We start from the raw sequence: 56,841 nt of genomic DNA, 5'->3' as shown, positions 1-56,841 counted from the left end.
CCGCAATGCTTGCCGAGAAGTAGGTGCAGGCATGCCTGTGTCCACGGTGCGCGTTTGCGCGAACCGCGGCGCTGGAGCATGCGGGGTTGGGCGTGGCATCGGGAGAAGCGCTTCTCTATTCACGGGCATGGGTATGTGCTCGCGGTCTGGGCTGTTTTCGGGTGCGGGGTGGTGTGTTGTTTGGTGGGAATAGGGGTGGGTCGGGTCTGGTTTTGGGTGTGGGTGTTGTGGGCCCACTGGTGCCACTGCCGGTGTTGGTGGTGTTGGTGGTTCTGCGGCGGATGCGGTTGGCTGCGCAGTGGTGGGCGGGGTCTGTGGTGTTGAACTGCATGTGTGTAGCCCCGGGTGTGACAAGTCCTGCTTGTCCGGTGTCGGGGTCGTAGTCCATATGGCCTTTGCCCCAGGTGCCGTCACGGTTGTCGTTGTTGCATCTGTGGTGCTCGCGGCATAATCCGGTGAGGTTATCCATCGTGGTTAGACCACCGAGGATCCAGGCGAAGATGTGGTGGGCTTCGCATTCGGTCAGTGGTTTGCTGCATCCGGTCCAGGAGCAGACCCCTTGGACGGCGAGCATCGCGATGCGCTGCCCGATCGAAGCAGTGCGGGTTTTACCCATCGACAGCGGGACCGCGGTGACGGAGTCGAGCTGGAGGATGAAGTTCGCCTGGTCTGAATCAGCGGTGTCCAGGGTGCCCAGGCCGAGGCGGGCCATGTCGACGACATCAATGTCGATACCGGTGTTGGTGGCGAACAGGCCACCGCCGGCAGCGTAGCCGTCAGTATCGGCAAGGTCGTCCATTGTCATGGCGATGACGACAGATGCCGCACCACCGCTGAGCTTTTGCTGGCCTGATTCGAAAGCTTTGAGGATGGTGGTGAATTGGTCGTAGTGGCGTTGGGGTGGCGTGCGGTAATCCGTCACACCACCGGTTTCGCCGGTGCCATCATTACCGCGCTGAGCATCACCGGTGTTGGTGTGCGGGGCGAGTCCTTTATCCAGGTGCGCTTTGAATAGTGCGGTATCACCGGCGGTGGCGGTGATGGTGATCTCGTGGGTGCCGTCCGCTTTGCGGTGCCCGATGTGGACCGCGCGGTTGGCAAAGCCTGCGTTCGGGTTGTTTCGTGGGGCGTGCTTACGGTTGGCGGCGTCGACGTTGCGGCGCACGAACATCCGGAGGTCTTTTACGTCCCGGGTGGCGGCTTCATCCATGGCTTGGGCGTGGAGGCGGGTGCGTTCCCCGCGGGCGGGGGCAAGCAGCTTGTCGAGTTCGCGGCGGATGATGTTCTGCTTCTCCGCGGACACGCCAGCTGCTTTGGTGCGTGCTTCTTCTTGGCTGCGGCGGGCTTGCTCTTCAGCCTCACGGCGAGCGTGTTCGGTTTCCTGATTATCCGTGCCGAACTCGAGCTCAAACCCTGAACCACCGGAACCATCGTCGTCACCACCGGTGGCAGCCGGTTCAGGTGTCACTGGTGGGGCGAAGAGGTCGCGTCCGCGGGCGAGCCGGTCGTAGGCTTCCCCGGCCGAGAGGCCTAGTCGGGTGGTCAGGTAGGCGTTGGGGTGGACTGCCCCGACGAGTCGTCCGGCGTTGTCGCGGTCGCACAGGTAGGCGAATGAAGCGTCGATAAGCGCTTTGGCGTTAAGGTGCTCCTCGAGCTTTTCCATCTCGGCGGCCACATCATGCAGCGATAGTAGAGACGGGTCGGCGAACTCGTCGCGAAGCTGCGCTAAAGCATCGCCGATAGTGTTCACAAGCTGTGTGATGTGCCCCGTCATGGTCCCCTCCCCTCGATACTGTGTGCAGCGTATCAACCGTTGCCACCATTGTACCCACCCCTAAACCATGAACGCAAGACTGTTCGAAAATATTCATACGCATTCTTTCTGGGCCGGCCAGAGCTCAGGCGCAACCCAAGCACCACCCAAGCGGAGCTCGGCAGCAGACGCGAAAAAGCCAGACACCCATGTTCGCTCAAAGCGCACTCCACGCGCGGGCCCCGACGTTGCACTCCCTACCCCTGACTGCTAAAAATGGCTTTAGCACTCCCGCCAAGTGAGTGCTAAGAACGTCAATCCCGACCGGGATGAGGCTGGTCTGCGAAGGCAACAACGGAAGCGCCCGAGCAGCACTCGCCAGCCGTGCCGTCGCGGGCGCCGGGTTGGGACTTTGAGGCGTGAGAGTGGCGTCGTAAAGCAAAAAACAGCCACCTTAAAAAGAGGAGCAACAAACTCACATGGCAAAGATGATCGCATTCGATGAGGAAGCACGTCGCAGCCTCGAGCAGGGCCTGAACACCCTGGCTGACGCTGTGAAGGTGACGCTGGGCCCAAAGGGCCGCAACGTTGTCCTGGAGAAGTCCTGGGGCGCGCCGGCGATTACGAATGACGGCGTGACCATCGCGAAGGACATCGAGCTCGAGGATCCGTACGAGAAGATCGGTGCTGAGCTGGTCAAGGAAGTCGCCAAGAAGACTGATGACGTCGCTGGCGACGGCACCACCACCGCAACCGTGCTGGCTCAGGCGCTGGTCCGCGAGGGCCTGCGCAACGTCGCTGCCGGCTCCAACCCGATGGGCATCAAGCGCGGCATCCAGGCTGCGACCGAGAAGGTCTCCACCGTCCTGCTCGACTCCGCCAAGGAAGTCGAGACCGAGGAGGAGATCGCTAACACCGCCGGCATTTCCGCGTCTGACCCGGAGATCGGCAAGAAGATCGCCCAGGCGATGTACGCCGTCGGCAACGGCTCCGTGAACAAGGAGTCCGTGATCACCGTCGAGGAGTCCAACACGTTCGGCGTGGACCTCGAGGTCACCGAAGGTATGCGCTTCGACAAGGGCTACATCTCCGCCTACTTCGCCACCGACATGGAGCGCGGCGAAGCTGTCTTGGAGGATCCGTACATCCTTCTGGTGTCCGGCAAGATCTCCAACGTCAAGGAGCTGCTGCAGGTTCTGGAGCAGGTCATGCAGTCCGGCAAGCCGCTGCTGATCATCGCTGAGGATGTAGAGGGCGAGGCTCTGTCCACCCTCGTGGTCAACAAGATCCGCGGCACGTTCAAGTCGGTGGCTGTGAAGGCGCCGGGCTTCGGCGACCGTCGTAAAGCAATGCTGCAGGACATCGCGATCCTCACCGGCGGCCAGGTCATCTCGGAGGAGGTCGGCCTGTCGCTCGACACCGCTGATCTCTCCCTGCTCGGCCAGGCACGCAAGGTCGTTGTGACCAAGGACGACACCACCATCGTGCAGGGCGCTGGCGACCAGGCTCAGATTGAGGGCCGGGTGAAGCAGATCCGCGCTGAGATCGACAACTCTGACTCCGACTACGACCGCGAGAAGCTCCAGGAGCGCCTGGCTAAGCTCGCTGGCGGTGTCGCTGTGATCAAGGTTGGTGCCGCCACCGAGGTCGAGCTCAAGGAGCGCAAGCTGCGCATTGAGGACGCTGTCCGCAACGCCAAGGCTGCTGTCGAGGAGGGCATCGTCGCTGGCGGTGGCGTGGCCCTGCTGCAGGCATCCAAGGAGCTCGAGGGTGACCTTGGCCTCGAGGGTGACGAGGCTACCGGCGTGAAGATCGTCCGCGAAGCCCTCTCCGCTCCGTTGAAGCAGATCGCGCTCAACGCTGGCCTCGAGCCGGGTGTTGTCGCCGACAAGGTTGCTAACCTCCCCGCTGGCGAGGGCCTGAACGCCGCCACCGTTGAGTACGTCAACATGCTGGCCAACGGTATCGCCGACCCTGCGAAGGTCACCCGTTCCGCGCTGCAGAACGCCGCGTCCATCGCTGGCCTTTTCCTCACCACCGAGGCTGTCGTCGCGCAGAAGCCGGAGCCCGCAGCTCCCGCAATGGACCCAGAGGCCATGGGCGGCATGATGTAAGCGAGCTTGCTCGCTTATCGACGCCCCATCCCGCGTCCCTTTGAATCCCCACCCCTAGGCGCAAGCCTGGACGGTGGGGATTCTGCGTGCAACCAGCAGGTTTCCTAGGTCTCGTTTCGGCAACGCTGCGCTGTGAGCTCCCGTTGGGCCCAGGGCCTGTGTGGCTGGAGTAAAGCTGTGAGGCACCCCCGGAATAGGGGTGCCCAAACTTTTAGGAAAAGAATTTTCCTGCTGAATTCGGCATATCGAACGTCTTGTAAAACACGTTACAGACTGAGGGGTTGTTCGCCTAAAAGTAAATTTTTGACCGTCAAAATATGCAGGTAGTTTGACATAACCGCCATCACTTAACCAACTGTTAATGTTTTAAGGCGAGCTTAAGGAATAATGTGCTGGTCATGGCAATGAATTGCATGTGTTGACGGCTGTGAGATCTATGGCAATATTGCTCTTGTGACGCCCGACCGGGGTGTCTGAACACCAGAAACCTCATCCGGCGTCAGCCGGTGAACTCAAGGAGATTTTCACATGGACGTGAAGGAAATCATCACCCACCTGTCCAACTTCCAGGACACCTGGAAGGGCTGGGACAAGGTCATCAGCGGCCTGACCGACTTCTTCGGCGGCAACCCGATTCAGGACATCGCTGACCTCTTCGCTAACGACGCTGAGAAGCTGAAGGGCGCTTTCGAGCCGCTGTCTTCCCTGTCTTCTAACAACTAATTTCACCCACCAGCCCTAACACATCACAGGAGAAAAACAATGGAATTCTTCGCAGGTTCTTCCCAGTTCGCAGAGGGTCTCGGCAAGATCTGGGAGCCGATCTTCAAGTTCATCAAGCCGCTCGTCGACGCTGCTGAGGGTGCTGAGAAGCTCCTCAAGCTGCTCCCGTAGTAGCTTCCTTCCCGCCTGAGCGGGATTCACTAACCCTGTCGCTTCGGCGACAGGGTTTTTGCATTTTGACACCCAGCTCCTCAGGCTATTCATGCATGGCGGCTAATAGATGTGTCAGCAAACTCAAATTCATGCGACCGAATTTATAGATATGTCAATATCACCCAAACCAGGCAGCAGAACTGATAGAGGTATCAACTAACGTGCTGTAATAAATCCGCGCCTCGGTTCCACAGCTCCGCACGGTTCGCTGGGAATGAGATGGGGGCGTCGATAAGCGAAATGCATGCCGAGCGCTCCTGCCCGTGCGCGACTACACTCGACCGCATGGCAAACGATGATGACATGCCCATGATCGACCTGACGGAGACCGAGGGTTACTACGTCGACGATTCTGACGAAGATGACCCGGTGCTCCTCAAGGCGGACGGTACCCCGATTGAGACCTGGCGTGAGAACTACCCGTACGACGAGCGCATGAGCCGCGACGAGTACGAGAAGGTCAAGCGCGCTCTGCAGATTGAGTTGCTGAAGTGGCAGAACTGGACGAAGGATACCGGCCAGCGTCACATCATCATCTTCGAGGGCCGCGACGCAGCCGGTAAGGGCGGCACCATCAAGCGCTTCAATGAGCACCTCAACCCGCGTGGTGCGCGAACCGTGGCTCTGGAGAAGCCGAGCCCGCGCGAGTCCACCTCCTGGTACTTCCAGCGCTACATCCAGCACTTCCCGGCTGGCGGCGAGATCGTCTTCTTCGACCGCTCCTGGTACAACCGCTCCGGCGTTGAGCGCGTCATGGGCTTCTGCACCGAGTCGCAGCACGCCGAGTTCCTGCGCGAGGTGCCGATGCTGGAGAACATGATCCTCGGCTCCGGCATCTCCCTGACCAAGTTCTGGTTCTCGGTGACGAAGAAGGAGCAGCGCACCCGCTTCGCCATCCGCCAGGTCGACCCGGTGCGCCAGTGGAAGCTGTCGCCGATGGACCTCGCGTCCCTGGACAAGTGGGACGATTACACCCGCGCCAAGGAAGAGCAGTTCCGCTACACGGACACTGACGAGTCCCCCTGGATCACCATCAAGTCCAACGACAAGAAGCGCGCCCGCATCAACGCGATGCGCTACATCCTGTCCAAGTTTGAGTACACGAACAAGGATCACGATGTTGTGGGCGAACCGGACCCGTTGATCGTCAAGCGCGGCCGCGACCAGATCGGGGACTAATTTCCCATTGTGCGGACGGGCCGGGGGCTTTAGTCTCAAGGTGTGACTATTAGCGTCTCCCGCCCGGCACCGCGCGTCGCGCAACTCACCATTGACCGCGACGAAAAACGCAACGCGCTCAATACGGAAGTCTGCACCTTACTCGAGCGCGCGCTGAACGATTCGCTTATCGACGCCCGCGCCATCCTCATCACCGGCGCCGGCTCCGCCTTCTGCTCCGGCGCGGATCTGAGCGGCGGGGATGTTGGCGAGTTCTACCCCCCGATGGAGTCGCTCTTCATGTCGATCCGCCGCGCACCCGTTCCCGTCATCGCCTACGTGAATGGCCCCGCGATCGGGGCGGGGGCGATGCTCGCCGCCGTGTGTGACCTGCGGGTCGTGTCTCCGACCGCGCGGTTCATGGTCCCGGTGGCCGACATGGCGATCGGCGTCAACGACGTCCTGGTGAAGTCCTTTGAACTTCAGATGGGCGGATCATGGGCGCGGGCGATGCTGCTCGCCGGCGCGAGTATGTCCGCCGCCGACGCGGAGGCCACAGGTTTCGCTGTGCGGCCGTCGATGTTCCCGCGGCTTGAGCTCCCGGGCGTGGGGAGCGAGGCCCATGATTCCGCCGAGTTCGCCGTCGCTCTTGCAGAGCTATGCGCGGGCAAGGCGCCGCTGACGTTGCGGAACGTGAAGATGGAGTTCGCGCACGCGTCAGGCGAGCCGTTCAGTGAGGACGAGTTGGAGTCCGCCCGCCAAGCCCCCTGGGATTCGGCAGATATCCGCGAAGCCGCTCAGGCTGTGGCCGAGAAGCGCACCCCTGAGTTCCGAGGCGAGTAGCGGCTTCCTGAGTAGCGGCCTATTCAGTCGTGGCACCTGCTCCAGCGGGCACAGGAGCATCGTGCCCATTGAGAATGGCTTTGGTGAGTTTGCGGAGGTGTTTGAGCTGCTTGTTGGAAGCGTCGTCAAGCGCGCGCTCTTCCGCGGAAGCCACTAGTGATGCGAGATCGGTCTGGATCTTGCGCCCCTTCTTCGTGGGGATGATGATCTGACGGCGACGATCCTTGGCGTCGCGCTCGCGGGCGACCCAACCGTGCGTTTCCAGCGAATCGATCAGGCGGACCATGTCGGAAGCGTCGATCGCGAGAAGTTCCGACAGCTGCGTCTGGCTGGCAGCGTGCGTCATCGTGCAGGTGAGAACCCAAAACTCGCGCATGGTCGTGCCGCGCTTGGTCAGCTCGGTCTCCACCGTGTCTTTAGTCGCGCGGCGGATGCGTTCGATTTGGAAAGACGGCGACTGCAGCAAAGCGTCAGGAAGGTCGAGCGATTCGGGCATGTACCCAATCTAGCATCCGTGGGGTACGCCCATCGTTGAAGTGGGGGACTAACGGGGAGCTGCACGCCGGGGCGGCGCTTAGCTAGATGCAAGTGACTAGATTGTTCGTTTTTCGGCACAGAAACCGACGTTCTAGTCGTCTGGAACTAGCTAACCGAAGATGGGAGGGGCTACTCGGTGGGCAGGCCAGCGTTGACCCATGCCTGTGTGCCGCCGAGGACGTTGTAGACATCCGCGCCGAAGATCTCCTCGAGGTACTGGGACGCCTCAACGGAACGGCCGCCGGACCGGCAGATTACGTAGACGGGCTCGGTCGTGTCGATCTGCTGCGCCAGCACGGCGAAGTTGGACAGGGGCAGGTTGACGGCGCCGGCGGCGTGGGTGTCGGCGAATTCGTCGGGCTCGCGGACGTCGATAAGCTGTGCGTCGTTGGGGACATCGGTGACCTGAACTGACTGCATGCGCCCAGTGTAGATGTAAAGTTCCCTGTATGACTGGGCAGCGTAACGACGACCGCCGGCGCAAGCCGGTGCAGCCGCGGCCCGCTCCACCCCCGCGCAAGTACCCGCCGAAGCCGATGTGGGTGTACAAAATGCGGCGCTGGGGGGCCGTGCTCATCCTCCTCTTCCTTGTCGTTGCGTTCATCCGCGCTTGCGTGCCGAGTGAGCACGACCGCGAGATGAAAGCGTGGCAAGAGCAGTCGCAAATACCGTCCGTGGTTCAGGAAAACCAGGTGACGGATGAGGATATCCCGGTGTCGCGACCTGTTGAGATGACCATTCCCTCCATCGGTTTGAACGCCAATTTTGAGGAAGCCGATTGTCGATTCATGGATGGGGCCATCGATCCTGCATCCCTCACCGAAGCCTGTGCGTTCACTGCGGAGGACAAACCCTACTCGCTGCCGGGCACGAACGCCGATGACATTGTGGTCATCGCCGGACACGCGGCGGCCGGCGTGCCCGCGGTCTTCGACGCACTCTATGACGTGCGAGCCGACCGTCACACCGTCGCTCCCGGCGACGCGCTATATCTGCGTACCGAGGAATCGGGTGACAAATGGTTGAAATACCAGGCGACCGACCTCCACAGCCCGGAGAAAGAAGGGCTGTCTCAAGCTGCGGAGATCTGGGGCGACGCGCCAATGCCAGGACGGCTGTTGACTATCTCCTGTGTGCAACCAAACAATCCGTTCCAGCAATCAACGCGTAATGCGGTGGTGGGGTGGCAACTTCAAGAGGTTGTGACCGGAGAAAATGTGCGCGCATAGTGCGCACGGGGGCATTAGGGGTTAATGTGGTAGCTGAGAAATTGATTAGAAGCTGGAGGAACTATGCGTCGCACCACCATCCGCTCCGCTATCGCTCCCTTTCTAGTGGCAGGCGCACTGGCACTCGCCGTCGGCCAGGGTGCCGTGGCCGAAGAGTCCCGTTCAGTCACCGATACTCTTGGCCTTCTGCCCCTGACACTCGAGCTCGACGGTGAAGAGTGGCACTTGAACAAGGACGGGTCCACTTACCTTCTCGATGCCAAGCGCGTGAATGAAGAGCCGACATCAGCGGAGCGTAAAGCTTCTGAGCGAGTGCTCAACGCTAATGCCGACGAGGTTCTTGAGCAGGCAAAGCGAGCCCAGGAACACTTCGAAAAAATGGAAGATCCCAATTACCCGGGCGAGGCCACTGACCCGCTGGCTGCGGAAACAGCGGGCGTTCGCGTTGTGGGCGAAGATGACAAGCCCACCACCGACCGCGGTGTCAACGCGCAGACCGGTTCCAATGACGCTGCTCAAGCGATGGTCGCTGTGCTAGTCGCGGTGATGATGGGATCTGCCGGGTACTACTCCGGGCGTAGAGCTCGCGCCTAGCGCTTGATGAGAAGAGGGGCTCAGCCACTGCGGCTGAGCCCCTTCTCGGCTTTAGGCCCTTAGGTTTAACCCTTGTAGTTGGCGATGGCTGCCTCGAGGATCTTCTCCGCCTCAGCCTTGTCGCCCCAGCCGGAACCGGTGACGTCCTTGTTGGGCTCCAAGTCCTTGTAGTGGACGAAGAAGTGCTCGATCTCGTCCTTCAGGAAGTCGGAAACGTCGTTGATGTCCTGGTAGTTGTCGTAGCGGACGTCGTCAAGCACGCAGAGCAACTTGTCGTCGCCGCCAGCCTCATCGGTCATCTTGAACACGCCGAGCGGGCGAGCCTTGACAATGACACCCGGGAAAACCGGCTCCGGAGTGATTACGAGGGCATCCAACGGGTCACCGTCATCACCCAGGGTGTGGTCGATGTAGCCGTAGTCGAGCGGGTAGGCCATGGACGTGAACAGGTATCGGTCAAGGAAGACCTTGCCAGTCTCGTGGTCGACCTCGTACTTATTGCGGGAACCCTTCGGGATCTCGATGGTCACTTCAGCCATGGTTGCTCCTTGGTGGTGCTTGATCGGTTTTACGTCCACCATCGTAGCGCGCCCCATTCGTGTGGCTGTTAAGTGCAGTCGCTGATAGCCACTCTCACCGGCTAACCCCAAAAGAGGGACCCGACTACGTCCAAACGGGTTAGTTGATCCTTCAAAGTTGACGCGTTAAGTAATGGGTTTAATATGTGTGTTTGCTCGGAGAGTCCGGGGAGATAGCTGTCAACTGCATTGTCTCTCAAAAGTATTCTTCACAGGAGCACATGCCCGCAAGGGCGCTAGGAACCATCCCACATTTGGGTATAAGCGGGAGCATTCTTTGTTCAAGCTCGTTGAACTTCCTGGCACCGCCTGCCGCCGGCAAGCCTGCTGGGCGGCACACAACTAACGTCTCTGAAAGGCAGACACACATGGCAAACACCTTCACCAAGAAGACCGCCGCGATCGCCCTTGCGGCAGGCTTGGCATTCTCCGGCTCCGCCGGGGCAGTTTTTGCGCCGGTAGCGCAGGCGCAGCAGCTGTCCGATCTTAAGGATGAGAACGGTCAGCCGAAGACAGACAATACGATCATCGTCCACAAGCGTGCCGGTACCGAAACCGGTACCCCGAATGCAGACGGTTCTGCTTCCAATGCCCCGGGCGATCCGCTTGATGGTGCTGAATTCAAGATCGAGCGTGTCAAGATCGACATGACCACTGATGAGGGCTTCGCTAACGCTGTTAAGCTGCAGACCACTAAGGACGGCGTGAATCGTACCGAGCTGAACAAATACGGCACCGAGCCTGTTGATGGCTACCAAAATGCAGTGGCGACTCAGGGCGGTAACGTGGCTTTCGAGAATCTTCCTGCAGGTGCGTACCTGATCACCGAGACGAAGACTCCGGCTGGTTACATCAACTCGGCTCCGTTCATCGTTTTCGCCCCGATGCCGGATGCAACCAATAAGACGTGGAACAAGACTGTCCACGCCTACCCAAAGAACACCACCACGAAGACCGAGAAGACGGTTGTCGATGCGAACCAGCACCCGGTTGACGGCGACCACGCGGTGACCTACACCATTAACGCGACCGCACCGACCCCTCCGGCAGGGCGTGAGGTGACCTCCTTCAGCGTGCGTGACTACCACAAGGCCGATGAGTTCGACTCGCTCGACGTCACCGAGGTGCGTGTTGACGGCACGCCGCTGAATGGCGGCTGGTCCGCAGCTGCTGCGCCTATGACTGACGCAGAGAAGGCCCGCATCAACGCTGCTGATGAACAGGGTAATACTCCGGACGCCGACACCAAGATCGTTGTCAACTTCACCGGAGAAGGCCTGGCTACGATCAAGAACAACCCGGGCGCGAAGGTTGAGGTTGTGCTCAGCGGTAAGATCTCCAAGACCGCGGCACAGAACGCAGACGGCAAGGGCTTGAAGGACGGCGAGGTCATCAACAGCGCCGACACTGGCGGTACTACGAGGCCGACGGGTGGCAGCGAGAACGAGGACGAGCCGTTCGACACTCCGCCGTCCAAGACCAAGAGCTACTTCGGCGCAGTTCAGATCGTCAAGACCGGTGAGAACCAGGAGAAGCTCGAGGGCGCCAAGTTCGAGCTGCACAAGCTCTCTGGCGAGAACGCCACATGCGCGGCCGCTGACCTTAACGACGGCAACAAGGTGAACACTGGTGAATTGGTCACCGATGCTCAGGGCAAGTTCGTGATCAATTCTCTGCACGTCACCGATCTGCAGAACAACACTGAGACCATCACCGACACCTACTGCCTGAAGGAGACTGAGGCTCCGTCCGGTTACACCAAGTTGGTGAAGCCGATTGAGCTCAAACTCGCTGTTTCTGAGGTTAAGGGTGCCGCAACGAGTGAGACTGACGGCGGAACCACGTACGTCTTCAACAAGTCGGCGACTGTTGAGAACGTCAAGCGTGGCATCCCGCAGCTGCCGAGCACCGGTGGCATGGGTGTCATCGCCCTGATCCTGGCTGGTCTGGCACTTCTGGGTGGCGGTGCTTACGCCGCACGCCGCAAGACTGCCTAAGTGCTAGGTAATTCAACCCCAACAGGGATCACTGAGAAACCTGTTGCCCCCGCCGGACTTTGAGGGGTCGGGCGGGGGTGGGCGCACCCACGTGGGGAGGCGTCGATAAGCGAAAACAAAGTATCCCCACCCATTTTCTGGAAGGAGAGTCAATGTCCTCGCTGGCACCGGTCGATTCAGGCCAGCCGGAAAGCGGCGCACCCCAGGAAGGCGCGGCCACGCCGGCAGCAAGCCGCCGCGTACTCATGCCGCTGCTCATCATGCTGCTCGGACTCGCGGTACTGTTGTACCCAGTTTTCGCGACGCAATGGAACAACTGGCTGCAGCAGCGCGCCGTCGATGAGTACCAAAGCGACATTCAGGACGGTGAACAGGAGGACCCGGGTGCCATGGAGCGCGCCCTCGAATCCGCCCGCTACTACAATGAGACGCACACCGACGGGCCAATCCTCGACCCGTGGCTCGCGCGCATTTCCAAAGACAACGTCGAGTACCAGGACTATCTGAAGGAACTCAGCGGTTACCCGGCCATGTCCCAGGTCGCTATCCCGGCGATTGACTCTAACCTGCCGGTGTATCACGGCAGTTCTGAAGAGGTGCTGCAAAAGGGCATCGGCCACCTTTTCGGCTCCGCGCTTCCAATCGGCGGGGAAGGCAACCACACCGTGCTGACGGGCCACACCGGCCTGACCAACGCGACGCTCTGGGACAACCTCATCGACGTCAAGGAAGGCGACGCGATCTACATCAACACCTTCGGACGCGCGATGAAGTATGAGGTCCACGACATCGAAGTTGTTCTGCCGGACGAAACCGACAGTTTGAAAGCGCGCGACGGGGAGGATCTGGTGACGCTGATCACCTGTACCCCGTACGGCGTCAACACGCACCGGCTGCTCGTGCATGCACACCGAGTACCGATGGATCCGTCGGAAGAGAATGTGTTCGACAAGTCGACCAAGCTCATGCAGTGGTGGATGTGGCTCATCCTCGCGATCGCGGCCGCAGCACTGATCGGAATCATCTGGTGGCTGCGTAAGCAAAAGCAGGCTGCAAATGCTGAAACTGACGTCGAAGGTGAGTCGGACGATGAAGTCTAGAGGGGTGGCGCTCGGCGCCGCCGTGATGATCGTGCTGGGCGCGATGTCCAGCGGGGTCGCGGAGGCGCAGATTCGACCTGTGACGGGCAACGATCGGACTCTGAACGGATCGCAGGTCAGCGCCGATGAACGGATGACGCTTGAAGTGCGCAAGAAGGGGTTCAACGCCTTCGATGATCCAGTCCCCGGAGCGCTCCCTCCAGGCGATCTCACCGGCATCACCTTCGTGCTTTACCAGGCGCCTGATTTCGATGTGACTACGGATGAGGGGCGCAAAGAAGCCAGCCGCGTCCGCTCCCAAGAAGAATGGGATGCGATCAACCGTTACGAGGTCGCGAGGGAGAAAACGAACGCTCATCGCGTCGCGACGTTCACGGACCTCAAACCCGGCCTGTACCTCCTCGAAGAGATCCGGCCGGACACCGAGCACAACTATCTCACCTCGTCGCCGCGCTGGGTCGTGCTCCCGGTGGCCGACGCTATGGGGGAGGAGTTCGAGCACGAGAACATTGTCGTCGTGAAGCCGGCGCCCACCTCGACTCCTCCACCAGTGGTGCCTCCGACAACGACGACACCGTCCACAACGACCACAGGTGCACCGCCACCGAGCAAGACCCCCACAACTTCAACCAGCCCAGTTCCGGGACAGCCGCCGGAGGAACCGTCTGAAGACGGGCCTAAGCTGCCGCGAGGGGTAGGAGCATCGACCGGCGCGAACGTTGTGCTCAGCATCATTGCCGGCCTGATTCTCATCGGTCTCGGAGTTTTCATGACAAAGAGGAAGAAGCGCAGTTGAAGAACCTTTGCCGAAAGACGGCGGTGAAGCTGTCAGTTGTCGTCGCTACCGCTGCCCTTGTCATGCCTCTGGCCCCGGTACAAGCCCAGGACCTGGCGGTTGAGCAGGATGCCGTGCCCGCCGCGGTTTCCGGCGAGTCGAATGCTGATGCTCAACCACATCCCGAGGGCGAGGCCGAGCTGTCACCTAGCCCGCTCGACACTCCGTGGTTACAGGAGCGGGCCGACGGGAGGATTGCTCAAGTTCAAGGTGCGCGCACGCTTAACGACGCATCCTCCCTAAGCGCCGACACCACGTTCAAACACGTCGGAGCCAGTGAGGCTGGCACCCAGAAGTTCGAGTTGCGCTCGGAGATTGAAGTTACCGGCCTGGAGGACCCCGACCAGACAATCTCCCTGGACAGTCTTTCTTTCGTCCGTAACCAATACGATGTTCCCACTCAGTGGGTTGAGGACATCACCGTGAACGGTGTGTCGCTCAGTGACGACAAGGCCGAGGTGTTCGAGTACCCGGACTTAGATTCTTACGCGGAAGCCGGCATTGACTACGCGGTCGACATTCCCAGTGATGTCACCGGTGACTTGATCACTGTCGACACCCACGGGATTGACCTACCCGAATCGTTCACAGTCTCCATGACGGTGCACCTGCCGGAAGAAACTCCGGCAGGTGGAAGGTACAAGTGGGAGCTCTACACAGGTTCTGCCGATGCCTTCACGCTGAACAGCACCGCGCTTGCTGTTGATTCGGGCGCTCGTCTCGCGCCGGAGTACGGGGCTGTCCCGGCAGGCCACGCGCGAGTCGTCGTCCAGGTCGGTGGCGATCAGATCTACGGACCCTCCGGCCGAAACGCAGCGTACTGGGAGCAGAACGGCAACGGTGCCACTCGGGTGCCGGGACGACTGCCGAGTACCTACGGTTTCACCGCCGGCGAGGGGGCGCAGCTGCAGCTTTACGCACCGCGCGACGGTAGGTTCGGCAATTCGGAGGCTCACTCTGAGATGACGAGTACTGACCCCCTCGTTCCGATCAAGGAGCCGTGGGCAACGTGCACCACTGATTCAAACGGCGAATGTGTTTTCAACATTCCTACTACCGGTGGGGATGCTCGACCTTACTACTGGATTGGTATGTCTAAAGCTTCTCCGGGGTACACGGTTCAACCGCTTGTAAGAATTGGTGGTTCGGGTAACTCTTTCACGAGCACCGGGCAGGCTATGCATTACGTCTACGCCACTCCAAACTTGACAACCGGCTCAACGTTCTATTCGGGGGTCAACATAACGCGCAAAGGCGGTGGCGACGGTGCCGACTGGCAAACCCCAGGCAACTCAGCAGCATTCATGTACGAGGTCCAAGGCAACGGATCAAACCACCGAAGCTCCCTCGGCGTTATCCAGCAGGTGCGCGATAATCCGGCTATGCCCGAACGCTGCGGGTTGAATGTAGCGCTAGTCGTTGACCTTTCCGGAAGTATGGGATCGCAAGGTCTTAAAACGATTAAGGGTGTAGTCAACTCCGTGGCCTCTCGTTTGCAGGGCACTGATACGAATCTCGGGTTGTTCAACTTCGCTGAGAACTCACCCGCTAAACGAAATGGATCCAACCTCAGTTCTCCGGTCAGTGTGAGCACGCAAAGCGGTCAAGCCGCGATTAAGAAATGGGTAGATGGGCTTGCTATTCCCACCGAACGTGAGGGGCAGGCCACTAACTGGCAGGAAGCTCTATATCAGGTAGCGCAATATAACGAGCAGAATCCCAGTAACCAATACGACGTCGTGTACATGATCACCGACGGCAATCCAACTGTTCGAAAGGATGACGCGTTCGGCAATGCCGATGCCGGAGAAGGTTTTCTGACGCCGGATGGTGCTGCAACAGAGTTTCGAGATGTTGAGGGTGCAATCGGTGCAGCCAACATGGTGAAAGCTCAAGGCACGCGCATCGTGGCTGTTGGTATTCCGTCCAACTGGAGAGGCGTGATCACCAGCCGGGATGATCAGCTCGCTGTTTCCGACGAAAACTTGAAGGCAATTTCTGGTGGAAGTGGACACCAGGGTGGTAAAGACAATCTTCGCGCTGCCGACTTCGCCCAGTTTGAGGACAGCGAGGTCATGCAGACAGCGATCATCAACTCCCTCAACTCCTGCGCAATCACAGTCGAGCGCCGGTTCTACGGAGGAGAGGACCCGAATGCGCTTCCTACGCCGGAAAACACTCGAGGGACGAATGAGGAGACGGTGTCTGGCCAATGGTCGTTCCACTCTGAGGAGACGCCCCCAAGTGGTCGTGTAACGACCGAAGACAAGATTCCCAATGCCTGGAACAGGCGCAGGGACAACTATATGTCCGAGTTTGCCCTTGAGAAGCAAACTACGTATCCGAAGGTCGTAATCCGCGAGGACCCCTCGAAGATTCCAGAAGGCTGGGTCCGCATGGATGCTGAGGGCGGTAAGCGCGCCCAGTGCTTCGACCCTAGGGGTGCCCCGGTGGAGGTTAATAACCTCCCCGCTGGGGGAAACCCCGCCCAGCACCCGAAGAACACGACGGACGATGGTCTGACGAATGACTTCTCACTGACCAATGTTCCAGTTTCGGGAGTCCACTGCATCGTGTACTACCAAGCCAAGCCGGCCGATCAACCGTTCAAGTTCAAGCTCAATAAGGTTGATTCCATGGACAACACCATCAGCCTTGACGGTGCCCAGTTCGCACTTACTGGCCTGGACAAGGACAACGCAGGTGAAAAGAAACCGATCACGGTTCCGGGTGCCGTCAAGGGTGAGTTCCATTGGGACAAGCTCGCTACCGGACGCTACGAGCTACGGGAAACGAAACCAGCCGACCATGGTTATGTCATGCTGAGCGAACCGGTGTACTTCCGCGTCGCTACGGCGAAAGAGGGAAATAAGGAGGTAACGAAGCTCTACCTCCTTGCTGGGAAGGATGATCGCACGGGCAGAGAAGTGGCTGACCCGGACAAGATCGAGACGTTCCCGGTGACCCACTTCAGCCAGACCAAGGTTGGCAACGAGGTCCAGGTGACCATGAAGGTCGCCAACACGAAGAGTGGCACCCTTCCGAAGACCGGTGGCCACGGTGTCTACACGCAGATGCTGTTGGGGCTAGTGCTCCTGCTGACCGGAGCGTTCACGGCGCGTCGACGTAGCGCGGCGTAGAAGCACGGAGAAGAGGGCTCCCCACTAGGAGTACTGAGAGATCAGTTCGCCTAACGGGGAGTTTTCGCTCGTGCATGGGTCGGAGGTAGCGTCCGTCATTTCTTCCTTTACTACTGTCCGAACGCGGGTTGGGGGTGGTTGCCGGGGGCCCGTTTCCGGAGAAAGCGCTGAAAATCCACTGGAAGTTATGGTCTCGTTATGGCAAAGTTGCGAAGCGTTAATACTATGGGTGTGTCCTCTAACCCTGGATTAAGGAATCACGTGGCTATGAAACGTCTGACCGCTGTCATCTCTGCGACTGCTCTCACGCTATCGGCCCTGGTAGCGCCAACTGCTGCTGCAAACGACATCCAGTACTACACCGCACGAAACGGGGTGACCATCCCCGTTTTTAAAACAGCCGACGGCAATGAGGGAACACTCGTGTTCTTGAACGGTGACGGCACCCGTCGCTACACCACGCCGGATGGTCACTTCATCCAGAAAATTACCGAGGAAGTCAAGAACGAAAACGTCGACAGCCTGTTCCTGCTCCCGCCGAACAACCAGGACTCCTGGTGGCGGACCCGCGATGTCGATTCCTGGTGCGACGCCGTGCGCGAGTACCTGAACACGCTGCAGACCCCGGCTATCGAGGTCGCCGGATACTCCGGTGGCGCCGAGTTCATCGGCCGTCACCTGATGCTCGACGACACCACCTGGGTGCCCGACAACACCTCTTTCACCATGATCGGTGGCGGCAGCATCGGCGGTTACTCCGTTAACCCGCCGGCGCCCGGTAAGGAAGGCACGAAACTGGATTGGGTTGTCGGCCACAACGACACCTGGCTGCGGGAGCAGCCCACCTTCTCTGCCCGCCACGCAGCGGAGCGTTCTGAAACCGAGTACAAGCGGACCGGCTTCGACAACACCACGCTGGAGCTGGTGAGCGGTGATCACTACAACTACGACTTCCCGCAGATCCTCGGGAGCAGCGTCCGCGAGATGAAGAGCTCCGCAGCTCCGGCACCGCAGCCTGTCGCTCCGCCGGCACCGCCCGCTCCGGCGCCGGAAGCGCCCGCGCCGGCACCGGTACCGGTTGACCCGGGTGCTCCTGTGCCTCCTCCGGCAGAGAAGCCGGCACCGGCTCCAGAGCAGAAGCCGGCACCAGCGCCTGCACCTGAGCAGAAGCCTGCCCCGGACAAGCCGAACAAGGGCTCGGACAACGGCGACGCGAGCAAGGATGAGGCCGCGCTGGCTTGGGGCCGTGTGTGGGCCTTCCTCAGCAGCCTCCTGGTCCTGTACAAGGGCTCTAAGTAGTAAATAGCCTCTGTCGCGATACCATCAGTTTCTGATGGGCAGCGACAAGAAGCACAAGAAGTGGCCGTGGGCCGTCGGCGCGGCAGCGCTGGTGGCCGTCGCCGGCGTGGTCGGCACCGGCGTGTGGGTGCAGCACGAGCTGGGGGACCTCACTCACGCGCCGGCCTACAGCATGACGCAGCCTGCCCCGCTCGCGGTGCAGGAGGCGTCGCCGGAGGGGGTTGATGGGGCGGAGCTCGTCGATAAGCTCGCGGCGCAAGCCGCGAATCCTGCGCTGGGGACGCTGCATGTGCGCATCAGCGACGGCCTGACGGGGAAGACCGTTTTCGAGCAGCGCGCGGGCGAGCCGCTGCAGCCCGCGAGCGCGACGAAGCTGCTCACCGCGGCCGCTGCGCTGTACACGCTGGAGCCTGACGCGACTGTGAGCACGCAGGTGCTGCGCAAAGGCGATGCCGTGACGGTAAAGGCCGCGGGTGACGTGTGGCTCACGCCGAGCGACGTAGATGAACTCGCGGCGAAGGTCGGCTCCGCATCCGCCGTGTACGTGGACAAGAGCATTTGGCCCGAGGAGACGTTCATGCCGGGCTGGGACCCGGAGGACATCGACGGCGGTTACATCGCGCCGATGGAGCCGATCATGGTGCACGGCGGGCGTCTCGGTGAGCCGGTTGGTGACGTGCCGCGCACGCATACGCCGGCGCTCGACGTCGCGCAAAGCATCGCCGACCGCGTGGGGGCGGAGACCGTCGGTTTCGGTCCCGCGCCAGCGGATGGCGAAGTCGTGGCCACGGTCGAGTCGCCGCCGCTGACCGAGCGTCTGCGCGACATGATGAAGGACTCCGACAACGTCATGGCGGAAGCGATCGGCCGCGAAATCGCCCGCGCACGCGGAGGTACATCGCCGCAGGCCACGCTCAATGCGCTCACAGAGCACGGCTTCAACATCAATGGAGTCACGCTCGCGGACTCGTCGGGACTGTCGCGCTTCGACCTCATCCCTCCGCGCTTGCTTGACGACGTCATGGTGCGCGCCACCTCCACCAACGAACTGCGCGACCTGCTAACCACCTTGGCTGTCGCCGGCGGTGACGGCACGCTTATCGACAGGTACGGCGACCTCTCCGGTCGCGGCTGGGTCCACGCCAAAACCGGAACGCTGACAGGGACGTCCGCGCTGGTGGGCACCGTCACCTCCAAAGCGGGCAACGTGTACACCTTCGCGATGATCAGTAACGACTCCGAAGTCCTGGCTGCCCGCGCCGCCCTCGACCAGTTCGCTTCCACCCTGCGGGAATACTAGCCGGGCGTCGCGGGGCCGGGGCGGCGCGGGGCGCGCGGGGGGCGGCGGTGCGGGCCGCGCTGGGGCGGGCCTTCGGCTACGTGCCGTTCCGCGCCCCTCAAAATCCCGGTTAGCTAGAAACAGGTGACTAGAATGCCGGAAATATGAGCCCAGAAGGAACATTCCAGTCGTTTGTTTCTAGTCAATCGGGTTCGGGGGCGGCCTGATGCCACCGGTTGAACCGTTTTGGCCGCGGGTCTCACCGCACTTCCTCGCGTGTCGGCGCGCTGTGCGAGCTCATGCCGACGCTGTGCGACCTCATGCCGGCGCCGTGCGATCCAACACCGATACTGCGCGCTCGGCCGTCATCGGCCTCTCCGGCGGGCCGGACTCCTTGGCGTTGGTCGCTGCTGCGGCGGCGGAAGGCCGCGACGTGCGGGCGGTGGTGGTGGATCACGGGTTGCAGGAGGGGTCGGCAAGCGTGGCGGAGCAGGCTCGAGCGGCGGCGGAAACCCTCGGGGTCACGGCCACAATTGTGCGGGTCGAGGTGGAGACCGCGCCGGGGGAAAGCGTCGAAGCGGCTGCGCGCGAGGCTCGTTACCAGGCGTTATTCGCTGAGGCGGCAGCGGACGGCAGCGACGTGTGGGTTGCCCACACCCTCGACGACCAGGCCGAAACCCTGCTCCTCGGTGCTCTGCGCGGAAACCCGGCGGGGATGTCGCCGGTGACAGAAACCGCCAGCGGCCGTCTCGTGCGACCGTTCCTCCAGGTCAGACGAGCGGAGACCGTCGGCGCGTGCGAGGAACTGGGCCTGCAGCCGTGGCACGACCCGATGAACGACGACACCGCTTATCGACGAGTCGCCGTCCGGAAGTCCATCATCCCCGCCCTCGGTGACCTCATCGGCGGGGACGCCGCCGCACCGCTGGCCAAAACGGCAGAGCGGATCGCCGCTGACAACGCGCTCATTGACGCGGCTTACGACCTCAGCCCGACGAACGACTGTGCTGAACTCGCCGCCGACCCCGCTCCGATCCGGCAGCGCCGCATCAGGGCGTGGTTACGAACTTACGGGGTTGAGTTGGGTGGGGGGCAGGTAGGAAGCGTCGATAAGCTGTGCGTTGAGTGGCGCGGACAAGGGCCTGTCGATGTCGCCGGCGCGCGGGTGGGGCGGGCGAACGGGCGGCTGTACGTTGAGTAGCTTGCCAACTTTCTCCCACCTAATAGCTCCCACCTAATAGTGGGTTGTTCGCGCAGAGTTTTGGCACAATAGCGCACATGGCTGACTTGCACGACAAGAAGGACTTCAACGTCCCGGACCACCGTTACGGCAACGACGTGGAGGCAGTGCTCATCCCAGAAGAGGAGCTGCAGCACCGCATCCAGGAAATGGCGGACAAAGTTTCCGAGCTGTACCGGGACGCCGACGATGACCTCATCCTCGTGTGCGTGCTCAAAGGTGCGGTCTACTTCCTCACCGACTTCGCCCGCGCGCTGTCGATTCCGGCGCAGGTGGAGTTCATGGCCGTGTCCTCCTACGGCAATTCGACCACGAGTTCCGGCGTGGTGCGCATTATGAAGGACTTGGACAAGGAGATCTCCGGCCGCGACGTGCTGGTCGTGGAGGACATCATCGACTCCGGGCTGACCCTGTCGTGGCTGATGAAGAACTTGAAGGGCCGCCAGCCGAAGAGCCTGCGGGTAGTCACGCTGCTGCGTAAGCCTGAAGTGCAGAGTGCGCAGGTGGAGCTTTTCGACGTCGGATTCGACATCCCCAATGAATTCGTCATCGGTTACGGCTTGGACTATGCGGAGCGCTACCGCGATTTGCCGTACATCGGCACGTTGCACCCGCGGGTCTATTCGGATGTGGGCGAAGAACCGGTTCCTGCGCGCGAAGAAGGCCCGGAATCCGTCGAGATTTGAACGGTCGTTCACGGCGACGCTGTGAGCGAACGTTCCGCCCGGGAATTTAATGTCCAGCCCGTGAGTAGGGTGTAATAGCTAGAAACCATTCACCCCCTCCCCACCAAGCAAAAGGGCTAGATGAATAACAAACTGGTCGTGCGTTACGGCATCATCGGTGCCGTCCTGCTGATTCTGCTGTACCTGACCACCTTGATCGGTGATCAGTCGCGCAACTACGTCGAGGTAGATACCTCCATCGCGCTGCAACAGTTGGCGGACAATAACGTCGAAGAAGCTCAGATCGATGACCGTGAACAGCGTGTTCGCCTGGACCTGCGCGAACCCATCACCGTCGAGGAGCGCGAAGGCATTGAGTCTGTGCAGGCGCAGTACCCGGCGCGCACGACTCCGGACATCTTCAACGCGGTACGCGAGTCGGAGACGGAGACCTACACCACCAACGTGACGCAGGATTCCTTCCTGTTGTCGATGTTGGGCTTCATGCTGCCGATGCTGCTCATCTTCGGCCTGATCATGTTCTTCATGTACCGCATGCAGGCGGGCGGCGGCATGTTCGGCATCGGTGGCTCGCGTGCCAAACAGCTGACCAAGGACATGCCGACGAACACGTTCGCCGATGTGGCCGGTGCGGATGAGGCTGTCGACGAGCTGCAGGAGATCAAGGACTTCCTCCAGGACCCGGAGATCTACGAGAAGCTGGGCGCGAAGATACCCCGCGGTGTGCTGCTCTACGGCCCGCCCGGTACCGGTAAGACGCTGCTGGCCCGCGCGGTCGCAGGTGAGGCTGGGGTGCCGTTCTACTCCATCTCCGGTTCGGACTTCGTGGAGATGTTCGTCGGTGTCGGTGCTTCCCGTGTGCGCGACTTGTTCAAACAGGCCCGCGAGAACTCGCCGTGCATCATCTTCGTCGACGAGATTGATGCAGTCGGCCGTCAGCGCGGCTCCGGCACCGGCGGCGGTCACGACGAGCGTGAGCAGACCCTCAACCAGTTGCTCGTGGAGATGGACGGCTTCGGTGACCGCGAAGGCGTCATCCTCATTGCCGCGACGAACCGGCCCGACATTCTCGACCCGGCGCTGCTGCGCCCGGGCCGTTTCGACCGCCAGATCCCGGTGACCAACCCGGACTTAGCCGGCCGCAAGAAAATCCTCGAAGTTCACGCGAAGAACAAGCCGCTCGGCCCCGATGTCGACTTGGGTTCCCTGGCGAAGCGCACCGCCGGCATGTCCGGTGCGGACCTGTCCAACGTCCTCAATGAGGCCGCTCTGCTCACCGCCCGCATCGGCGGCAACGTGATCACTGCCGACGCTCTCGAGGAAGCGTCCGACCGTGTCGTCGGTGGCCCCCGCCGTTCGTCGAAGATCATCTCCGAGAAGGAGAAGAAGGTCACTGCCTACCACGAGGGTGGCCACACGCTCGCCGCGTGGGCGCTCAAGGACATCGAGCGCGTCTACAAGGTGACCATCCTGGCCCGCGGCCGCACCGGCGGCCACGCCATGACGGCCGCCGAGGACGACAAGGGCATGTACAACCGTGACGAGCTTTATGCCCGCCTCGTCTTCGCCATGGGTGGCCGTGCCGCCGAGGAGCTCGTCTTCGGCGAGCCCACTACCGGCGCGTCGGCCGACATTGAGCAGGCCACGAAGATCGCCCGCGCGATGGTCATGGAGTACGGCATGAGCTCCACTCTCGGCACCGTGAAGTACGGCGACGAGGACGGCGATCCGTTCGCGCGCGCGATGGGCGGCGGCTCGCTGGACTATTCGCCGGCGGTTGCGGAGTCCATTGACCGCGAGGTGCGTGAGCTTATCGACGTCGCACACGCCCGCGCCTACTCCATCCTCGCGGAGCACCGCGACTACTTGGATACGCTGGCCTCGAAGCTGCTGGAGAAGGAAACCCTGCGCCGCGGCGACTTGGAAGCCATTTTCGACGGTATCGACCCGCAGGATGCGGACCTGCCCATCGTGGATTCGCGCTTTACCCGCCAGGCCGGTTATGAACCGGTGAAGACCCCGGTGGAGCTGGCCAAGGAACGCGGCGAGGAACCGCCGAAGAAGTTCTCCTTGCTCGAGGCTTCCCAGCAGGCACGCGAACGCCGACAGGCGCAGCGCAAGGCTGAGTTGGACCAGGACTACAATAAGCGTTACACCCAGGGTGGATCCTCGCGCTGGCGCCGCGGCCAGAACCAGGACGGCCAGAACGGGGCAGGCCCGACCGGTTCCGCACCGTACCCCGGCGGCGAGGGACCCCGCCCGCGTTACGACGGTCCCCAGCCCCCGGCTGACTGGTCCTACGCCGGCGACGGACGCACCAGCCAGCAGGGCCAGCCTGGTCAGCCGGTTCCACCTGTGCAGCCGGCACCTCAGCCACAGCCGCAGCCTCTGCCGAACCAGCCGACTGAACAGTTCGGCGCCGCGCAGCCTGCACCGCAGGGTCAGCCGCAGCCGCAGCACCCGGGAACGAATGCTTACCCCGCGCACCCGCAGGGCCAGCCGCCACAGCAGGAGCTGATCGGTTTCCGTCTCCCGGACAATGAGCAGCCGGACCACCAGTGGGACGACAAGAAGGATGCGCCGGGTGAAGAATCGGCGCCGAGCCAGGACGCTTCTGGGGTGGCTGAGCCGACGTCGGAGGATTCTGACCCGACCCAGCAGTTGCCACGCCCAGACGCTGACCCGGGCAACTCCCGACCCCTGAAGCCGGAGGAGTGACAGTGACGAAGCCTGAAGACAACGTCGACAACATCGACGACATCGTCAATCCTGGCCTGTTGGCCGGCGATGAAGAAGTGGAACCGATCGTCGAGCCCGGCACCGGGGATGGCAGCGGGCGCCCCGCGTTCGACCGCGAGCGCGCCGAAGCCGCTGTGCGCGAACTGCTGCTCGCGGTGGGGGAGGACCCGGACCGGGAAGGTCTCGTGGACACCCCGGCTCGTGTCGCCCGCGCCTACGAAGAGGTCTTTGCTGGGCTGCACGTCGACCCGACGGAGGTCCTGGACAAGACGTTCGCGGAGAACCACGAGGAGCTCGTCCTGGTGCGGGATGTGCCGATCTACTCCACCTGCGAGCACCACCTGGTGCCGTTCTACGGCGTGGCGCACATCGGCTACATCCCCGGCAGTGACGGTCATGTCACCGGTTTGTCCAAGCTAGCGCGGCTGGCGGATATGTACGCGAAGCGTCCGCAGGTGCAGGAGAGGTTGACGAGTCAGATTGCGGATGCACTCGTCGATAAGCTGCAGGCGCAATCCGTGATTGTCGTGATTGAATGCGAGCACCTGTGCATGGCCATGCGTGGTATCCGCAAGCCGGGCGCAACGACGACGACCTCGGCTGTGCGCGGCGGTTTCAAGCGCAACGCCGCATCGCGGGCCGAAGTGTTGAGCCTGATCAGGGGGTAAAAAGCATGACCACGGTGAAGGAGCTGACCACCCCGGGCCGGACGATGGTCATGGGAATCCTCAACGTCACCAAGGACAGCTTTTCGGACGGCGGCAAGTGGCTCGACCGCGACGCCGCCATCGCGCACGCGAAGGACCTGGTGGCACAGGGGGCGGACATGATCGATGTCGGCGCCGAATCGACCCGCCCGGGTGCCACCCGCGTGGAGGCAGACCTCGAAGCCGAGCGCGTGAAGCCGGTCATCGCGGCGCTGCACGCGGAGGGAATCCGCACGTCGGTGGATACGATGCGCGCGTCGACGGCGCTTGCCGCAGCCGAGGCTGGCGTGGACATGATCAACGATGTCTCCGGCGGCCTAGCCGACCGTGATATGTACCGCGTTATGGCGGAGACCGGCTTGCCGGTGTGCCTTATGCACTGGCGGACTCTGAATGGCGGCGAATTCGGCAACGCGGCCGGTGCGGCTGATCACGGCGGAGACGTGGTGGCCGACGTGCGCGATACCCTGAAGCGCCTGACTGACAACGCGGTCGACGCGGGTGTGGACCGCTCGCAGATCGTGCTGGACCCGGGCCTTGGTTTCGCGAAAACCGCCGCCGACAACTGGGCGCTGCTCCAGGCGCTGTCTGAACTCATCGACGGGGACCTGCCCATCCTCGTCGGCGCCTCCCGCAAGCGTTTCCTCATGGAGGTCCGGGCAAACCGCGGCTTGGAAGCGAACCCGGGCCTGGCGGATCCCGCGACGAGCGCGGTGACGGCGATCAGCGCGCACCTCGGCGCATGGGGCGTCCGGGTGCACGAAGTCGATGTGTCGCGTGACGCGGTCGATGTCGCCGCCGCATGGCGTCTCGGCGCAGACTACGCCAGCACGCAGAACACCCCAGGAGGTAGCAATGGCTGACCGCATTCAACTGACCGGCATTCAGGTCCACGCGAACCACGGTGTCCTGCCGCATGAGACGGAGTTCGGCCAGCCGTTCACCGTCGACATCACCTGCTGGCTCGACTTCGCAGCCGCTGCAGCCGGGGATGATCTGACGCAGACCGTGAACTATGCCGCGTTGACGCAACTGGCTGTGGACATCGCGGGTGGTACTGCGCGCCAGCTCATCGAGACCGTCGCCACCGAGATCGCCGACGCTGCGCTTGCCGAGTTCACCCAGCTCCACGCCATCGAGGTCACTGTGCACAAGCCGCATGCGCCCGTGGGCGTTGCGCTTGACGACGTCGCCGTCACCTCCCGCCGCTCCCGCAAGACCGCCGCGTCCATGCCGACGATGGTGCGCCCCAGCACCCCCGGCGCGCCTGGACACGCAGGCACCGAGGAGGCCTGACCGTGATGCGCGCTGTCATTTCCACCGGGTCCAATATGGGGAATTCGCGCGCGCACCTGGCCAAGGTGGCCGAGGACTTCGCCGCTGAACTCGTGGAGGCCTCGAGCTTCTACCGCACTCCGCCGTGGGGTGGGGTGGAGCAGCAGGACTTCCTCAACCAAGTGCTTATCGTCGAGGTCGAGGAGTCGCCCGAAGAGCTGCTCGCCCGCTGCCAGCGCCTCGAACGCAAAGCGGGCCGCGTGCGCGAGGTCCGCTGGGGCCCGCGCACCCTGGACGTGGACATCGTTGCGCTTTTCGACGACACCGGCGCACCGATCACCCGCGACACCGAGACGCTGACCGTGCCGCATCCCCGCGCTTTCGAAAGAGCCTTTGTGCTGGTGCCGTGGAGGGAGGTCGGCGGGGACGTCGATAAGCATCTGGCTGCGCTCGCCCCCGCGGAGGTCGCCGAGGTGCGGAAGGTGGAGCCGTGAAACGCACCGACATCGCAGCTCTCATCGGAACCGCGGGGTTCTTCGCCGCGGCCGCGCTGATCCTGGTGCGTCGCTTCTACGGCTCATGGCAGACAGTGTCCATCGTGTGGGCGTTGCCGTTGTGGGCGGTCGGCGCGCTCTGCGTCTTCCTGGCGGTGATGGTGCGCCGCCGGCGTGACGAGGGCCGCGTGGGCTTGGACCGCTCCCAACTCAACCCAATGATGGTGGCTAACTTCCTGGTGATAGGGAAGTCCGGCGCCTGGGCAGGTGCGGTACTGGGCGGCTGGTTTTTGGGTCTCACATTATGGGTTGTGCCGCGGATAAATATGCTTGCCGCGGCAGAGGCAGACGCGCCCGGGGTGCTCGCGGGACTCGCAGGCGCAGTTTTCTTAAGCGTTGCTGGTGTTATTCTTGAGCGTTCCTGCGAAGTGTCGCCACCTAATGAGGGTGAAGGTGCGGGTTAAGGTAAAGGGCATGACTGAACAGGCAGGACGGACCCGATCGCGCGACGGGGGCAATCTGTGGATGATGCTCCTGATCGCTCTGGCATTGATTGCAACTGTGATCATGCTGATCAGCGATTCCTCCGTCTGGCTCCAGGTCGCCCTGCTCGCCGCCCTATGGGCCGCAATCCTCGGTTTCTTGCTGGTCACCCGCACGCGACACGACCGCGACGCTGCCCAAGCGCTTCTCGACGCTGAGCGTCGCGAGCACGCCGCCGAAATCGACGCCCTCAACGCCCGCAATGAAGCCGCCCGTGCCGCCGAAGGCCTCCCGCCTACCACCGCCGATGCGGAGATCTTGCGCGAGATCCGCGAAGAGTTGGCGAACCTGCGGGCACAGCTTGAGGACCTCTCCGGCCGGGAATTCGGCTACGAGCCGGCTGCCCTCCAAGCCGAAGCGCGGCGCGTCCGGGAGATCGAGTCGCGCACCAGTCACGTTGTCCGCTCCGAGGCGCAGCAGCAACCGCCGCGGGCTCACGCACAGCAGCAGCGCCCAACGCAGCAGCACCCGCAGTCAGCACAGCAGACGCCGTCCCGCCGCTGGCAGGGCCCGGGTGCAGAGGATGACACCTCCCGCATCGAGCCGGTCCGCGTCCAGGAGCAGCCTGAACCGCCGCGCGCGACCGCGCGCCAGACTGGCCCCGGCTCCTCCTCTCTGTTCGGCGCGCCGTCCTCGGATGCTGTCGCCGGCCGCGTCGGATCGCACCGCGCTCCGGAGGGCCGCAACCCGCTGACCGACCTGATCCGCGAGCGCCAGGAAGAGATCGAGCGCGAGCAGGCTGCGCGTGAGGCGCAAGAAAAGGCTGAGGCTGAGCGCCGCGAGCGCGCCGCCCGCGAGCAGCGCCAACGGGAAGAAGAGCAGCGCCGTCAGCGCGAAGAAGCACAACGCCAGCACGAGGCGGAGCAGCGCCGCCAGCTCGAGGAGGCCCAGCGCCGCCAGCGGGAAGAAGAGCAGCGTCGCCACCGCGAGGAGCTAGAGCGCCGCCAGCGCGAGGAAGCGGCTCGGGCGCAGGAGGCGCAGCGGGCTGAGTTGGAGGCTCGTAAACGTCGAGAAGCGGAAGAACGTGCCGCCGCAGAGACCCGCAGCGAACGAGATGAACCGCGCGGACGCCGTCGCGCAGACGAGCGCGGCGATGGATCGCTGACCGTTGCTGAGCTGCTCGCGCGCAGTAGGGGCCAGTAATGCCAGCACCACGCCTGCACGTCGGGTACATGGGCAAGACTGACCTGGCCGATGAGTTGGCTCGTGTCGGGCACCGGACCACTCCGATTACCGGTGGGGAGTCGCTGGAGCCGTTCGACCTCATCGTCATCGAGCAAGTCTGGTGGGCCATTCCGGCGCTTGCGGAGGGGATGTCGCAGCGGATCCGCAAAGGTCAGATGGTGCTGCACACCGCGGTGGAGACCGGGGTGCAGGCGCTCGATCCGTTGGAAGTCAACGGCGCGATTGTCATGGCGGCGCACCGGGTGTGGAAGAACTATTGGGTGACTTCGGCGGCGGATGAAGTCGGTGAGTCCGTGGTCAACCTGCTCATCAGTGAAATCGGCGGCAACGTGACACTGATTGAGGACCGCCAGCGCCCGGCGATCAAGGCCGCCGAGCGGATGCGGGCGCTGTCCTACGAGGTGAACATGGATGCCTACAACCTCCTGCGCCGCAACATTCGCGCGATCGAGCCGGACGCGGTCGAGTTTTGGGGCCCAGAGGATGAGCCCATGGCAGACACGATCGACGTCGAAGAGCTCGAGTCGATTTACGGCGCGATTGAAAGCACGGATATTGCGACCTTGTACGCCGCGTTAGAGCGCCGCTACGCCTCGCGCAACAAGCTTGCGGACCAAGAGTTGTGGGCGCTGGGCAAACGCCCGATGTAGGCCCGGCATCCGCTGGCCCGTACGCTTGGGTCCCATGACGTTCACGCCGGGCACAGCCACTGTTGTCACCGATCCAGCGCAGCTGGCCACCTACGGCCGCGCGTTCCGCAAGACGGGCAAGCGCGTCACGCTCGTCCCGTTGGGGAAGGGCATTCACGCCGGCCACATTTCCCTGATTCGCGCCGCGAAGTCGCTGCTGGGCAGCATGGTCATAGTCACCTACTCCGGCGCGGAGGTTCCCGCAGACTTCGCCCGCGAGGGGGTGGACGTGGTCTTTCACGGCAGCTTCGATCCGGCGGTGCGCATCACGCCGCAACTGGACCATCTCGAGGACCCGGACGCGATCGCTGGCGCCGTCACGCGCACCGTCGCTGCGATGAACGCCACGCACGCGACGGATGTGGTGGTCGGGGAGAAGGACTTCGAGGAGCTCGTCGCGCTCCAGCACGCAGTCACCGCGCTGCGCATGGAGGTCCAGCTGCACAGCTTGCCGACGGTTCGTGCCAGCGGCGGCATCGCCATGTCACTGCGTAACGAGCATGTCGCACCGGAATCCCAGGACGCCGCCCTCGCCATCGGCGCAGCCTTGACCGCCGGCGCGCATGTCGCCGAAGACGGGCCGGAGCGGATTCTGCAGACGGTGTCGGGAGTGCTCGAGGCTGGCGGTGTGACCCCGGAATATGTGGAGCTGCGGTCGCTCGCGTTCGGCCCTGCGCCTAGTGTCGGGGACGCCCGCCTGCTCGTTGCTGCCACCGTGGGCGGGGTGCGCTTGATCGACAACGTCGGTGTGCCGGTCGGAGTGGGTTTTAGAAACCTTGACGCGTAAAACGCCGGGGTATGTTTAATGCATGCCCCACCATGATTTCTATTCATCGCTTGGGTTGGACCGTGACCGCGATGCTGCGACTCTCGCCGCGACGATCGACTGGCGGCTTGCGGACAGTAACATCAGCCCCGCCCAGCGTGATGAGCTGCAGGTAGCCCAGAAAATCCTGGGTGACGAGCGCCGCCGAGCGTTGTACGACGCCCGTCTGGACGACCCGACCGCGCCGACCATCGACGTTGCCTCCCTGCGCGAACTGGCCGACATCGATTTCGGCCCCGCGGAGGCTGACGAGATGGCGGACGAGACGGTAACCACGAGCATCCCCGTCGCACCGGCCCCAGCAGTGGAGCCTGAGGCGCCGCAGGCCTCAGCCGATGAGGAGCCTAAGACGGAGGTCAAACCCAAGCCGAAACAGTACTACCCGGACACAGACCCGAACGCGGAGGCAGTCAGCCCCGTGCAGCAGTACCCGGTCCAGTCATATCCGGCACAGTATCCGGGCCCGCCGCCGGGGTATTACCCGCCGCAGGTGCAGGGCGCTGACAAGCCCCGCCGCGGAAAAACAGTGCCGGTGATCCTGGGTGTTCTCCTGTTGCTCGGCGCGCTGGGTGCCGGCGGTTGGTGGTTCTGGAACAACCAGAGTGAGCCCTGGGAGCCGGAGGACCAGGTCATCGCGGATGCGTTCCCGCGCATCATCGGGGAGGAGAACGGTCAGCGCGGCTGGTTGGGGATGCGGTGCACGTCAAAGGAACCGGAGGAGGGCCAGGACGCCCGGATCCGCTGCGCCGACAAGCAGCTCGGTGTGAGCGTCATGGACTACGGCACGGTGGAGGCTCGCGACGGGATGCTTCCGGATGAGGATCCGGTCGTTCTCACCCAGGGTGAGTGCGAAGTGCACTCGTACGAACGCGCGGGTCAGAGCCCGCCGGTTTATGTCCTTGCGCCGCAGGGGCAAGATGGCCGGTTCCTCCTCGTGGTCAACGGTGAGGACGCAGAGAACAAGCGCCTCCACCTCAATATGTGCGATAAGACCCGCGAGTGACCGAGCGCTGATTCTGGACGTTGCCTGACTACTACTCACTTCGCAGAACCGACTACGGTAGGAGAGCGTGACTACCCAGGACCTTTCAGAGCAGCAACAGATCCGCCGCGCGAAGCGTGAGAAGCTCCTTGCACAGGGGCATGAGCCGTACCCGGTCGTTGTCGACCGCACGACGTCGCTGAAGGACCTGCGTGCGAAGTACTCCACCGCTGAGGGGGAGCTCGCGCTGGAGCCGGGTGAGGAGACGCAGGATGAGGTTGCGGTCGCAGGCCGCATCATGTTCCAGCGCAACACGGGCAAGCTGTGCTTTGCGACGTTGCAGGAAGGTGACGGCACCCAACTCCAGGTCATGCTCTCCCTGGCGGAGGTCGGCGAGGAGTCGCTGGCGAACTGGAAGGCCGATACCGACCTGGGCGATATTGTCTCCGTGCGGGGCCGGGTCATTGCGTCGAAACGCGGTGAGCTGTCTGTGATGGCGAGCAGCTGGCACATGGCGTCGAAGGCACTGCGCCCGCTGCCGGTCGCTTTCGCCGACATGAATGAAGAGCAGCGCGTGCGTTACCGCTACACCGATCTGATCATGCGTGATGACGCACGCAAGAACGCGCTGACCCGCATCAAGGTGATCGCCGCGCTGCGTAAGTACCTCACGGGCCTGGACTTCGTTGAGGTGGAGACCCCGATGCTGCAGACTCTGCACGGTGGTGCCGCTGCGCGTCCGTTCGAGACGCACTCCAACGCCCTGGACATCGACCTGTACCTGCGCATCGCGCCGGAGTTGTACCTGAAGCGCTGTGTGGTCGGCGGCATTGATCGCGTCTTCGAGATCAATCGCAACTTCCGCAACGAGGGCGTGGATAGCTCGCACTCGCCTGAGTTCACCATGATGGAGACCTACCAAGCGTGGGGCACCTACAAAGATGGCGCGGAGACCATCAAGGGCGCCGTGCAGTTCTGCGCGCAGGAAGTCTTCGGCTCAACGACGGTGACGCTTGCCGACGGCACCTCCTACGACCTCGGCGGCGACTGGAAAGTCCTGGAGATGTACCCGTCCCTGAATGAGGCGCTGGCGCGGAAGTTCCCGGGTCAGCCGGAGGTGACGATCGACTCCACCGTCGATGAGCTCAAGGGCATCGCCGCCGCGATTGGCCTGAAGGTTCCGGAGAACGCGGGCTGGGGCCACGGCAAGCTCGTCGAGGAGATCTGGGAGGAGCTGTGCTCCGACCAGCTGTACGAGCCGACCTTTGTGATCAACTTCCCGGTCGAGACCTCCCCGCTGACCCGTGATCACCGCGAGAAACCGCGCGTGACCGAGAAGTGGGACCTCTACGTCCGCGGTTTCGAGCTGGCTACCGGCTATTCCGAGCTGGTCGACCCGGTGATCCAGCGCGAGCGTTTCGAGGACCAGGCCCGCCTGGCCGCCGACGGTGACGACGAAGCCATGGTTCTCGACGAGGACTTCCTCGCCGCCATGGAGCAGGGCATGCCGCCGACCGCCGGCACCGGCATGGGTATCGACCGTCTCCTCATGGCCCTGACCGGTTTGGGCATCCGTGAGACCGTCCTGTTCCCGATGGTGCGCCCCGAGGCTTAAACCACCTCGCGGCTCGCGCCGAAAAGCACCTCTTTGCAGGGAGAACCGGGTTAGTCTGAGCCCATGCGCTCATTGACCCGCTCCGTGGCCGCCGTGTGCGGTGCCCTTCTGCTCGCCGTCACTGTTGTCGGCTGCTCTAGTGAAGGCGTTGAGGAGCCGGTCCTTTCCTCCTCGTCATCGTCTTCTACTGCTGACAAGCCCGCTGAGGCGGATGAGCAGGCGGAAAGTACCGACACTCAGCCAGCGTCCAACGCCTCCGAAGCGGACTGCTCGTTGAACGCGATCGAGCGCGACTTCGGAGACGAAGACGACTGGATTCTTTTCGAGTGCGAAGGCGACTTCGCCTACGTCGGGGCCGACGGTACTGAGTTCCACTTCCCTGCGATGTGGAAGAACGGCAAGTGGACAAAGATTCAAAACGACGGTTACGTCGAGAGAGCACTAACGGCCCCGTGTTACTCGCAATCGACGGTGGACGGCTTGGGCATCGGGCCGAAGGTCCGTTCCAGCATGCTCAACTGCGCCACGGGAAAGCGGTTCGACGACGACACCTCCGAATCCGGCAAAACTGACGTGAGCCAGTACATCACACAGGTCGGTCTTGGCGAGGCGGGCATGAACGCGTCTTTCCCGGACTGCGACGGCCGGCTCATTCTCATCCTGGATTCGGTCGTCGATGATCCCTCCCTCGGCGATACGCAGGACCGCTTGGCGCAAGCGGCGTTGCTCGACAAGCCGTTCGGCAAGGAATTCACCGTCCCTGGCCAGTGCGCTTCCCTGCGCAAACAGGTCGACGGACACGACATCTACCCCGTCTACCTGGATTTCGGCAAGGACAAGTCTGCGGCGTGCTCAGCGAAGTCACGGTACGGCGGTAACGTCCGCCCGCTTATCGACGGCGACTTCGCCCCGGGCAACAACCAATCGGTCGACGAAGCCCGTCTTGCTCTCGATCCCTGCTAGAGCGTGCCGGTGGGCGTTCCCGAGATGGGATATTGTCGCAAGTAGTCACTTTCAAACGGTCAGCGATTCAAGAAAGGTTCTCCCCATGAGCTCCATGTGGAACGGCTACCCCTATGGCCAGCAGTATGATCGTGATGGCCTGCCTGTCACGGGCGCTCACCCGGGTTACGAGAGCTACGGTTACGGTCAATCCCCGCAATGTTTCTCCGAACCGTATGCGCAGGAGCATTACGTCCAGCCGGCGTATCATCCGCCGGCACCGTACATGGCTCAGCCGTATCCGTACGCCGTTAAGCCGAAGAACAAGGTCATCGCTGCTCTGTTGTTCTTCTTTCTCGGGGAGTTCGGGATCGGAAACTTCTACATGGGGCAGACGGGCCGAGGAGTAGCAAAACTGGTCCTTCTTGCCGCGACCTTCTTCTTCGCGATCACGATCATCGGGCTCGTCGTAGCTATCCCTATGGGCATTGCGTTAGCGATCTGGCCGTTGGTGGAAATGATTTTGGTCCTCACTGGCGCGGCGGGCTACGACCGCGACGGTAATGGTGTGCCCTTGGAGTAGGGGGACCAACCCGCCCTGGATCCCTGCTAAAAGGCAATCGAGGGCTGTTCGCTACTGGCGAACACTACTGTGAGCTGGACTTTTGTGTCTCCGTGGCGGAATGAGACTGCAAGCAGGGAAGGGGTTTCGCACCTGCGCGTTATGGTGGGTGGAACAAAAATTAGCTGTCTTTAGCCATAAAGGGGTTGCCACATGTTCGAGCGGTTTACAGACCGTGCACGGCGCGTGATCGTGCTGGCCCAGCAGGAAGCACGCGACCTGAACCACAACTACATTGGTACTGAGCACATTCTGCTCGGCCTGATCCAAGAGGGCGAGGGCGTTGCAGCCAAGGCCCTTGAATCCATGGGCATCAACCTTGACGACGTCCGACGTGAGGTCGAAGAGATCATCGGCCGCGGCTCCCAGCCACACACCGGCCACGTGCCGTTCACTCCGCGCGCCAAGAAGGTACTGGAGCTCTCCCTGCGTGAGGGACTGCAGATGGGGCACAAGTACATCGGTACGGAGTTCCTGCTCCTCGGTCTCATCCGCGAGGGTGAAGGTGTGGCCGCGCAGGTGCTGATCAAGCTCGGTGCGGATCTGCCGCGCGTGCGTCAGCAGGTCATCCAGCTGCTGTCTGGTTATGAGGGCGGCGAGGGCCAGAACCCTGAAATCGCCGAAGGCCAGCAGGGCGGCCCGGGTCTGACCGGCGCCGGTGCTGGCTCCGGCAGCATGGGCGGCATGGGCTCCGGTCGCGGAGGCAACCAGGGCGAGCGCTCCAACTCGCTCGTGCTGGACCAGTTCGGCCGCAACCTCACCGCCGCTGCCAAGGAAGGCAAGCTCGATCCTGTCGTCGGACGCGATAAGGAGATTGAGCGCATCATGCAGGTGCTGTCGCGCCGCACCAAGAACAATCCGGTGCTCATCGGTGAGCCGGGTGTGGGTAAGACCGCCGTCGTGGAGGGCCTCGCCCTGGACATCGCCAACGGCAAGGTTCCGGAGACTCTGAAGGACAAGCAGGTCTACTCGCTCGATTTGGGCTCCCTCGTGGCTGGTTCCCGCTACCGCGGTGACTTCGAGGAGCGCCTGAAGAAGGTGCTCAAGGAGATCAACCAGCGCGGCGACATCATCCTGTTCATCGATGAGATTCACACCCTCGTCGGTGCGGGTGCCGCAGAAGGCGCCATTGATGCTGCATCGCTGCTGAAGCCGAAGCTGGCCCGCGGTGAGCTGCAGACCATCGGTGCCACCACGCTCGACGAGTACCGCAAGCACATTGAGAAGGACGCCGCCCTTGAGCGTCGTTTCCAGCCGGTGCAGGTCGACGAGCCGTCGGTGGAGAACACCATCCAGATCCTCAAGGGTCTGCGTGATCGTTATGAGGCGCACCACCGCGTCTCCTACACCGACGACGCGCTCGCCGCAGCTGCGAACTTGTCGGACCGCTACATCAACGACCGTTTCCTGCCGGACAAGGCTGTCGACCTCCTCGACGAGGCCGGCGCACGCATGCGCATCAAGCGCATGACCGCCCCGAAGGGTCTGCGCGATGTCGACGACCGCATCACCGAGGTGCGCCGCGAGAAGGAAGCGGCTATCGACGCCCAGGACTTCGAGAAGGCTGCCGGCCTGCGCGACACCGAGCGCAAGCTGGGTGAAGAGCGTGCTGAGAAGGAAAAGCAGTGGCGCGCCGGTGAGCTCGAGGACATCGCCGAGGTGGGCGAGGAGCAGATCGCGGACGTGCTGGCCAACTGGACCGGCATCCCCGTGTTCAAGCTCACCGAGTCCGAGTCCTCCCGCCTCTTGCACATGGAGGACGAGCTGCACCAGCGCATCATCGGCCAGGACGACGCCGTCAAGGCAGTCTCCCGCGCTATCCGGCGCACGCGTGCCGGCCTGAAGGACCCGAAGCGCCCGTCCGGTTCCTTCATCTTCGCCGGTCCGTCCGGTGTGGGTAAGACGGAGCTGTCCAAGGCGCTCGCTGAGTTCCTCTTCGGCGACGAGGACTCCCTGATCCAGGTGGACATGGGTGAGTTCCACGACCGCTTCACCGCATCGCGCCTGTTCGGTGCGCCTCCGGGATACGTCGGTTACGAAGAGGGTGGCCAGCTCACGGAGAAGGTGCGCCGCAAGCCGTTCAGCGTCGTGCTTTTCGACGAAATCGAGAAAGCCCACAAGGAGATTTACAACACCCTCCTGCAGGTGCTCGAAGAAGGCCACGTCACCGACGGCCAGGGCCGCAACGTGGACTTCAAGAACACGGTGCTGATCTTCACCTCCAACTTGGGTACGTCTGACATCTCCAAGGCTGTCGGACTGGGCTTCAGTGGCGCCAGCGCCACCGACTCGGATGCCCAGTACGAGCGCATGAAACAGAAGGTTCATGACGAGCTGAAGAAGCACTTCCGCCCCGAGTTCCTCAACCGTATCGACGAGATCGTGGTCTTCCACCAGCTCACCCAGGAGCAGATCGTCGAGATGGTGGAGCTGCTCGCTGGACGCTTGGCGAAGAACCTCGAGACCCAGGACATGGGTATCGAGTTGTCCGAGGATGCCAAGAACCTTCTGGCAGCCCGCGGTTTCGATCCCGTGCTCGGTGCGCGCCCGCTGCGCCGCACCATCCAGCGCGAGATCGAGGATGTCCTGTCGGAGAAGATCCTCTTCGGCGAGATCGGTGCCGGCGAGATCATTGAGGTCGGTGTGACCAACTGGGACGGCAAGACCGACTCGCCGCGCGACTACGAATCGGCCGAGTTCACCTTCACTCCGAAGCCGAAGCCGCTGCCGGAGGACACCTTCGGTGAGCTTGAGGATGATGATGTCCGCGACATCGCTCCGAAGGACGGCCAGGAGGACTACCAGGTCCGCGCGACCACGCCGGTTGACCCGGATGAGACCGACGAGCCCGGCCCGGACTCGGACCCTGCGGCTGACGCTGACGCCGATGCTGACTCTGAGAGCAACTTCGGTGAGGACGGCGCCCCCGGCACCGCCCTGCTTGACCGCCCGCGTGACGGTCGCGACAGTGATGACGGCGACAACGCCGACGGCACCGACAACACTGACGGCCCGGACCCGGACGATCTGTCCGATGGTGACGGCGAGAAGGCCTAACCCTTAAGCCGTCGGGCCCTCAGCCCGAGCCCAAGAACCCGCGCATCCCCTCACACCACGAGAGGGGAAGCGCGGGTTTCGCCGTTTCACGCCGCGCGCAAGATATAGATTGCATCCTTACTGCGGCAAGAGAAAATGACCTGGTGTTTTAGGCACCGTGCGACGGCCACATGCAATCTATATCTGGGCCTCGGCCGCACGCTGTGCCAGGACTCACCCAGCCCTCAGGACGATCCGGGAAATCTAGAATGTGCCGCAATTCGTTCCGGCTGGCAGACCGTTGAAGCGGTCCATGAGCCAGGTCATCGACGGGGGAGCTTGGCTGAAAATTCCTACGGCGTGGTTGGCGCCGAGTTTCACGCCTGGGGTTAGTTCGGGGAGGCCGTCGTCAAGCAAGGTGACCTGCGCGCCGAGGCTGCAGTGGTCGCGTGCCATCTGCACCACCTGGCCGCTGGGTACAAGGTCGTCGTTGCCGGGCGTGGACACCATGATCGGGGCTGTCGGCTTGCGGCGGCCGAGCTTCTGCTCTTCGAGCTCGCGGCGGATCTCCGGTTCCGAGGTGACAATGTCGCCCAAGCTGCGCCCTGAGGTGGTCATCGTGCGCGAATCCTGCAGGCCCCAGCGCACCGCGCCGTCAGGCATGCACGAGTCGCGGGTGGTGGCGATGAACTCGCGGCCGCGCGCATTGACATGCTTATCGACGACCGCCCCAAACTCCGGATACCTCTCCGTCCACCCATGCAACGCGTAGCCGATGACGGCGCCGATAGAGGAGTTGTCGACTCCGCGGATGGACTCGATCAGGTCCGCCGGCGGCGCGCCAGAGTAGGCGCCTTTGACGTTGAGATCCGGCGCGTAGGTGCTGGCCATCTCCGCCGCGGCCGCCGAGGCACCGCCGCCTTGGGAGTAACCCCAGAACCCGACCGGAGCCCCGGGCGTGGTCGTGGCGCGGGCGGCATCGAGCATGGCGTGGCCCTCTTCGTCGTGGAGGACGTAGGTGTGCGCGCCGGGTGTGCCCAGGCCGATGTAGTCGGTGACCACCACGCGCATGCCCAGCAGGGATGCGGCGTGGTAGTGGGCGATCTCGTAGTTCGTCGCCACAGCCGGCAGGTTGGGGTCGACTTGGCCGAGCATCCATGGCCCACGGCTCGGCGCGCAGGTGTCGCCGGCGCCGCGGGTGCCGGGGCCGAACACGACTGTCGGGGTGGGGCCGCCGCCCTGCCACGGATTAGCCGGTTCGATGACCACGCCGCTGACCGGCACGATCCGGCCGTCGACAGTCGTGGAGGTGTAGAGGATCCGCTCGGCGTAACCGGGGAACTCCGGGCCGAGGATGTTCAGCAGGTGCGGTGCCGGCTGGGTGCGCAGGATCTTGCCGGGCCGGTCGAGCTGGTCGGCGGGCACCGGGTCGTCGTAGAACGGGTCATACGCGTTGGTCGGGTTGCCGGCCGGAGTGGTCGCCGCGTGCTGCAGGCCGCGATGCGCTTGGTCGACCGCGTCATGAGCACCCGCCGTCGGCACACCCGTTGCCGCAAGCGCCACCGCCGCAGCAGTAGTTGCAACCGCCGCCTTGAAACTTAGCCGAGGGAAAATATGCGCCATACTCCAGGATCCTAGCTAGGCCCCTCACGCGCCCGCTGGAAAATCGAGAAAAAGTGCGGGTTAACGGGCGTGGCAGCAGCTGCGTCTCGTACGATCATGACCCATGGGAATCACGTACCGCGGCAAGAAGAAGCTGAACAAGAACACCTGGGTGAACACGTCGGGCTCGGGTGCCTCGCTGTCCAAGAAGTTCGGACCTGTCACCGTGAACTCGCGCGGCGGCGTCTGGGTCAACCTGCCCGGCGGGCTGACCTACCGCGGCCGCTGGAAGAAATAACGCGGCTAACCGCCGTAGCTGCCTTCGCTGCGCAGGCGGGCAAGCAGGTTGCCGTAGGCGGGTGCGCCGGTGCGGTCGCTGAACTCGTCAAGGTGGAGTTCCACCCAGAGCATCATGTCGGAGCGGTCGATGTCGCGGGCGCGCTCCCAGACGTTCTCGAAGACCAGCGCTGCTTCGTCGTGGTGGCCGGCGCTGCCGAGGGCGAAGGCGTTGCGGCCGCGAATGAGTGTGGACACTATGGGGTTTCCCACCTCCGTGAGCACGGGGATTGCCCAGGTCGTCAGCGCGATGGACTCTGCATGGCGGCCGGTGCTGCTGAGCAGTTCGACTAGGTCGGAGATCCAATCGTAGGTTTTCACCAGGAGTTGCGGGGCGTCCTCGTCGTGGCGTAAGACCTGCTCCGTGAGGGATTGGAAGCGCTGACTGGTGGCAGGCCATTCCTGGGCGAAGAAGTCGTCGCCGGTGCGTGTGATAAAGCGTGCCATTGCTGCCGCAGCTTCGAGCCGGGCCCACGGTTCCGCTGTGTCTGCGGTGGTGTCGAGGAGGTGTTCGGCGGTGCCGGCGAGGTTTTCGGCGGGGGAGGCGAGTTGAGCGTCGATAAGCAGGTTGAGCGCGGTGCCGATGAGCACGACGTGCTGTGTGATGTCGCCTGTGCGTTCGGCGAGGAAAGCGGCGCTGAGGATTTCCTGCGCACCGCGTAGCTCACTGCCAAGGCGTCCGAGCCGAATGCCCTTGAGTGGGCGCAGCATGACTTCGGCAGCCTCCGGGTCGTCGATAACGTCCGGGTGAACGCGCTGTTCAGTCAGTGTCTTGTCGATCATCGCGATGGCATCCATCTGGCGCCCTGTTTGAATCGTGCCGGAAGTCAGGTCGCGCAGCAGCGGGTAGGAAATCTTCTCTGCGGCGGCGAGTGAAACAGCGAAATCGAGGAGCTCATGGGCACGGCCGGAGTCCTCCTCGTCGAGCTCGATGAGTCGTGCGAGCAGGCCACAGGTTTTCTCGATAGCCGTGTCTGGATCGAACGAGGCCACGAACGGCAGCGCGTGCTTGCCGACGTCCCCGAGGTACTCCTCCGGGAACAGCCCCTCCAAGAGGAAATTGATCTCGATGGTGCTGCGCAACTGCGGGTCGACGGTGGGGTCCTGCGCGAGAGCCATCATGTCCCGGAACATCTGGGTGATGTCGTCCATGGATTGCGGCTCGCGGCTGCGGATCTCCGACATTCGCGGGTCGGCGTCGGCGCGGGTGGGGTATTGGGATCCGTCGTAGCTTCCGTCGATGCGGGCTTTGGCGTAGGTGATCAGCTCTGGGTCGTAATCGGCGTCGACGGGGTGGAAGCAGATGTCGCGCGGGGAGTCGTCTTCAAGCTTTGAGATAGCAGTGTCTTCAAAGTGATCCGCGTCAAGGGCGGGTACGCGGTGGCGCTCGTTGTAGTAACGGGCCCAGAAGTCGTTGCCGTTGCGCGCGTCGCCTTCTGCGGCGTCGCGCAGGGCCACCCGGCCGAAGTCATCGGTGAGTGCGGCCACTGTCGGGTTCGGGCCAACACCTACGTACCGCTGCCACCGCGGTGAGGTGTAGCGCACCATGGCGCGTTCGCCGTGGCCGTTCTCCGCGGCGGCGCGGAAGAAGATGAACAGCGCTCCAGCGACGCCTGCGGTGTCGTCGATGAACGGCTCCGTGGCGCTGACGAGCGCGAACGCTTCGTCAGCGAGGCCGCCTTGAAGCAGGAATGTCGCGATTTGGATGACCGCCTCGTTCAGGTCCGGGTCTGCGACGGCGAGCTGGAGAGCGATCTGCGCGCGCCGGACAGACTTCTCGTAGTCGATGTGGGCGGCCAGCGGGCTCAGCGATTCGGCGATCATCGCTGCCGGCTGGTTTGTGCTGACGTGTCCGGAGTCCACCATGATGTCGACGATCTCGTCGCATTTGTCCAGCATGCCTTGCTCGAGGTAGGCCATGGCTGCAATGTCGTGGCGTCGCAGCCACTCGACGGCCCCCAGCTTATCGACGTCCCCTGCACCCGGAATGTACCCGTCCAACAAGGGAATAACCCGGTCGCTTTCGTTGCGGTTTTGGTGGTGGGCGATTCTCAGGTTGAGGATGTCATCCGGGTCGTCGAAGACTTCTTCAGCGAAAGCGAGTGCTTCCTCCGACTTCTCCACGGTTCCGTCCTCACGGCCGGGGATGCGCGCGATGATGAAGTCCAGAAAGATCCGGAACAGATTCGGCATGGGGGTGCCGTCTTCGTTGAGAGGTTGCGCAGGGTCCGTGGTTGCGGAGGAGGCGTAGTGGTGCGCGCGGAAGCGGTCCGGTTCGCGTTGGTGCATTGCATACAGGTCTTTGAGCTCGTCTATTGAACCGACCGGATCGTGCGCTGCCCGTGCGTACATCGCGTCGAGGCGGGTGCGGTAGGCCAGCTCCTCGCCCTCGGGTGTGCCATCTTGGGCCATCAGGGCGATGAGGGGATCAATCTCGGCGAGGTACTCGTCATGGGGCATGCCGGCCGCAGATTTCTCGCTGAGGTCTAGGGCTTTGTAGTTGAGCTCGTAGAGGTCCATGCGGACAATGCTAAACGTTTCCTGAGAACGCGGCAGGCGGCTCAGGCGGCTACGGCAGGCGGAAACGGCCGTTGGCATCCTGCACGGCCAACCCGTCCTCAAGCAGCGAGAACAGCGCGCGGGAGCGCTGCGGCGCGTCTGGCCAGACCAGGTCGATCACGCCTTGCTCGACGGGCGTATTGGCCTCGCGCAGGACCTTCATGATTTTCCCGCGTACCTGCCGGTCCGTGCCGACGAACTTCTGCACTTTCTTGCCCGCCAGTTCCTCCTCGGTGGGGGCGGGGGAGCCGGCGGCGACCCAAGCGCAGTCGCTGATAAGCGGGCAGGACTTGCACGCGGGGTTCGTCGCAGTGCAGACAAGCGCGCCGAGCTCCATCAGGCCCGCGGAGAACACATCCGCGTCCGTGCCCGGGAGCAGCTCCGCGACCCATTCCAGCTCGGCCTTCTGCGGTTTCGCCACCGGCCGTCCCAGCTCGGCGCGAGCGTAAACTCGGCGCACATTCGTGTCCACCACGGGCACTGCCTGCCCGAACGCGAAGCACGCGACCGCCCGCGCGGTGTAGTCGCCGATCCCCGGTAGCGCCAGCAGCTTATCGACGGCGCTGGGCACCTGCCCGTTGTGAACGTCGACAAGCGCCGCGGCGCATTCCTGGAGCCGCAACGCGCGACGCGGATACCCGAGCGTGCCCCACGCGCGCAGCACCTCGGAGGTGGGCGCGGCGGCGAGATCCGCGGGCGCGGGCCAGCGCCGCATCCACTCACGCCACTGCGGGGCGACGCGGGCGACAGGGGTCTGCTGGCTCATGACCTCGCTGAGCAGCACGCCCCACGGCGACGTGCTCGGCTCGCGCCACGGCAGATCGCGGGCGTTCGCGCGGAACCACTCGGTCACTTTCGCGGGATCAATCACAGTGCCATAATAGTGGCCATGGCATTCCGAAAAATACCGCGAGAGACCTGGCAGCACCTGCTCGAAGGAAATGAGCGTTTCGCCACTGAAACTTCTGAGCGTCCAAACAACAACAGCGCCCGCCTCCAAGAACTGCGCGCCGGCCAAGAACCGTACGCAGCAGTGCTGGCGTGTTCCGATTCGCGGGTGCCTGTCGAGATGCTTTTCGACGCCGGCCTCGGCGAACTCTTCGTCGTCCGCACCGCCGGAGGGTGCGTGGACGCCGCCGTGACCGGATCCCTGGAATTCGCGGTGAAGAATCTCGGGGTGTCCCTGATCGTCGTGCTCAGCCACGAAAGCTGCGGAGCGATCGGTGCTGCCGCCACCTCCTTCGAGGAAGGGGAGATGCCCACCGACCTCACCCGCGTGTTCGTGGAAAAGATCGCACCGAGTGTCATCGAAGCCAAGAAGCTTGAGCACGCCGACCGCGCTGTCATCGAAGAGACCCATGCGACGGTCACCGCCGAGCACTTGCGGCACCGCATCCCGGACGTGGAGGATCGCATTGCTGACGGCTCGTTGGGCATTGTCGCCGCGCGATACCGGCTTGAGGATGGCCGCGTCACACCCGTCGGAGAGCACTTCGGCCGATAAGATCTACAGGCGTGAGCCACCAACCGCCCCGACGAGACAGTTACACCCCGCGCCAGCCGCGGCGCCCGGAGCGCGGTGACGCGCGTGACTCTGCACGAGGCACGGACACTCGCCCCGTGCGGTCCCCGCAGCGCCTCCCGCAGGAGGTCTACGTCCGCCGCAGGGTCGCTGCGCTGGTCATCCTCCTCGCTGTGGCTGCCCTGGTGGTGTGGGGTTTAACGGCGTTCGCACGCTCCGGTTCCGACGAGCCGGAACAGCCCACCACAACCGCGCCGGAAACAATGGTGACCACCCCGACCGAACCGGACCCGGGCGCATCCGCCACGGAGACGGAGGCAGAGACCGAGTCCAAGGACGAAGATTCCACTGAGCCGTCCGAGAGCGAATCCGACAAGCCCGACGAGGCTGCCCTGGCCTCCAAGAAGACCTGCGAGCTCGAGGACCTGCAGCTGACCGTGAAGGTGAACAAGACCGCCTTTGACAGCTCGGATCCGGAGGATCAGCCGGACATCACCGTCGAGGTGAAAAACCCCACCGGCGCCGACTGCGATATCGACGCCACCGAGGACAAGCTGCGCTTCGAGGTCTACGCCATCGGCCGCGAAGGCTTCCAACCCGTCTGGGGCGACACCGACTGCTACGACCCGGTGATCAACGGTGAGCAAACCTTCCCCGCCGGCGAGTCCCGCCACTTCAGCGCAACCTGGTCGCGCCTGGGGTCCTCGCCGGGCCAGTGCTCGGCACGTGAGCCGGTCGCGCCGGGCGCCTACGTCGCTTCGGTCTCGCTCGGAGACAACGCTTCCGAGGGCGTCACCTTCAACATCAACTAGGAGCTAGACGAGCTAGCTCCTAAAATCAGCTGAGGCGACGCAGACCCTCCGCAATGTGGCGCGCCCACAGCGGCGAGACATGCTCCGCCACCGCGAGCTGCTCCGGTTCGGCTGCGCGGATGGCGTCCAGGTCGCCGAACTCTTCCACGATGTGGTCAATGAGGAACTTCTGCACCCGCGGGATACGCGACAGCACGCGGTAGCCGCGCGGGGTGACCGACTCGACCAAATTCTCTTCCGTTGCGGGCAGGCCGAGCAGACGCGCCAGCGCCGCCGAGGTGAGGAGGTCGGAGTCGGGGAGGTTCTCGAGGTCGCGCAAGGCGCCGTCGATAAGCTCGGCGTGCGGAACGCCGTCGGTGACGATGTAGTCGCACGCGAGCATCTCAATGTCATCGTCGATGGTGCCGCGCAGTTCGCTGAGCTGGAGGCGCAGCTGGCGGGCGTCGGTGCCCAGCTCAATGATCTGGTCGTCGACATCGCGGGCGGCGCGCTGCAGCAGCAGCTGGCGTTGCAGCAGATGCAGCACGTCTTCGACAGCGGCGTAGCGGTTCATCTCGGCCACCGCGAGGCGCTGGTTCGCCTTATCGACGCGCGAACGGTACTGCTCCACTGTCGCAATCGCCTGCCGCGCACGCGTCATCATCACACCGGGCTCCTCGATGACGTGGCGTTTCCCGGCGGCGTAAACGGTGACAATATTCATCGACGCCGACACCGACACCACCGGCGTGCCCGTGTGCAGCGCAGTGCGTTCAGCGGCGCGGTGGCGCGTGCCGGTCTCGGATGTCGGGAACGTCGGCGACGGCACAAGCTGCACGTTCGCCCGCGTGATGCGGGTGCCGTCCTCGGACAGAAGGACCGCGCCGTCCATCTTGGACAGCTCGCGCAGCAGCGTCGGAGAGAACGGCACGTCGAATTCGATGCCGCCGTCGCAGATGGGGGTGACGTCGGGGCCGTCGCCAAGCACGATGAGCGCGCCCGTGTGGCCGCGCTTGATGCGCTCAAGCCCGTCGCGCAGCTCAGTGCCCGGGGCGAGACGCAGGAGAGTTTCGCGCATGCTGGTCATAATCACTCGAGCATACGCTTACCGACGACACCAATCGCCTCCTTCAGCGACCCCACCCCCGCCACACGCATCCCGTGCTGGTTCGCTGCACCCTTGGAGCCACCGGGGACGATCGCGTTCTCGTAGCCGAGACGAGACGCCTCCGCCAGGCGGCGGTCCAGGGAGGGCACGCGGCGCAGCTCGCCAGCCAAGCCCACCTCGCCGATGACGACGGTGCGCGGCGGCAGCGGCGTGTTGTGCAAACTCGACCAGGTGGCCAGCGCGACAGCGAGGTCAGTGGCCGTCTCCGTGATGCGCACGCCGCCGACCGTGGCGACGTAGGCGTCCTTGTCATTGGTGCGCTCCCCGCAGCGCGCTTGGAGGACCGCGAGCACCATGGGGACGCGGTTGTAGTCCAAGCCGGTGACCACGCGGCGCGGCGACTTGTTCACCGGGTCGACGGTGAGCGCCTGGACCTCAGCGAGGATCGGACGCACGCCGTCGATCGCCACCGTGACCGCAGAACCGTCGGGGGTCTGGCCGCGGTGGGAGAGGAACAATCCAGACGGGTCAGGAACCTCGCGGATACCGTCGGCGGTCTGCTCGAAACAGCCGACTTCATCGGTCGCGCCGAAGCGGTTCTTCAGCCCGCGCAGCATGCGCAGGCTCGTCTGGCGGTCACCCTCGAAGTTGAGCACCACGTCGACCAAGTGCTCCAGCACGCGCGGGCCAGCGACGTTGCCGTCCTTAGTGACGTGGCCGACCAGCAGGATCGGCAGGTTCGTCGACTTCGCCAGGCTCGTCAGAGCTGCCGTCACCGCACGCGACTGAGCGACACCGCCAGCGACGCCTTCCACACCGGGCGCCTGCATCGTCTGGACCGAGTCCACGATCAGCAGATCGGGTTTGACCTGGTCGACATGGCCGAACAGGACATCCAGGTTCGATTCCGCCGCCAGGAACAGGCGGTCTTGCAGAGCTCCGGTGCGTTCAGCGCGGCCGCGGACCTGGGAAGCGGACTCTTCTGCGGTCACGTACAGCGCGGTGCGCGGTTCACCGTCGGCGCCGTCGGCACCGGCGGAAGCCCATTTCGACGCCACCTCCAGCAACAGCGTCGACTTTCCCACGCCCGGCTCGCCGGAGAGCAGCACCACCGATCCGGGGACGATGCCGCGGCCGAGGACGCGGTCGAGCTCGCCAATGCTCGTCGATAAGCGATGCGCCGCGGTGGCGTTGACTTTGGTGATGGGTTGCGCCGCTGACGACGGCGTCAACACTTGCGGGCGCGCTGAACCTGCGCCGGCGGCCGCGGAAACAGGGGCGGCGGATTCGGCGAGGGTGCCCCACGCTCCGCACTCCGGGCAGCGGCCGAGCCACTTCGGGGAGGAATAGCCGCACTCAGAGCAAGTGTAAACGGTGCGCTTCTTGGCCAAAGGCTAGTTACTGTGCTTCTTTGGCACTACCGTGGCCGGACTCCTCCAGCTCCGGCTGGCGGACGGAGTCGCCGGACTCGAGTGTCGGCGCAGCCACGGTAGCGGTGATATCGATGGTGCCGGAGTCGAACGTGAACGTCACCGGGATGTTGCCGCCGTAAGCGAAGTCCTTGTTGTCCAGGGCGGTCTCGACGTACTCGACGCAGGCCGTGGTGTCGGTCGACTGCGGCATCTGCTCCAGGCCGTCGGCGGAATCACCGACGATGTTGCAGTTGTAGCCCATCGGCTCCGTCGAATCCATCTGCACAGACTGTCCGTCGACCTCGATGGACTGCAGCTTGTGCTCGTGCATCTGGTAGTCCTGGTTCGATGCCGTGAACTTCAGGGCCGCTTCGCCGTTCTCGTCGAGGAGGACCGTGACGTCCTGGACGGTGACGGAGCCGTCCTCAGTCTGGGCGCTGGCACCGTTGACGGCCGCAACCTGAGAAGAGGTCTGGGTGATCTGGCCTGCCGAGCACGCTGCGAGCAGCAGCGCGGAAACAGCTGCAACAGAAACTGCGCCGCCGCGGCGGGCGACAGACTTCAGGGACTTCACGTCGATGTCCTCCATTACGAACAATCACGAATTACGGGGAATTCTGGGCGTATCACCGGTTTACCTTAGTCTTTCCTGGCCCCTAATTCACAGTTTTGCGCTGCCCCGGAGATCTTCCCCACGCCAGAACAGGGGTCAACCGGGGGTAACCGGGTGTGGTGTGCGCGCGGTGCACGCCGGCTTTCCGGGGTGGCAGCGCGCCGTCGTCAAGCACACTGCGCAATCGCGGACCGGGTAGCGATGTTAGAATCGTGGAGTTATTGGTCAGTGTGCCCGAGCTGTCTGCAAGGAGATGCCAGTGGATTTCAAGGTCGGAGAAGTGGTGGTCTACCCGCACCACGGTGCTGCGCGGATCGCGGACATCGAGCAGCGGGAGATGGGCGGGGAGACCCTCGACTTCCTCGTGCTGAACATCCTGCAGTCCGACTTGTCCGTGCGTGTCCCGGTGAAGAACGCGGAGCTGGTCGGCGTGCGCGACGTGGTCAACGAGGATGGCCTGCGCAAAGTCTTCTCCGTGCTGCGCGAGACCGACGTTGAGGAAGCTGGCAACTGGTCCCGCCGCTACAAGGCGAACCAGGAGCGTCTGGCATCGGGCGACATCAACAAGGTCGCCGAGGTTGTGCGCGACCTGTGGCGCCGCGACCAGGGCCGTGGCCTGTCCGCCGGTGAGAAGCGCATGCTGGGTAAGGCCCGCCAGATCCTCGTCGGCGAGCTCGCGCTTGCGGAGCCGATCGATGAGGCGAAGGCCGACGACATGGAAAAGGAAATCCAGTCGATCATCGCCCGCCACGTCGAGCAGGGGCTTGTGGCTAAGCCGAGCGACGACATCGACCCGGACGATGATGTCGACCTCGACGACCTGAGCTTCGACGACCCGGATGAGGACGACTAAACGCCGCGTCGTCGCCCTTGTCGCCGCAGCCGGCCGCGGCACGCGCCTCGGCGCCGACATCCCGAAAGCGTACGTTCCACTGCGGGGGCGCACGCTGCTGGAACGCTCCGTTGCAGCGATGGAGACGTCCGAAATCGTCGACCACATTGGCGTCATCGTCAGCCCCGACATGGAACCGCTGGCGCGCCGTTTGCTGCACGGGCACGATGTCCAGTTCATCCACGGCGCCGGCGAGCGCGCAGGCTCCGTGTGGGAGGGCATCAAAGCAGTTTCGCTTATCGACGAGCTTGCCACCTCCGCCGTCCTCATCCACGATGCCGCTCGCGCCCTGACCCCGCCGGGCATGATCGCCCGCGTGGCCATGGAGGTCCTTGCTGGCGCGCCAGCAGTGATTCCCGTCCTCCCCGTCGCTGACACCATCAAACGTGTCGATGTCGCCGGCACCGTCGTGGACACCCCCGACCGCTCCACTCTGCGCGCTGTGCAGACGCCGCAAGGGTTCGACCTGGAGACGCTGCGCGCCGCGAACGAGGCTTACTTCGGTAAGGGCGCTGCTGGTGCTACGGGCTTTGTGCCGACGGATGACGCGAGTCTCATGGAATGGTTCGGCGTCCCCGTCGCCACCGTGCAGGGCGACCCGATGGCGTTCAAGATCACCACGCCGATCGACCTGGTCCTAGCCAAGCGCATCACGGACGAGGCAGAGCCGACCGTCTTCACCGTCCCCGGCAGCTAACCGCCAGCTGTAGCTAGGATCGGAGCGCATGAGTACTTCGCGCTTGCGTGTCGGCACAGCTTTCGACGCCCACCAGATCCAGTCCGGTAAACCCTGCTGGATCGCGGGACTTAACTTCGAGGGGGTTGACGGCTGCGAAGGCCATTCCGATGGTGACGTCGTCTCGCACGCGATCGTGGACGCGGTGCTGTCGGCGACCGGTCTCGGGGACTTGGGTAGCTTCGTCGGCGTCGGACGCCCCGAGTACGCCGGCGTGACGGGTGTGCAGCTGCTCACCGAGCTGCGTGGGCTTGTGGAGTCGACCGGTTACACCGTCGTCAACGTGTCCACCCAGCTGATCGCGCAGACCCCGAAGATGGGGCCCGTGCGCGAAGAGGCGGAGCGTACCCTGTCCGAGGCGCTCGGTGCCCCCGTCTCCGTCAGTGCGACCACGACTGACCACATGGGATTCACCGGCTCGGGCGAAGGCCGGGCGGCCATTGCGACGGCGTTGGTGGAGCAGCCTTGAGGGGGCGGCGGCATCGATAAGCGGGCCTGAGAGCGCGCATCTGGCAGACTAGGTACGTGACTCAGCAGATTTTCGACACCGCCACCCGCACGCTCCGCGCCTTCGAGCCGCTCCGAGAGGGACACGTGTCCATCTACCTGTGCGGCGCAACCCCGCAGTCGTCACCGCACATCGGGCACTTGCGTTCCGGCGTCGCGTTCGACGTCGTGCGCCGCTGGTTCGCTGCGAACGGCAACGATGTGGCATTCGTGCGCAATGTCACTGACATCGACGACAAGATCCTCACTAAAGCGGCGGAACACGACCGCCCCTGGTGGGAGTGGGTGTCCACGTATGAGCGCGAATTCAGCCGCGCCTATGAGACGCTGGGCGTGCTCCCGCCGAGTGTTGAACCGCGCGCGACGGGCCACGTCACGCAGATGGTTGATTACATGCAGCGTCTTATGGACAACGGCTACGCGTACGCGGCGGACGGTTCCGTCTACTTCGACGTTGCGGCGTGGGGCGCAGCAGGCGGCGACTACGGGTCGCTGTCCGGCAACCGCGTCGAGGACATGGAGCAAGGCGAGACCGACAACCGCGGCAAGCGTGGCGCGCACGACTTCGCGCTGTGGAAAGCGGCGAAACCCGGTGAGCCCAGCTGGCCGACGCCGTGGGGCGACGGCCGCCCGGGCTGGCACCTGGAGTGCTCCGCGATGTCGACGTGGTACCTGGGCGAGTCCTTCGACATTCACGGCGGCGGCCTTGACCTGCAGTTCCCGCACCATGAGAATGAGCAGGCTCAGTCGCACGCCGCCGGCGACGGCTTCGCCCGCTACTGGATGCATAACCACTGGGTCACCATGGCCGGCGAGAAAATGTCGAAGTCGCTGGGCAACGTACTGTCCATCGACCGCATGCTCGAGGCGGTGCGCCCGGTCGAGCTGCGCTACTACCTCGGTTCCGCGCATTACCGCAGCGTGCTCGAGTATTCGCCGGAAGCGCTGCAAGAAGCGGCAGTTGCTTATCGACGCATCGAGGACCTCATCACGCGCGCCAGCGCCCTCGCCCCCGTTGAACCGGGCCAGTGGACTGACGCCTTTGCACACGCGATGAACGAGGACTTCAGCGTCCCGCGCGCCCTGGCCGAGATTCACAACACGGTCCGCGCCGCGAACAAGGCGCTCGCCGCCGGCGACACCGACGAAGCGACGCGTCTCGCCGGGGCAGTCCGCGCTATGGCAGGCGTGCTGGGTGTTGATCCGGTCGAGTGGGCAGGCCGTGCCGGCGCCGGCTCTGATTCCGCTGACACCGCCCGAGTAACTGAGGCGTTGGACGTGCTTGTCCGCGCCGAGCTGGACCGCCGCGCTGAGGCGCGTGCCGCAAAGGACTGGGCAACTGCCGACGCTGTGCGCGACCGCCTCACCGAAGCCGGCATTGAGGTCACAGACACTGCCGACGGCGCACAATGGTCCCTGAAGGAGAACAACAATGGCTAAACCGTACGACCGGCCCGACAAGCAGAAGAAGAACAAGAAGGGCGCGACTAAGGGGTCCGGTGGTCAGCGCCGCCGCGGCCTGGCCGGCAAGGGCCCGACCCCGAAGGCGGAGGACCGCGTCTATCACGCCGCGCACAAGCGCAAGCTGGAGCGGCAGCGCCGCGACTCCGGACGGCACGAGCGCGAGGAGGCCGACCTGGTTGTCGGCCGCAACCCCGTGGTGGAGTGCCTGCATGCGAAGGTGCCGTCGGAAGCTTTGCTCATCGCACAGGGCACCGGCCACGACGACCGGCTGAGCGAGGCCGTCCAGATGGCCAACACCCGCGGCATCCCTGTCCACGAGGTGCCTCGCCGCGACCTGGACAACATGACCGGCAACACCTTGCACCAGGGGATCGGTCTGAAGATCCAGCCGTACAAGTACGCCGACGTTTTCGACCTGATCGGGGGTGTGCGCGACCGTGGCGAGACCGGCATGTTCGTCGTCTTGGACAACATCACCGACCCCCGCAACCTGGGTGCCGTCATTCGTTCGGCGGCGGCGTTCGGTGGTCACGGTGTCATCATTCCGGAGCGTCGTTCTGCCCAGGTGACGGGCGTTGCGTGGCGAACCTCCGCCGGCACCGCCGCCCGTCTCCCCGTCGCCCGCGCCACCAACCTCACCCGCACCATCAAGGAGTTCAAGGACAACGGCTACATGGTCGTCGGGCTCGATGCCGGCGGCGAGCACACCCTGGACACGTTCGACGGTGCCACCGACCCGGTGGTCATCGTCGTTGGTTCTGAAGGCAAGGGAATCTCGCGGCTGGTTCGCGAGAACTGCGACGTCATCATGTCGATCCCCACCGCCGACTGGGTCGAGTCTCTGAACGCATCCGTTGCCGCGGGCGTGGTGCTCAGCGAGTTCGCCCGCCAACGCCGCATGCAGTAGGTCGGGCTGGCGCTACAGCCCGAAGAAGTTCGCAACGATCTCCGCGCCGACCACCTTGTCAGTGCCGGGGCCGAGCTTGTCGCTCATCTGCTTCGGGTTGGGGACGAGGTGGCCCATGCCTTCGATGGTCCACAGCTCGACGGGTGCCGCACCGCTGGCAGCATCGACTGCGGGGGAGCCGGGTGCGCCGGGGCCGAAACGGTCCACGCGCACGCCGCTGACGGGCTGCGCGGAGACGGGCTCGGCATCCTCGCCCAGCCCGTTGAGCGTGGCGAAGAAACGTGCCGACTCGAGTGCCGCACGAGCCTGACCGCGGTTCGCGTCACCGATCCCGGACATGCCGCCGTCGTAGGGGACGAGCGGGTCGGCGGTGCCTTGGAGGGACAGGACGGGGGTGGGGGACCAGGCGTCGTAAAACGGGCGCAGCTCGGGCAGAACGTTGTCCGCGGTCGGCCACGGCGAGCCGAAGCACGCGATGCCGCTGAGCACTCCTGGGCGCTCGAGCGCGAAACGCTGCACCATCTGGCCGCCGTTGGAAAAGCCGCAGCCAATCACCCGGTCGGTTTCGTAGTGGGAGATCAGGGTGGTGAGGAAGGCGGTGTCGTCGACAAGCTCGCGGCGCGCGCGTTCCTGGAATCCGACGCGATGGTCGTTGAAGTGCCGCCCCACGCCGTCGGGATACAGCACCACGCAGCCGCGGTCGGCGAACTCGTCGAACGTGTTGCCCGTGAAGTTGCGCGCGACGCTGCCGGATTGCAGCGAACCGTGCAAAAACAGAACCACGGGCGCGCCGGGGCGCGGCGAGTCCGGCAGCACCTCCGTGTAGCGGCGCTCGGTTCCGTTGCTGGTAAGGGTACGGCGGTTCACAATCACCCTGTTCACCATAGACAGTACGGTAGTCGCATGATGCAGAAGAAGGGCACGCTCGCATCCATCGCTGCTGAGTTGGGGGTCTCGCGGACGACGGTGTCGAACGCGTACAACCGGCCCGACCAGTTGTCAGATGTGCTGCGGGAGCGCATTTTCGCTGCGGCGGCTGCGCGCGGGTACACCGGTCCGGACCCGATGGCGCGGTCGTTGCGCACGCGGCGGGTCGGGGCGATCGGGGTGATTCTCACCGAGCACATGTCGTTCGCGTTCGAGGATCTGGCGTCGATCGACTTTCTCGCGGGGCTCGGTGAGAGTTCGATGGGCACGCACAACGCGCTCACGCTCATCCCGCTCGGTCCGGATGGCGGCGAGTCACCGTTGGTCGCCAGTGCGCTTGTCGACGGCTTCGTCGTCTACTCCGTTCCGTCTGCCGAAACCCACCTGGATGCCGTGCGTGCCCGCGGCGTGCCGGTGGTGGTGTGCGACCAGCCGTACGACACCGGCGACGCGTTCGTCGGCATCGACGACCGGGCCGCGATCCGCGCGACCGCCGAAGCGCTTGTGGAGGCCGGGCACCAGCGGATCGGCATTGCCGCGAAACGCCTGTTCTCGGACGAGTCACGCGAAGGCGCCGTCACCGCGGCGGACGTCGCGGAGGCGGACATGCACGTGCAGCGTGAGCGCATCCTCGGTGCGCTCGATGTGTTCGCAGGCGCAGAGATTTCCGGGGTGCCGATCGTGACCAGGCATTTCAATGACCATGCGACTGCAGTCGATGCCGCTCGCGAGCTTTTCGACGCATCCCCCGACCTCACCGCGATCCTCTGCACCACCGACTCCATGGCGCTGGGCGTGATGGACTATTGCACTAGCCAAGGATGGGACGTGCCCGGGGATGTCTCTGTCACGGGGTTTGACGGAGTCGCGCCGGCGCTCACGCGCGGCCTCACCACCGTCATTCAGCCGAACAAGCGCAAAGGGGCGACGGTGGGCAAAGTGCTGGCCAAGCTTATCGACGCCAACCTCGACGACACCGCCGCTCCATCCGGGGCGGCCAGTGCGAGTACGGACGCGGACGTCCCCCGCGTCATCCTGCCGACCCGGTTCAACCCAGGGCGGACCGTCGCTCCGCCGCGAGAGTGACCAGGTAGTCCGCCATCTCGGTGACGCCGCCGAGCCGGAACTGCGCCGCGGTATTTACTGCGGCGCTATCGACAGTTGCAGCATCGGCAGCGGTACCTCTGGCTGCACTGCGGACGATCTTGATCCCCACATCGCCGGCCGCGGGGTCGAGAACGGTCAGGGCGGTTTCGTCAGTCACGTCGTCACCGGCGAACAGGGTCGCGGTGTGTTTTTGTTTCTCGGCGCCGAGCCAGGTGCCCTTTGTCGTGTCGACGACGGAGAACTCGACGACATTGTGCCCGGGCGAGCCGGCGTTGCCGTGGAGGGTGTCGGGGGAGAGGGCGAGGGCTGCGTCGATAAGCGATTGGGCGCGCGCGGGATCGGATTCCGCGAGCTTCGCGACGTGTAGAACGCGCTGGTACGGCTTATTTTCCACGAACGCTGGGGCGCTGCCGGCGACGATCTCGTTCAGCCGCGCGCTCACGCGATCGAGATACGCGCGTTGCGCCCCATCGAGCTGCGGCCCGCCCTCCGTCGGCTCCGCACCGTGTGAGCCGACGAGAATCCCCGGCGCGTCAAGCGGACACACGATCCGCAGCCCGTCAAGGTGACGCCCGGATAGCACTGCGACCGTCGTGTCGCGCATGAGCGACAAATCCTCCAGCGCGGCGATCGCGTCCGGGTTGGGCGTGACGGCGTAGGCATCGGTGTGCAGCTCGCAGATCGTGCCGTCGAAATCAACGCAGACCAGCAGCTTCTCGGTGCGCGCAAGAGAGTCGAGTGCGGGGCGTGGGTCGAACGCGTCCGTCATTGTGCGACCAGCCTTATCGTCGGGGGATTGAGGTCGATCCCGTCACCGCGGCGGGCGGTCAGCGTGATTTCATCCTCACCGTACCGCCGCAGGTCGAACTCCGCGTCGGGGACGAGGATCTCAGAAAGCTGGGTGTGCAGGCGGCGGGATCCGCCGGCGCAGTCGCTGTCGAGCTTGCCGGTGGTGACGCCGCGCAGCTGCACGTCGCTATCGCTTATCGACGCCCCCGCCTGCAGCGGCGCGCACCCCGTCCGAGCCGTGAGCGACTCGCGGCCGAACACGATGACCGCGCGGCCGGCGGCGTCGAGCGGCACGTCGCCCGGGAAGTCGGGGTCGGTGTAGACGGCGACGATCTCCCAGGTCGTGCCCGCCAGCGGGTGGGTCGGTGCGGAACAGCCGGCGAGCGCGGCGGCGGCAGCGACGGCGATGGCAGCAGCTCCGCGCTTCATGCGCGGGCCAACTCGTCGAGGAAAGACTCCGCCCATGCAGCGACATCGTGAGTAGTCACGTGCTCATTCATCGCACGCATCGCGTCGCGCGCTTCGGTCGAACCTTGCTTATCGACGGCCTCCACAATCGCCCCCTTCACCGACTCAATATCGAACGGATTGCACAGGTGAGCCTGGTCCAGCTCGACGGCCGCTCCGGCGAACTCCGAGAGCACGAGCGCCCCGGAACCGTCCGGGTGGCAGGCGACGTACTCTTTCGCGACGAGGTTCATCCCGTCCTTGAACGGTGTCACCAGCATGATGTCGGCGGCGGAGTAGTAGCTGCGCAGCTGAGACTTCGGAACCGAGTGGTGCTCGTAGTGGACGACCGGGCGGCCGAGCTTGCCGTAGCGGCCGTTAATGCGGCCGACTGCTTCCTCAACACCTGCGCGGGTGGTCTTGTAGCTGGCGATGCGCTCGCGCGAGGGGGTAGCCACCTGAATCATCGCGACGGAATCGAGCCGGCCCTCCTGCAACAACTCTTCGATCGCGGTGAGACGCTGGAGGATGCCTTTGGTGTAATCGAGCCGGTCGACGCCGAGCATGAGCGTGCGCGGGTTCGCCAGGGAGCCGCGGACCTGCGAGATATCCTTCTCATCCGCCGGGCTGAAACCGCCGTCACCGGTCTCGATCGAGATGGGAAACGTGCCGGTGCGCGGCGTTGTGGCGTGCGGGTCCTGGGCGGCGAGGTCCGTGAAGTTCATCTCGTCGCGCTTGCGTTGGAACCCGATGAGGTCTGCGCCCTCCAGGCCGCGGAGCACGTCGCGGCGCCACGGCAGCTGGCGGAACAAGTCTGGGCTGGGGAAGGGGATGTGCAGGAAGAATCCGATTGTCAGGTCTGGGCGCAGCTTTTTGAGCATCCCGGGGACCAGCTGCAGCTGGTAGTCCTGCACCCACACCGTCGCGCCTTTGCCGGCAGTGCTTGCTGCTGCTTGCGCGAACTTCTTGTTCACGGCTTTGTAGCGCTGCCACCACGAACGGTCGTAGGTCGGCTTCACGATGAGGTCGTGGTACAGCGGCCACAACGTCGAGTTGGAAAAGCCCTCGTAGAACTCCTCGAAATCATCCTGGTCCAACTCGACCGGGTGGAGGGTAATGCCGTCATTCTCAAATGGATCAAAGCTGGCGTCCGGTTCGCCCGGCCATCCGACCCAGCAGCCGCTGTTGCGCTTGAGCACCGGGGCGAGCGCCGCAACGAGCCCGCCTGGCGACGCCACCCACTGGCCGTCCACCCGGTCGACCGGGAGGCGGTTTGCCACCACCACAAACTGGTTGTCGCCGCTCATGAGACTGCCAGTCCCTTAACTGTCGCTGCCGGAAGAGTTTGCGGTTTTCTTCGCCGCCTTCTTAGTGGTCTTCTTCGCAGACTTTTTCGCGGCCTTCTTTGTCGTCTTCTTGGCAGTCTTGGTCGTCTTCTTGGCAGTCTTGGTCGTCTTCTTGGCAGTCTTGGTGGCCTTCTTGGCCGTCTTCGTCGCCTTCTTGGTGGTCTTCTTCGAGGCCTTCTTGGTGGACTTCTTTGCCGCCTTCTTGGCGGCTTTCTTCGCAGACTTCTTCGTTGCCTTCTTGGCTGCGGTGCCGTCACCGTCGTCACTGTCGTCCGCGGATGCAGAACCGGACTGCTCCAGTTCTGCCTCGTAATCCTCAGCGAACTGCTTGTACACCAAGCCCTCGGGTTCGATGCCGAGCATGCACATCAGGGTCACGCCGTCAACAAGATTCTCCGAGTAGGTGGCCACGACCTTGCGAGCCCCAGAAGCAGTTTGCTCCTCAACCGTGTGGACGGCGTCCGGGTTCGGGCGGCTATCGGTGATCTTGGGTGGCACGTGAAAACCTCCTGGTTTCTGGCCGGGCAACTGCGGCGGGTAGAGACCTGTCTATTCTACGCTATCCCGTTAGGCGCTGGGACCTGCGCCGGGGCGTTGGATCCAAGGTGGTGAGTGTCTAATCAGTCGGCCGGACGTCAGGCTGCGCTTTGGGCTCCGTCTTGGGCGCCGTCTTGGGTTCAGACTTAGATTTGAACTGAACTCCGGTATGCGTCTTGGTTTGCCCCTTTGAAGCGTCCTGGTTTTCGTTCCGCTTATTGAACGCCCAACGGGTGGGCGTGTGATTGTTGATAGTAGGCGTCTTC

The 56,841-nt window shown here is 63.8% G+C and carries 53 protein-coding genes; 38 read left to right on the top strand and 15 right to left on the bottom strand.

Annotated elements, in window-relative coordinates; genetic code table 11:
- Nucleotides 1–115: 115 nt before the first annotated feature.
- The gene (locus KBX19_RS08745; RefSeq protein WP_255998457.1) at nucleotides 116–1,774 is read right to left on the bottom strand and encodes an HNH endonuclease; all 1,659 of its coding nucleotides are present in this window, start codon (nucleotides 1,772–1,774) and stop codon (nucleotides 116–118) included.
- 458 nt (nucleotides 1,775–2,232) lie between these two features.
- Here KBX19_RS08745 and groL point away from each other — a divergent pair, with 458 nt between their 5' ends.
- The 5 genes from groL (at nucleotide 2,233) to KBX19_RS08720 (ending at nucleotide 6,804) form a co-directional block, all read left to right on the top strand.
- Nucleotides 2,233–3,867, top strand: coding sequence for a chaperonin GroEL (groL, locus tag KBX19_RS08740; RefSeq protein WP_255998456.1), 1,635 nt, complete (start codon nucleotides 2,233–2,235; stop codon nucleotides 3,865–3,867).
- Between the two features lie 528 nt (nucleotides 3,868–4,395).
- Complete coding sequence (locus tag KBX19_RS08735) at nucleotides 4,396–4,590, top strand: hypothetical protein (protein WP_005288449.1); 195 nt, start codon at nucleotides 4,396–4,398, stop codon at nucleotides 4,588–4,590.
- A gap of 39 nt (nucleotides 4,591–4,629) precedes the next feature.
- Nucleotides 4,630–4,761, top strand: a complete 132-nt coding sequence (locus KBX19_RS08730; protein ID WP_005288450.1) for a hypothetical protein — start codon at nucleotides 4,630–4,632, stop codon at nucleotides 4,759–4,761.
- Nucleotides 4,762–5,088: 327 nt separating this feature from the next.
- Nucleotides 5,089–5,982: a polyphosphate kinase 2 gene (ppk2, locus tag KBX19_RS08725; protein ID WP_040424180.1), complete on the top strand. Its 894-nt coding sequence runs from the start codon at nucleotides 5,089–5,091 to the stop codon at nucleotides 5,980–5,982.
- A gap of 42 nt (nucleotides 5,983–6,024) precedes the next feature.
- Nucleotides 6,025–6,804, top strand: a complete 780-nt coding sequence (locus KBX19_RS08720) for an enoyl-CoA hydratase-related protein (RefSeq protein ID WP_255998455.1) — start codon at nucleotides 6,025–6,027, stop codon at nucleotides 6,802–6,804.
- A 19-nt stretch (nucleotides 6,805–6,823) separates the two neighbouring features.
- On the opposite strand, the gene KBX19_RS08715 is transcribed toward KBX19_RS08720, so the two are convergent.
- A complete protein-coding gene (locus KBX19_RS08715) occupies nucleotides 6,824–7,300 on the bottom strand; it encodes a MarR family winged helix-turn-helix transcriptional regulator (RefSeq protein WP_255998453.1) in 477 nt (158 codons plus the stop codon).
- A 170-nt stretch (nucleotides 7,301–7,470) separates the two neighbouring features.
- Entirely contained in the window at nucleotides 7,471–7,761 is a 291-nt protein-coding gene (locus KBX19_RS08710; protein ID WP_005288488.1) for a rhodanese-like domain-containing protein, read from the bottom strand.
- 29 nt (nucleotides 7,762–7,790) lie between these two features.
- Here KBX19_RS08710 and KBX19_RS08705 point away from each other — a divergent pair, with 29 nt between their 5' ends.
- Both KBX19_RS08705 and KBX19_RS08700 read left to right on the top strand, forming a co-directional pair.
- Nucleotides 7,791–8,570, top strand: coding sequence for a hypothetical protein (locus KBX19_RS08705; protein ID WP_255998451.1), 780 nt, complete (start codon nucleotides 7,791–7,793; stop codon nucleotides 8,568–8,570).
- 63 nt (nucleotides 8,571–8,633) lie between these two features.
- On the top strand, nucleotides 8,634–9,164 hold the full coding sequence (locus KBX19_RS08700; protein ID WP_255998449.1) for a hypothetical protein: 531 nt from the start codon (nucleotides 8,634–8,636) through the stop codon (nucleotides 9,162–9,164).
- Nucleotides 9,165–9,229: 65 nt separating this feature from the next.
- Here KBX19_RS08700 and KBX19_RS08695 read toward each other — a convergent pair whose 3' ends face one another.
- A complete protein-coding gene (locus KBX19_RS08695; RefSeq protein WP_255998447.1) occupies nucleotides 9,230–9,703 on the bottom strand; it encodes an inorganic diphosphatase in 474 nt (157 codons plus the stop codon).
- 407 nt (nucleotides 9,704–10,110) lie between these two features.
- Here KBX19_RS08695 and KBX19_RS08690 point away from each other — a divergent pair, with 407 nt between their 5' ends.
- From KBX19_RS08690 to KBX19_RS08585, 22 genes are all read left to right on the top strand, one after another.
- Nucleotides 10,111–11,739: a SpaH/EbpB family LPXTG-anchored major pilin gene (locus KBX19_RS08690; RefSeq protein ID WP_255998446.1), complete on the top strand. Its 1,629-nt coding sequence runs from the start codon at nucleotides 10,111–10,113 to the stop codon at nucleotides 11,737–11,739.
- 152 nt (nucleotides 11,740–11,891) lie between these two features.
- A complete protein-coding gene (locus KBX19_RS08685) occupies nucleotides 11,892–12,839 on the top strand; it encodes a class C sortase (protein ID WP_255998445.1) in 948 nt (315 codons plus the stop codon).
- The gene (locus KBX19_RS08680; protein WP_005288500.1) at nucleotides 12,829–13,635 is read left to right on the top strand and encodes an LPXTG cell wall anchor domain-containing protein; all 807 of its coding nucleotides are present in this window, start codon (nucleotides 12,829–12,831) and stop codon (nucleotides 13,633–13,635) included. The genes KBX19_RS08685 and KBX19_RS08680 overlap by 11 nt, the downstream gene beginning before the upstream one ends.
- A gap of 23 nt (nucleotides 13,636–13,658) precedes the next feature.
- On the top strand, nucleotides 13,659–16,814 hold the full coding sequence (locus tag KBX19_RS08675) for a VWA domain-containing protein (protein WP_255998443.1): 3,156 nt from the start codon (nucleotides 13,659–13,661) through the stop codon (nucleotides 16,812–16,814).
- A 267-nt stretch (nucleotides 16,815–17,081) separates the two neighbouring features.
- Nucleotides 17,082–18,113, top strand: coding sequence for a hypothetical protein (locus tag KBX19_RS08670; protein WP_255998441.1), 1,032 nt, complete (start codon nucleotides 17,082–17,084; stop codon nucleotides 18,111–18,113).
- 34 nt (nucleotides 18,114–18,147) lie between these two features.
- Nucleotides 18,148–19,413, top strand: coding sequence for a D-alanyl-D-alanine carboxypeptidase/D-alanyl-D-alanine-endopeptidase (dacB, locus tag KBX19_RS08665; RefSeq protein ID WP_255998439.1), 1,266 nt, complete (start codon nucleotides 18,148–18,150; stop codon nucleotides 19,411–19,413).
- A gap of 310 nt (nucleotides 19,414–19,723) precedes the next feature.
- Nucleotides 19,724–20,593 carry a tRNA lysidine(34) synthetase TilS gene (gene tilS, locus KBX19_RS08660; RefSeq protein WP_255998438.1) on the top strand — a complete coding sequence of 290 codons (870 nt, stop codon included), beginning with the start codon at nucleotides 19,724–19,726 and terminating at the stop codon, nucleotides 20,591–20,593.
- A 77-nt stretch (nucleotides 20,594–20,670) separates the two neighbouring features.
- Complete coding sequence (gene hpt / locus KBX19_RS08655; RefSeq protein ID WP_005288515.1) at nucleotides 20,671–21,318, top strand: hypoxanthine phosphoribosyltransferase; 648 nt, start codon at nucleotides 20,671–20,673, stop codon at nucleotides 21,316–21,318.
- Nucleotides 21,319–21,438: 120 nt separating this feature from the next.
- Nucleotides 21,439–24,036, top strand: a complete 2,598-nt coding sequence (gene ftsH, locus KBX19_RS08650) for an ATP-dependent zinc metalloprotease FtsH (protein ID WP_255998436.1) — start codon at nucleotides 21,439–21,441, stop codon at nucleotides 24,034–24,036.
- An 86-nt stretch (nucleotides 24,037–24,122) separates the two neighbouring features.
- The gene (gene folE / locus KBX19_RS08645; RefSeq protein ID WP_050748861.1) at nucleotides 24,123–24,725 is read left to right on the top strand and encodes a GTP cyclohydrolase I FolE; all 603 of its coding nucleotides are present in this window, start codon (nucleotides 24,123–24,125) and stop codon (nucleotides 24,723–24,725) included.
- A 5-nt stretch (nucleotides 24,726–24,730) separates the two neighbouring features.
- A complete protein-coding gene (folP, locus tag KBX19_RS08640) occupies nucleotides 24,731–25,627 on the top strand; it encodes a dihydropteroate synthase (protein ID WP_255998434.1) in 897 nt (298 codons plus the stop codon).
- Nucleotides 25,620–26,060: a dihydroneopterin aldolase gene (folB, locus tag KBX19_RS08635; protein ID WP_255998433.1), complete on the top strand. Its 441-nt coding sequence runs from the start codon at nucleotides 25,620–25,622 to the stop codon at nucleotides 26,058–26,060. The genes folP and folB overlap by 8 nt, the downstream gene beginning before the upstream one ends.
- A gap of 5 nt (nucleotides 26,061–26,065) precedes the next feature.
- Nucleotides 26,066–26,533 (top strand): 2-amino-4-hydroxy-6-hydroxymethyldihydropteridine diphosphokinase, encoded by a 468-nt coding sequence (gene folK, locus KBX19_RS08630; RefSeq protein WP_005288525.1) that lies wholly within the window; start codon nucleotides 26,066–26,068, stop codon nucleotides 26,531–26,533.
- On the top strand, nucleotides 26,530–26,997 hold the full coding sequence (locus KBX19_RS08625) for a DUF3180 domain-containing protein (RefSeq protein WP_005288526.1): 468 nt from the start codon (nucleotides 26,530–26,532) through the stop codon (nucleotides 26,995–26,997). The genes folK and KBX19_RS08625 overlap by 4 nt, the downstream gene beginning before the upstream one ends.
- A 10-nt stretch (nucleotides 26,998–27,007) precedes the next feature.
- Nucleotides 27,008–28,219 carry a DUF6779 domain-containing protein gene (locus KBX19_RS08620; RefSeq protein ID WP_255998432.1) on the top strand — a complete coding sequence of 404 codons (1,212 nt, stop codon included), beginning with the start codon at nucleotides 27,008–27,010 and terminating at the stop codon, nucleotides 28,217–28,219.
- Nucleotides 28,219–28,911 carry a hypothetical protein gene (locus KBX19_RS08615; RefSeq protein WP_255998430.1) on the top strand — a complete coding sequence of 231 codons (693 nt, stop codon included), beginning with the start codon at nucleotides 28,219–28,221 and terminating at the stop codon, nucleotides 28,909–28,911. Before KBX19_RS08620 ends, KBX19_RS08615 begins: the two co-directional genes overlap by 1 nt.
- 34 nt (nucleotides 28,912–28,945) lie before the next feature.
- Entirely contained in the window at nucleotides 28,946–29,737 is a 792-nt protein-coding gene (locus KBX19_RS08610; protein ID WP_255998429.1) for a pantoate--beta-alanine ligase, read from the top strand.
- A 22-nt stretch (nucleotides 29,738–29,759) separates the two neighbouring features.
- A complete protein-coding gene (locus KBX19_RS08605) occupies nucleotides 29,760–30,779 on the top strand; it encodes a hypothetical protein (protein WP_255998427.1) in 1,020 nt (339 codons plus the stop codon).
- Between the two features lie 67 nt (nucleotides 30,780–30,846).
- The gene (gene lysS / locus KBX19_RS08600; RefSeq protein WP_255998425.1) at nucleotides 30,847–32,373 is read left to right on the top strand and encodes a lysine--tRNA ligase; all 1,527 of its coding nucleotides are present in this window, start codon (nucleotides 30,847–30,849) and stop codon (nucleotides 32,371–32,373) included.
- A gap of 63 nt (nucleotides 32,374–32,436) precedes the next feature.
- Entirely contained in the window at nucleotides 32,437–33,336 is a 900-nt protein-coding gene (locus KBX19_RS08595) for a hypothetical protein (protein WP_255998424.1), read from the top strand.
- A gap of 85 nt (nucleotides 33,337–33,421) precedes the next feature.
- Nucleotides 33,422–33,898, top strand: a complete 477-nt coding sequence (locus KBX19_RS08590; protein WP_255998422.1) for a TM2 domain-containing protein — start codon at nucleotides 33,422–33,424, stop codon at nucleotides 33,896–33,898.
- Nucleotides 33,899–34,090: 192 nt separating this feature from the next.
- Nucleotides 34,091–36,994, top strand: a complete 2,904-nt coding sequence (locus tag KBX19_RS08585; protein ID WP_255998421.1) for an ATP-dependent Clp protease ATP-binding subunit — start codon at nucleotides 34,091–34,093, stop codon at nucleotides 36,992–36,994.
- Between the two features lie 243 nt (nucleotides 36,995–37,237).
- On the opposite strand, the gene KBX19_RS08580 is transcribed toward KBX19_RS08585, so the two are convergent.
- Entirely contained in the window at nucleotides 37,238–38,596 is a 1,359-nt protein-coding gene (locus KBX19_RS08580) for a lipase family protein (protein ID WP_255998419.1), read from the bottom strand.
- Nucleotides 38,597–38,699: 103 nt separating this feature from the next.
- Between KBX19_RS08580 and KBX19_RS08575 the strand changes: the two genes are divergently transcribed.
- Nucleotides 38,700–38,873, top strand: coding sequence for a DUF4236 domain-containing protein (locus tag KBX19_RS08575; RefSeq protein ID WP_005288553.1), 174 nt, complete (start codon nucleotides 38,700–38,702; stop codon nucleotides 38,871–38,873).
- Between the two features lie 5 nt (nucleotides 38,874–38,878).
- On the opposite strand, the gene KBX19_RS08570 is transcribed toward KBX19_RS08575, so the two are convergent.
- Nucleotides 38,879–41,431 carry a hypothetical protein gene (locus KBX19_RS08570; protein ID WP_255998417.1) on the bottom strand — a complete coding sequence of 851 codons (2,553 nt, stop codon included), beginning with the start codon at nucleotides 41,429–41,431 and terminating at the stop codon, nucleotides 38,879–38,881.
- A gap of 49 nt (nucleotides 41,432–41,480) precedes the next feature.
- The gene (locus KBX19_RS08565) at nucleotides 41,481–42,338 is read right to left on the bottom strand and encodes an A/G-specific adenine glycosylase (RefSeq protein WP_370687015.1); all 858 of its coding nucleotides are present in this window, start codon (nucleotides 42,336–42,338) and stop codon (nucleotides 41,481–41,483) included.
- A 21-nt stretch (nucleotides 42,339–42,359) separates the two neighbouring features.
- On the opposite strand from KBX19_RS08565, the gene KBX19_RS08560 reads away from it, so the two are divergent.
- Both KBX19_RS08560 and KBX19_RS08555 read left to right on the top strand, forming a co-directional pair.
- A complete protein-coding gene (locus tag KBX19_RS08560) occupies nucleotides 42,360–42,974 on the top strand; it encodes a carbonic anhydrase (protein ID WP_040423496.1) in 615 nt (204 codons plus the stop codon).
- A gap of 11 nt (nucleotides 42,975–42,985) precedes the next feature.
- Complete coding sequence (locus KBX19_RS08555; protein ID WP_255998415.1) at nucleotides 42,986–43,804, top strand: hypothetical protein; 819 nt, start codon at nucleotides 42,986–42,988, stop codon at nucleotides 43,802–43,804.
- A 25-nt stretch (nucleotides 43,805–43,829) separates the two neighbouring features.
- Here KBX19_RS08555 and disA read toward each other — a convergent pair whose 3' ends face one another.
- Genes disA through KBX19_RS08540 form a run of 3 tightly spaced genes read right to left on the bottom strand, consistent with a single transcriptional unit; the run spans nucleotide 43,830 to nucleotide 46,892 of the window.
- On the bottom strand, nucleotides 43,830–44,870 hold the full coding sequence (disA, locus tag KBX19_RS08550) for a DNA integrity scanning diadenylate cyclase DisA (RefSeq protein ID WP_255998413.1): 1,041 nt from the start codon (nucleotides 44,868–44,870) through the stop codon (nucleotides 43,830–43,832).
- Between the two features lie 2 nt (nucleotides 44,871–44,872).
- Nucleotides 44,873–46,282, bottom strand: coding sequence for a DNA repair protein RadA (gene radA / locus KBX19_RS08545; RefSeq protein WP_255998410.1), 1,410 nt, complete (start codon nucleotides 46,280–46,282; stop codon nucleotides 44,873–44,875).
- Between the two features lie 7 nt (nucleotides 46,283–46,289).
- Nucleotides 46,290–46,892: a hypothetical protein gene (locus tag KBX19_RS08540; protein ID WP_005288571.1), complete on the bottom strand. Its 603-nt coding sequence runs from the start codon at nucleotides 46,890–46,892 to the stop codon at nucleotides 46,290–46,292.
- A gap of 283 nt (nucleotides 46,893–47,175) precedes the next feature.
- Here KBX19_RS08540 and KBX19_RS08535 point away from each other — a divergent pair, with 283 nt between their 5' ends.
- From KBX19_RS08535 to rlmB, 5 genes are read left to right on the top strand one after another with little or no spacing between them, the layout of a single operon-like run.
- On the top strand, nucleotides 47,176–47,769 hold the full coding sequence (locus KBX19_RS08535; protein WP_005288573.1) for a CarD family transcriptional regulator: 594 nt from the start codon (nucleotides 47,176–47,178) through the stop codon (nucleotides 47,767–47,769).
- A complete protein-coding gene (ispD, locus tag KBX19_RS08530) occupies nucleotides 47,756–48,505 on the top strand; it encodes a 2-C-methyl-D-erythritol 4-phosphate cytidylyltransferase (protein ID WP_255998407.1) in 750 nt (249 codons plus the stop codon). The genes KBX19_RS08535 and ispD overlap by 14 nt, the downstream gene beginning before the upstream one ends.
- A gap of 28 nt (nucleotides 48,506–48,533) precedes the next feature.
- Nucleotides 48,534–49,013, top strand: a complete 480-nt coding sequence (ispF, locus tag KBX19_RS08525) for a 2-C-methyl-D-erythritol 2,4-cyclodiphosphate synthase (RefSeq protein WP_255998405.1) — start codon at nucleotides 48,534–48,536, stop codon at nucleotides 49,011–49,013.
- Between the two features lie 56 nt (nucleotides 49,014–49,069).
- Nucleotides 49,070–50,491 carry a cysteine--tRNA ligase gene (gene cysS / locus KBX19_RS08520; RefSeq protein ID WP_255998403.1) on the top strand — a complete coding sequence of 474 codons (1,422 nt, stop codon included), beginning with the start codon at nucleotides 49,070–49,072 and terminating at the stop codon, nucleotides 50,489–50,491.
- Complete coding sequence (gene rlmB / locus KBX19_RS08515; RefSeq protein ID WP_255995477.1) at nucleotides 50,484–51,422, top strand: 23S rRNA (guanosine(2251)-2'-O)-methyltransferase RlmB; 939 nt, start codon at nucleotides 50,484–50,486, stop codon at nucleotides 51,420–51,422. The genes cysS and rlmB overlap by 8 nt, the downstream gene beginning before the upstream one ends.
- A gap of 12 nt (nucleotides 51,423–51,434) precedes the next feature.
- Here rlmB and KBX19_RS08510 read toward each other — a convergent pair whose 3' ends face one another.
- Nucleotides 51,435–52,295, bottom strand: coding sequence for a dienelactone hydrolase family protein (locus tag KBX19_RS08510; RefSeq protein ID WP_255998402.1), 861 nt, complete (start codon nucleotides 52,293–52,295; stop codon nucleotides 51,435–51,437).
- Between the two features lie 30 nt (nucleotides 52,296–52,325).
- Here KBX19_RS08510 and KBX19_RS08505 point away from each other — a divergent pair, with 30 nt between their 5' ends.
- Nucleotides 52,326–53,435: a LacI family DNA-binding transcriptional regulator gene (locus KBX19_RS08505; protein ID WP_255998400.1), complete on the top strand. Its 1,110-nt coding sequence runs from the start codon at nucleotides 52,326–52,328 to the stop codon at nucleotides 53,433–53,435.
- On the opposite strand, the gene KBX19_RS08500 is transcribed toward KBX19_RS08505, so the two are convergent.
- Genes KBX19_RS08500 through KBX19_RS08485 form a run of 4 tightly spaced genes read right to left on the bottom strand, consistent with a single transcriptional unit; the run spans nucleotide 53,398 to nucleotide 56,536 of the window.
- The gene (locus tag KBX19_RS08500; RefSeq protein WP_255998398.1) at nucleotides 53,398–54,225 is read right to left on the bottom strand and encodes a trehalose-phosphatase; all 828 of its coding nucleotides are present in this window, start codon (nucleotides 54,223–54,225) and stop codon (nucleotides 53,398–53,400) included. The two genes, KBX19_RS08505 and KBX19_RS08500, sit on opposite strands and share 38 nt — an antisense overlap.
- The gene (locus KBX19_RS08495; RefSeq protein ID WP_255995481.1) at nucleotides 54,222–54,674 is read right to left on the bottom strand and encodes a hypothetical protein; all 453 of its coding nucleotides are present in this window, start codon (nucleotides 54,672–54,674) and stop codon (nucleotides 54,222–54,224) included. Before KBX19_RS08495 ends, KBX19_RS08500 begins: the two co-directional genes overlap by 4 nt.
- Nucleotides 54,671–55,999: a trehalose-6-phosphate synthase gene (locus KBX19_RS08490; protein WP_255998396.1), complete on the bottom strand. Its 1,329-nt coding sequence runs from the start codon at nucleotides 55,997–55,999 to the stop codon at nucleotides 54,671–54,673. The genes KBX19_RS08495 and KBX19_RS08490 overlap by 4 nt, the downstream gene beginning before the upstream one ends.
- A 15-nt stretch (nucleotides 56,000–56,014) precedes the next feature.
- Entirely contained in the window at nucleotides 56,015–56,536 is a 522-nt protein-coding gene (locus tag KBX19_RS08485; RefSeq protein ID WP_255998393.1) for a histone, read from the bottom strand.
- Nucleotides 56,537–56,841 lie beyond the last annotated feature (305 nt).

The organism is Corynebacterium sp. CCUG 71335, from assembly GCF_024454075.1.
Lineage (GTDB): Bacteria > Actinomycetota > Actinomycetes > Mycobacteriales > Mycobacteriaceae > Corynebacterium > Corynebacterium genitalium.
Note: the sequence above shows the minus strand (reverse complement) of the source record. Positions and strands in the feature narration are given on the sequence as shown.

Excerpts from the sequence above, each read along its gene's own strand:
- KBX19_RS08745 (WP_255998457.1), bottom strand. The coding sequence starts at position 1,774 with ATGACGGGGCACATCACACAGCTTGTGAACACTATCGGCGATGCTTTA.
- groL (WP_255998456.1), top strand. The coding sequence starts at position 2,233 with ATGGCAAAGATGATCGCATTCGATGAGGAAGCACGTCGCAGCCTCGAG.
- KBX19_RS08735 (WP_005288449.1), top strand. The coding sequence starts at position 4,396 with ATGGACGTGAAGGAAATCATCACCCACCTGTCCAACTTCCAGGACACC.
- KBX19_RS08730 (WP_005288450.1), top strand. The coding sequence starts at position 4,630 with ATGGAATTCTTCGCAGGTTCTTCCCAGTTCGCAGAGGGTCTCGGCAAG.
- ppk2 (WP_040424180.1), top strand. The coding sequence starts at position 5,089 with ATGGCAAACGATGATGACATGCCCATGATCGACCTGACGGAGACCGAG.
- KBX19_RS08715 (WP_255998453.1), bottom strand. The coding sequence starts at position 7,300 with ATGCCCGAATCGCTCGACCTTCCTGACGCTTTGCTGCAGTCGCCGTCT.
- KBX19_RS08710 (WP_005288488.1), bottom strand. The coding sequence starts at position 7,761 with ATGCAGTCAGTTCAGGTCACCGATGTCCCCAACGACGCACAGCTTATC.
- KBX19_RS08705 (WP_255998451.1), top strand. The coding sequence starts at position 7,791 with ATGACTGGGCAGCGTAACGACGACCGCCGGCGCAAGCCGGTGCAGCCG.
- KBX19_RS08700 (WP_255998449.1), top strand. The coding sequence starts at position 8,634 with ATGCGTCGCACCACCATCCGCTCCGCTATCGCTCCCTTTCTAGTGGCA.
- KBX19_RS08695 (WP_255998447.1), bottom strand. The coding sequence starts at position 9,703 with ATGGCTGAAGTGACCATCGAGATCCCGAAGGGTTCCCGCAATAAGTAC.
- KBX19_RS08690 (WP_255998446.1), top strand. The coding sequence starts at position 10,111 with ATGGCAAACACCTTCACCAAGAAGACCGCCGCGATCGCCCTTGCGGCA.
- KBX19_RS08685 (WP_255998445.1), top strand. The coding sequence starts at position 11,892 with ATGTCCTCGCTGGCACCGGTCGATTCAGGCCAGCCGGAAAGCGGCGCA.
- KBX19_RS08680 (WP_005288500.1), top strand. The coding sequence starts at position 12,829 with ATGAAGTCTAGAGGGGTGGCGCTCGGCGCCGCCGTGATGATCGTGCTG.
- KBX19_RS08670 (WP_255998441.1), top strand. The coding sequence starts at position 17,082 with ATGAAACGTCTGACCGCTGTCATCTCTGCGACTGCTCTCACGCTATCG.
- dacB (WP_255998439.1), top strand. The coding sequence starts at position 18,148 with ATGGGCAGCGACAAGAAGCACAAGAAGTGGCCGTGGGCCGTCGGCGCG.
- hpt (WP_005288515.1), top strand. The coding sequence starts at position 20,671 with ATGGCTGACTTGCACGACAAGAAGGACTTCAACGTCCCGGACCACCGT.
- ftsH (WP_255998436.1), top strand. The coding sequence starts at position 21,439 with ATGAATAACAAACTGGTCGTGCGTTACGGCATCATCGGTGCCGTCCTG.
- folP (WP_255998434.1), top strand. The coding sequence starts at position 24,731 with ATGACCACGGTGAAGGAGCTGACCACCCCGGGCCGGACGATGGTCATG.
- folB (WP_255998433.1), top strand. The coding sequence starts at position 25,620 with ATGGCTGACCGCATTCAACTGACCGGCATTCAGGTCCACGCGAACCAC.
- folK (WP_005288525.1), top strand. The coding sequence starts at position 26,066 with ATGCGCGCTGTCATTTCCACCGGGTCCAATATGGGGAATTCGCGCGCG.
- KBX19_RS08620 (WP_255998432.1), top strand. The coding sequence starts at position 27,008 with ATGACTGAACAGGCAGGACGGACCCGATCGCGCGACGGGGGCAATCTG.
- KBX19_RS08615 (WP_255998430.1), top strand. The coding sequence starts at position 28,219 with ATGCCAGCACCACGCCTGCACGTCGGGTACATGGGCAAGACTGACCTG.
- KBX19_RS08610 (WP_255998429.1), top strand. The coding sequence starts at position 28,946 with ATGACGTTCACGCCGGGCACAGCCACTGTTGTCACCGATCCAGCGCAG.
- KBX19_RS08605 (WP_255998427.1), top strand. The coding sequence starts at position 29,760 with ATGCCCCACCATGATTTCTATTCATCGCTTGGGTTGGACCGTGACCGC.
- KBX19_RS08595 (WP_255998424.1), top strand. The coding sequence starts at position 32,437 with ATGCGCTCATTGACCCGCTCCGTGGCCGCCGTGTGCGGTGCCCTTCTG.
- KBX19_RS08590 (WP_255998422.1), top strand. The coding sequence starts at position 33,422 with ATGAGCTCCATGTGGAACGGCTACCCCTATGGCCAGCAGTATGATCGT.
- KBX19_RS08585 (WP_255998421.1), top strand. The coding sequence starts at position 34,091 with ATGTTCGAGCGGTTTACAGACCGTGCACGGCGCGTGATCGTGCTGGCC.
- KBX19_RS08580 (WP_255998419.1), bottom strand. The coding sequence starts at position 38,596 with ATGGCGCATATTTTCCCTCGGCTAAGTTTCAAGGCGGCGGTTGCAACT.
- KBX19_RS08575 (WP_005288553.1), top strand. The coding sequence starts at position 38,700 with ATGGGAATCACGTACCGCGGCAAGAAGAAGCTGAACAAGAACACCTGG.
- KBX19_RS08570 (WP_255998417.1), bottom strand. The coding sequence starts at position 41,431 with ATGGACCTCTACGAGCTCAACTACAAAGCCCTAGACCTCAGCGAGAAA.
- KBX19_RS08560 (WP_040423496.1), top strand. The coding sequence starts at position 42,360 with ATGGCATTCCGAAAAATACCGCGAGAGACCTGGCAGCACCTGCTCGAA.
- disA (WP_255998413.1), bottom strand. The coding sequence starts at position 44,870 with ATGACCAGCATGCGCGAAACTCTCCTGCGTCTCGCCCCGGGCACTGAG.
- KBX19_RS08540 (WP_005288571.1), bottom strand. The coding sequence starts at position 46,892 with ATGGAGGACATCGACGTGAAGTCCCTGAAGTCTGTCGCCCGCCGCGGC.
- ispD (WP_255998407.1), top strand. The coding sequence starts at position 47,756 with ATGAGGACGACTAAACGCCGCGTCGTCGCCCTTGTCGCCGCAGCCGGC.
- ispF (WP_255998405.1), top strand. The coding sequence starts at position 48,534 with ATGAGTACTTCGCGCTTGCGTGTCGGCACAGCTTTCGACGCCCACCAG.
- rlmB (WP_255995477.1), top strand. The coding sequence starts at position 50,484 with ATGGCTAAACCGTACGACCGGCCCGACAAGCAGAAGAAGAACAAGAAG.
- KBX19_RS08505 (WP_255998400.1), top strand. The coding sequence starts at position 52,326 with ATGATGCAGAAGAAGGGCACGCTCGCATCCATCGCTGCTGAGTTGGGG.
- KBX19_RS08500 (WP_255998398.1), bottom strand. The coding sequence starts at position 54,225 with ATGACGGACGCGTTCGACCCACGCCCCGCACTCGACTCTCTTGCGCGC.
- KBX19_RS08495 (WP_255995481.1), bottom strand. The coding sequence starts at position 54,674 with ATGAAGCGCGGAGCTGCTGCCATCGCCGTCGCTGCCGCCGCCGCGCTC.
- KBX19_RS08490 (WP_255998396.1), bottom strand. The coding sequence starts at position 55,999 with ATGAGCGGCGACAACCAGTTTGTGGTGGTGGCAAACCGCCTCCCGGTC.